The 56,517-nt window shown below is 65.9% G+C and carries 55 protein-coding genes (2 of these 55 cut by a window edge); 24 read left to right on the top strand and 31 right to left on the bottom strand.

From position 1 onward, the window contains the following. The 3 genes from C5689_RS05570 to C5689_RS05560 all read right to left on the bottom strand — a co-directional run. Positions 1-548, bottom strand: the 5' portion of a protein-coding gene (locus C5689_RS05570; protein ID WP_108916279.1) for a FecR family protein. The gene continues 370 nt to the left of window position 1, outside the view; only the first 548 of its 918 coding nucleotides appear in the window; the start codon lies at positions 546-548; its stop codon lies beyond the left edge, outside the window. 107 nt (positions 549-655) lie between these two features. After that, positions 656-1,156, bottom strand: coding sequence for an RNA polymerase sigma factor (locus C5689_RS05565; RefSeq protein WP_108916278.1), 501 nt, complete (start codon positions 1,154-1,156; stop codon positions 656-658). Positions 1,157-1,274: 118 nt separating this feature from the next. Then, on the bottom strand, positions 1,275-1,664 hold the full coding sequence (locus C5689_RS05560; protein ID WP_108916277.1) for a hypothetical protein: 390 nt from the start codon (positions 1,662-1,664) through the stop codon (positions 1,275-1,277). Between the two features lie 275 nt (positions 1,665-1,939). Between C5689_RS05560 and C5689_RS05555 the strand changes: the two genes are divergently transcribed. After that, the gene (locus tag C5689_RS05555; RefSeq protein WP_108916276.1) at positions 1,940-2,422 is read left to right on the top strand and encodes a GNAT family N-acetyltransferase; all 483 of its coding nucleotides are present in this window, start codon (positions 1,940-1,942) and stop codon (positions 2,420-2,422) included. Here C5689_RS05555 and C5689_RS05550 read toward each other — a convergent pair. From C5689_RS05550 to C5689_RS05520, 7 genes are read right to left on the bottom strand one after another with little or no spacing between them, the layout of a single operon-like run. Beyond that, on the bottom strand, positions 2,376-3,677 hold the full coding sequence (locus C5689_RS05550; RefSeq protein WP_108916275.1) for a BatD family protein: 1,302 nt from the start codon (positions 3,675-3,677) through the stop codon (positions 2,376-2,378). The genes C5689_RS05555 and C5689_RS05550 overlap by 47 nt on opposite strands. Beyond that, a complete protein-coding gene (locus tag C5689_RS05545; protein WP_158271762.1) occupies positions 3,677-4,531 on the bottom strand; it encodes a tetratricopeptide repeat protein in 855 nt (284 codons plus the stop codon). Before C5689_RS05545 ends, C5689_RS05550 begins: the two co-directional genes overlap by 1 nt. Continuing rightward, positions 4,528-5,439, bottom strand: a complete 912-nt coding sequence (locus C5689_RS05540) for a VWA domain-containing protein (protein WP_146188325.1) — start codon at positions 5,437-5,439, stop codon at positions 4,528-4,530. Before C5689_RS05540 ends, C5689_RS05545 begins: the two co-directional genes overlap by 4 nt. After that, on the bottom strand, positions 5,436-6,401 hold the full coding sequence (locus tag C5689_RS05535; protein ID WP_108916272.1) for a VWA domain-containing protein: 966 nt from the start codon (positions 6,399-6,401) through the stop codon (positions 5,436-5,438). Before C5689_RS05535 ends, C5689_RS05540 begins: the two co-directional genes overlap by 4 nt. After that, a complete protein-coding gene (locus C5689_RS05530; protein ID WP_108916271.1) occupies positions 6,398-6,847 on the bottom strand; it encodes a DUF4381 domain-containing protein in 450 nt (149 codons plus the stop codon). The genes C5689_RS05535 and C5689_RS05530 overlap by 4 nt, the downstream gene beginning before the upstream one ends. Further along, the gene (locus C5689_RS05525; RefSeq protein WP_108916270.1) at positions 6,831-7,748 is read right to left on the bottom strand and encodes a DUF58 domain-containing protein; all 918 of its coding nucleotides are present in this window, start codon (positions 7,746-7,748) and stop codon (positions 6,831-6,833) included. Before C5689_RS05525 ends, C5689_RS05530 begins: the two co-directional genes overlap by 17 nt. After that, the gene (locus C5689_RS05520) at positions 7,745-8,737 is read right to left on the bottom strand and encodes an AAA family ATPase (protein ID WP_108916356.1); all 993 of its coding nucleotides are present in this window, start codon (positions 8,735-8,737) and stop codon (positions 7,745-7,747) included. The genes C5689_RS05525 and C5689_RS05520 overlap by 4 nt, the downstream gene beginning before the upstream one ends. Before the next feature lie 376 nt (positions 8,738-9,113). Here C5689_RS05520 and C5689_RS05515 point away from each other — a divergent pair, with 376 nt between their 5' ends. Genes C5689_RS05515 through C5689_RS05505 form a run of 3 tightly spaced genes read left to right on the top strand, consistent with a single transcriptional unit; the run spans position 9,114 to position 14,934 of the window. Beyond that, on the top strand, positions 9,114-12,524 hold the full coding sequence (locus C5689_RS05515) for a response regulator (RefSeq protein WP_108916269.1): 3,411 nt from the start codon (positions 9,114-9,116) through the stop codon (positions 12,522-12,524). Beyond that, positions 12,521-13,351, top strand: a complete 831-nt coding sequence (locus C5689_RS05510) for a CheR family methyltransferase (RefSeq protein ID WP_108916268.1) — start codon at positions 12,521-12,523, stop codon at positions 13,349-13,351. Before C5689_RS05515 ends, C5689_RS05510 begins: the two co-directional genes overlap by 4 nt. After that, entirely contained in the window at positions 13,351-14,934 is a 1,584-nt protein-coding gene (locus tag C5689_RS05505; protein ID WP_244594597.1) for a hybrid sensor histidine kinase/response regulator, read from the top strand. Before C5689_RS05510 ends, C5689_RS05505 begins: the two co-directional genes overlap by 1 nt. 6 nt (positions 14,935-14,940) lie before the next feature. Here the strand turns inward: C5689_RS05505 and C5689_RS05500 are convergent, their stop codons facing one another. Then, the gene (locus C5689_RS05500) at positions 14,941-15,921 is read right to left on the bottom strand and encodes an LLM class flavin-dependent oxidoreductase (protein ID WP_108916266.1); all 981 of its coding nucleotides are present in this window, start codon (positions 15,919-15,921) and stop codon (positions 14,941-14,943) included. Positions 15,922-16,106: 185 nt separating this feature from the next. Here C5689_RS05500 and C5689_RS05495 point away from each other — a divergent pair, with 185 nt between their 5' ends. Genes C5689_RS05495 through C5689_RS05485 form a run of 3 tightly spaced genes read left to right on the top strand, consistent with a single transcriptional unit; the run spans position 16,107 to position 19,821 of the window. Continuing rightward, the gene (locus C5689_RS05495) at positions 16,107-18,464 is read left to right on the top strand and encodes an Orn/Lys/Arg family decarboxylase (protein WP_108916265.1); all 2,358 of its coding nucleotides are present in this window, start codon (positions 16,107-16,109) and stop codon (positions 18,462-18,464) included. Further along, entirely contained in the window at positions 18,461-19,030 is a 570-nt protein-coding gene (locus C5689_RS05490) for a GNAT family N-acetyltransferase (protein WP_108916264.1), read from the top strand. The genes C5689_RS05495 and C5689_RS05490 overlap by 4 nt, the downstream gene beginning before the upstream one ends. A gap of 38 nt (positions 19,031-19,068) precedes the next feature. Further along, positions 19,069-19,821 (top strand): phosphodiester glycosidase family protein, encoded by a 753-nt coding sequence (locus tag C5689_RS05485; protein ID WP_108916263.1) that lies wholly within the window; start codon positions 19,069-19,071, stop codon positions 19,819-19,821. Between the two features lie 10 nt (positions 19,822-19,831). On the opposite strand, the gene C5689_RS05480 is transcribed toward C5689_RS05485, so the two are convergent. From C5689_RS05480 to aroC, 5 genes are all read right to left on the bottom strand, one after another. Next, positions 19,832-20,143 (bottom strand): hypothetical protein, encoded by a 312-nt coding sequence (locus tag C5689_RS05480; protein WP_108916355.1) that lies wholly within the window; start codon positions 20,141-20,143, stop codon positions 19,832-19,834. Between the two features lie 108 nt (positions 20,144-20,251). Beyond that, positions 20,252-21,214 (bottom strand): histone deacetylase family protein, encoded by a 963-nt coding sequence (locus C5689_RS05475; RefSeq protein WP_108916354.1) that lies wholly within the window; start codon positions 21,212-21,214, stop codon positions 20,252-20,254. A 41-nt stretch (positions 21,215-21,255) separates the two neighbouring features. Further along, positions 21,256-21,678 carry a type II toxin-antitoxin system MqsA family antitoxin gene (locus C5689_RS05470; protein WP_108916262.1) on the bottom strand — a complete coding sequence of 141 codons (423 nt, stop codon included), beginning with the start codon at positions 21,676-21,678 and terminating at the stop codon, positions 21,256-21,258. Then, entirely contained in the window at positions 21,671-21,988 is a 318-nt protein-coding gene (locus tag C5689_RS05465) for a type II toxin-antitoxin system MqsR family toxin (RefSeq protein WP_108916261.1), read from the bottom strand. Before C5689_RS05465 ends, C5689_RS05470 begins: the two co-directional genes overlap by 8 nt. 39 nt (positions 21,989-22,027) lie before the next feature. After that, a complete protein-coding gene (gene aroC, locus C5689_RS05460) occupies positions 22,028-23,116 on the bottom strand; it encodes a chorismate synthase (RefSeq protein ID WP_108916260.1) in 1,089 nt (362 codons plus the stop codon). 164 nt (positions 23,117-23,280) lie between these two features. On the opposite strand from aroC, the gene C5689_RS05455 reads away from it, so the two are divergent. The 3 genes from C5689_RS05455 to C5689_RS05445 are packed head-to-tail and all read left to right on the top strand — an operon-like array spanning position 23,281 to position 24,850. After that, positions 23,281-23,973, top strand: coding sequence for an RraA family protein (locus tag C5689_RS05455; protein ID WP_108916259.1), 693 nt, complete (start codon positions 23,281-23,283; stop codon positions 23,971-23,973). 11 nt (positions 23,974-23,984) lie between these two features. After that, positions 23,985-24,482, top strand: coding sequence for a DinB family protein (locus C5689_RS05450; protein ID WP_108916258.1), 498 nt, complete (start codon positions 23,985-23,987; stop codon positions 24,480-24,482). 14 nt (positions 24,483-24,496) lie between these two features. Beyond that, positions 24,497-24,850: a cupin domain-containing protein gene (locus C5689_RS05445; protein ID WP_206605354.1), complete on the top strand. Its 354-nt coding sequence runs from the start codon at positions 24,497-24,499 to the stop codon at positions 24,848-24,850. 23 nt (positions 24,851-24,873) lie between these two features. Here the strand turns inward: C5689_RS05445 and C5689_RS05440 are convergent, their stop codons facing one another. The 3 genes from C5689_RS05440 to C5689_RS05430 all read right to left on the bottom strand — a co-directional run bounded on the left by C5689_RS05440 (position 24,874) and on the right by C5689_RS05430 (position 30,073). Beyond that, positions 24,874-28,974, bottom strand: a complete 4,101-nt coding sequence (locus tag C5689_RS05440) for a Pls/PosA family non-ribosomal peptide synthetase (protein ID WP_174800241.1) — start codon at positions 28,972-28,974, stop codon at positions 24,874-24,876. A gap of 173 nt (positions 28,975-29,147) precedes the next feature. Beyond that, positions 29,148-29,522 (bottom strand): restriction endonuclease, encoded by a 375-nt coding sequence (locus C5689_RS05435; protein WP_108916257.1) that lies wholly within the window; start codon positions 29,520-29,522, stop codon positions 29,148-29,150. Between the two features lie 119 nt (positions 29,523-29,641). Continuing rightward, complete coding sequence (locus tag C5689_RS05430; protein WP_158271761.1) at positions 29,642-30,073, bottom strand: copper chaperone PCu(A)C; 432 nt, start codon at positions 30,071-30,073, stop codon at positions 29,642-29,644. A gap of 388 nt (positions 30,074-30,461) precedes the next feature. On the opposite strand from C5689_RS05430, the gene C5689_RS05420 reads away from it, so the two are divergent. The 12 genes from C5689_RS05420 (at position 30,462) to mmoC (ending at position 42,909) form a co-directional block, all read left to right on the top strand. Beyond that, entirely contained in the window at positions 30,462-31,838 is a 1,377-nt protein-coding gene (locus C5689_RS05420) for an SCO family protein (protein WP_158271760.1), read from the top strand. Positions 31,839-31,891: 53 nt separating this feature from the next. After that, positions 31,892-32,260: a hypothetical protein gene (locus tag C5689_RS05415; RefSeq protein ID WP_146188324.1), complete on the top strand. Its 369-nt coding sequence runs from the start codon at positions 31,892-31,894 to the stop codon at positions 32,258-32,260. Between the two features lie 105 nt (positions 32,261-32,365). Beyond that, on the top strand, positions 32,366-32,908 hold the full coding sequence (locus tag C5689_RS05410; RefSeq protein WP_108916252.1) for a DUF1097 domain-containing protein: 543 nt from the start codon (positions 32,366-32,368) through the stop codon (positions 32,906-32,908). Positions 32,909-33,045: 137 nt separating this feature from the next. Beyond that, positions 33,046-35,118: a sigma-54-dependent Fis family transcriptional regulator gene (locus C5689_RS05405; RefSeq protein WP_244594596.1), complete on the top strand. Its 2,073-nt coding sequence runs from the start codon at positions 33,046-33,048 to the stop codon at positions 35,116-35,118. Positions 35,119-35,122: 4 nt separating this feature from the next. Beyond that, on the top strand, positions 35,123-35,458 hold the full coding sequence (locus C5689_RS05400; protein WP_108916250.1) for a hypothetical protein: 336 nt from the start codon (positions 35,123-35,125) through the stop codon (positions 35,456-35,458). 71 nt (positions 35,459-35,529) lie between these two features. Continuing rightward, positions 35,530-37,212: an Hsp60 family chaperonin gene (locus C5689_RS05395; protein WP_108916249.1), complete on the top strand. Its 1,683-nt coding sequence runs from the start codon at positions 35,530-35,532 to the stop codon at positions 37,210-37,212. Between the two features lie 360 nt (positions 37,213-37,572). Further along, on the top strand, positions 37,573-39,153 hold the full coding sequence (gene mmoX / locus C5689_RS05390; protein WP_108916248.1) for an aromatic/alkene monooxygenase hydroxylase subunit alpha: 1,581 nt from the start codon (positions 37,573-37,575) through the stop codon (positions 39,151-39,153). A gap of 132 nt (positions 39,154-39,285) precedes the next feature. Further along, a complete protein-coding gene (gene mmoY / locus C5689_RS05385) occupies positions 39,286-40,473 on the top strand; it encodes an aromatic/alkene monooxygenase hydroxylase subunit beta (protein WP_108916247.1) in 1,188 nt (395 codons plus the stop codon). Positions 40,474-40,488: 15 nt separating this feature from the next. Further along, entirely contained in the window at positions 40,489-40,905 is a 417-nt protein-coding gene (gene mmoB, locus C5689_RS05380) for a methane monooxygenase regulator MmoB (protein WP_108916246.1), read from the top strand. A 25-nt stretch (positions 40,906-40,930) separates the two neighbouring features. After that, on the top strand, positions 40,931-41,440 hold the full coding sequence (mmoZ, locus tag C5689_RS05375; RefSeq protein WP_108916245.1) for an aromatic/alkene monooxygenase hydroxylase subunit gamma: 510 nt from the start codon (positions 40,931-40,933) through the stop codon (positions 41,438-41,440). A gap of 83 nt (positions 41,441-41,523) precedes the next feature. Further along, positions 41,524-41,859, top strand: coding sequence for a soluble methane monooxygenase-binding protein MmoD (gene mmoD / locus C5689_RS05370; protein ID WP_108916351.1), 336 nt, complete (start codon positions 41,524-41,526; stop codon positions 41,857-41,859). A gap of 18 nt (positions 41,860-41,877) precedes the next feature. Continuing rightward, positions 41,878-42,909 (top strand): aromatic/alkene monooxygenase hydroxylase FAD-binding subunit MmoC, encoded by a 1,032-nt coding sequence (gene mmoC / locus C5689_RS05365; protein ID WP_108916244.1) that lies wholly within the window; start codon positions 41,878-41,880, stop codon positions 42,907-42,909. An 87-nt stretch (positions 42,910-42,996) separates the two neighbouring features. Here the strand turns inward: mmoC and C5689_RS05360 are convergent, their stop codons facing one another. From C5689_RS05360 to C5689_RS05330, 7 genes are all read right to left on the bottom strand, one after another. Next, on the bottom strand, positions 42,997-43,374 hold the full coding sequence (locus tag C5689_RS05360; protein WP_108916243.1) for a 6-pyruvoyl trahydropterin synthase family protein: 378 nt from the start codon (positions 43,372-43,374) through the stop codon (positions 42,997-42,999). Then, positions 43,371-44,003 carry a 7-carboxy-7-deazaguanine synthase gene (queE, locus tag C5689_RS05355; protein ID WP_108916242.1) on the bottom strand — a complete coding sequence of 211 codons (633 nt, stop codon included), beginning with the start codon at positions 44,001-44,003 and terminating at the stop codon, positions 43,371-43,373. Before queE ends, C5689_RS05360 begins: the two co-directional genes overlap by 4 nt. A gap of 73 nt (positions 44,004-44,076) precedes the next feature. Beyond that, on the bottom strand, positions 44,077-44,415 hold the full coding sequence (locus C5689_RS05350; RefSeq protein ID WP_108916241.1) for a type II toxin-antitoxin system RelE/ParE family toxin: 339 nt from the start codon (positions 44,413-44,415) through the stop codon (positions 44,077-44,079). Position 44,416: 1 nt separating this feature from the next. Continuing rightward, positions 44,417-44,650 carry a hypothetical protein gene (locus C5689_RS05345; protein ID WP_142864476.1) on the bottom strand — a complete coding sequence of 78 codons (234 nt, stop codon included), beginning with the start codon at positions 44,648-44,650 and terminating at the stop codon, positions 44,417-44,419. 61 nt (positions 44,651-44,711) lie between these two features. Beyond that, a complete protein-coding gene (locus C5689_RS05340) occupies positions 44,712-45,077 on the bottom strand; it encodes a c-type cytochrome (protein ID WP_108916350.1) in 366 nt (121 codons plus the stop codon). 139 nt (positions 45,078-45,216) lie between these two features. After that, the gene (locus C5689_RS05335) at positions 45,217-46,644 is read right to left on the bottom strand and encodes an ATP-binding protein (RefSeq protein ID WP_108916239.1); all 1,428 of its coding nucleotides are present in this window, start codon (positions 46,642-46,644) and stop codon (positions 45,217-45,219) included. After that, on the bottom strand, positions 46,641-47,360 hold the full coding sequence (locus tag C5689_RS05330; RefSeq protein ID WP_108916238.1) for a response regulator: 720 nt from the start codon (positions 47,358-47,360) through the stop codon (positions 46,641-46,643). Before C5689_RS05330 ends, C5689_RS05335 begins: the two co-directional genes overlap by 4 nt. A gap of 314 nt (positions 47,361-47,674) precedes the next feature. Between C5689_RS05330 and C5689_RS05320 the strand changes: the two genes are divergently transcribed. Further along, the gene (locus tag C5689_RS05320; protein ID WP_108916236.1) at positions 47,675-48,997 is read left to right on the top strand and encodes an MFS transporter; all 1,323 of its coding nucleotides are present in this window, start codon (positions 47,675-47,677) and stop codon (positions 48,995-48,997) included. 18 nt (positions 48,998-49,015) lie between these two features. Here C5689_RS05320 and C5689_RS05315 read toward each other — a convergent pair whose 3' ends face one another. The 4 genes from C5689_RS05315 to C5689_RS05300 all read right to left on the bottom strand — a co-directional run bounded on the left by C5689_RS05315 (position 49,016) and on the right by C5689_RS05300 (position 55,736). Continuing rightward, positions 49,016-50,305 (bottom strand): O-antigen ligase family protein, encoded by a 1,290-nt coding sequence (locus tag C5689_RS05315; RefSeq protein WP_108916235.1) that lies wholly within the window; start codon positions 50,303-50,305, stop codon positions 49,016-49,018. Next, positions 50,302-51,270: a glycosyltransferase family 2 protein gene (locus C5689_RS05310; RefSeq protein ID WP_108916234.1), complete on the bottom strand. Its 969-nt coding sequence runs from the start codon at positions 51,268-51,270 to the stop codon at positions 50,302-50,304. The genes C5689_RS05315 and C5689_RS05310 overlap by 4 nt, the downstream gene beginning before the upstream one ends. Next, positions 51,267-53,066 carry an alpha/beta hydrolase family protein gene (locus C5689_RS05305; RefSeq protein ID WP_108916233.1) on the bottom strand — a complete coding sequence of 600 codons (1,800 nt, stop codon included), beginning with the start codon at positions 53,064-53,066 and terminating at the stop codon, positions 51,267-51,269. Before C5689_RS05305 ends, C5689_RS05310 begins: the two co-directional genes overlap by 4 nt. 468 nt (positions 53,067-53,534) lie before the next feature. Then, positions 53,535-55,736: a TonB-dependent receptor gene (locus tag C5689_RS05300; protein WP_108916232.1), complete on the bottom strand. Its 2,202-nt coding sequence runs from the start codon at positions 55,734-55,736 to the stop codon at positions 53,535-53,537. 214 nt (positions 55,737-55,950) lie between these two features. Here C5689_RS05300 and ykgO point away from each other — a divergent pair, with 214 nt between their 5' ends. Beyond that, the gene (ykgO, locus tag C5689_RS05295) at positions 55,951-56,076 is read left to right on the top strand and encodes a type B 50S ribosomal protein L36 (RefSeq protein WP_018264215.1); all 126 of its coding nucleotides are present in this window, start codon (positions 55,951-55,953) and stop codon (positions 56,074-56,076) included. Positions 56,077-56,148: 72 nt separating this feature from the next. On the opposite strand, the gene C5689_RS05290 is transcribed toward ykgO, so the two are convergent. Continuing rightward, a protein-coding gene (locus C5689_RS05290) for a histone deacetylase family protein (protein ID WP_108916231.1) crosses the window boundary here: on the bottom strand, positions 56,149-56,517 show its end. The gene runs 564 nt beyond the window's last position; the window shows 369 of its 933 coding nt (coding positions 565-933); its start codon lies off the right edge, out of view — the gene reads right to left on this strand; its stop codon occupies positions 56,149-56,151.

The raw sequence follows: 56,517 nt of genomic DNA, 5'->3' as shown, positions 1-56,517 counted from the left end.
CGCGCGCGGCCGTTCTCTATGGCGACGTCGAAAGCCGTGCCCAACGCGGTCGCGGTTCCGCCCGCCGCCTCGACGACGAAAGGCCGCGCCGGATCGGGCGCGACATCGAACCAGGCCTCGCCCACGATCAGCGTCACCCGCCGCTCGCTCTGGGTAAAGTGAAGAGCCACGGCGCTGAGCGAATCGAGCTCCATGCGGGAGCCGTCGGCGAGCGTCGCCTGCCGCGTCTCGCCCGCGCCGGTGAGGACGTCCGCCGTGAGCCGCAGCGCGATCTCATCGGCGAAGAACAGCGCCAGAAGAGCGAGGCCCGCCGCCGCGCCCGCCTTGCGCCGCCGGCGCTTCGTCTTGCGCTGGGGCCCTGCGCCCGGCCAGCGCGGAGCCATGAAATCGCCGAGCGCGGCGAGCGTCTCATAGGCGGCGCGATGGGCGTCGTCCGCGGCGAGCCAGGCCTCGAAGGCGGCCTGCTCCTTGCGCGAGAGCGTCGTCTCGTTTCGCCGCAGCCACCAATCGATCGCCGCCTCGCGAATGGCGGATTTCGTCTTCGACATCACCTCACCCGTCGCAGAGACGCGCCGACGCCCGAGGCGAGCGAGCGGCGGCCTGCCCCGAACACCACGCGCGAAACGGCGAAAAAGGAGGTCGCTCGCGCAAAAATCTACTCCAGCGCCGCCCAGCAGCGCGCCATGGCAAGCCGCATGTGCTTTTGCGCCATATTGCGCGAAACGCCCAGCCGCTCGGCGATCTCGCCGAGGCCGAGCCCCTCGCGCATATAGAGGAGAAAAACGTCGCGGCAGCGCGGCGGCAGGGCGTCGACGGCCTCGCGCAGCAGGCGCCATTTCTCCTCGGCCTCGAGGCGGGCGTCGGGCCTGGCGCCGGTCGCGACGGCCATTTCGGCGTCGGCGTCGAAATCGACATATCTGGCCTCGGTGCGGCGGCGGCGGGCGTGATCGCGCGCCAGATTGACGGCGATGCGCTGCAGCAGCGAGGGCGGATCGGCCGCCAGCTCGAAACGCTCGCTCCGCAACGCGCGAGCAAAGGTCTCCTGCAGCAGATCGGAGGCGTCCTCGCGCCCGACGCGGCGCGCGAAATAGCCGATGAGTTCGCGCCGGCTGCGCAGAAACAAACGAGCGAAGAATCGCGATTTCTCATCCGACATCGACTATGTCCGGCGAGAGCCGACGCGCCCGGGAACGGTCGCGCATCGGCGAGAAATTGGCGAGGCCGCGCGGGCGAAGGCGCGGATGATGGCGAGACGGGCGGCGCCTTGCGCCGGATCAGCCGAGAAAGGGCGGCGCTCGCGACGACCAGGGACGAGCCGGCGCGGGACCATGCGCGCCGCGCTCGGCCGCGACGCCGAGCGTCATCGTCTCGCCGGGAGCGACGGGAAGCAGCATGGAGAGGACGGCGCCGATCAGCGGCGCGAGGCTCGCCATTCCGAGCGAGCAGCATTGCGGATGCAGCGGGCAATGCGGCCCCGGCGCCTCGCCCGGATGCGCAGCGCCGCCGCAATCGGCGGAGGCGAGCGCGAGGCCCGGCGGGGCGTGATGCGCATGGGCGGGGCCGATCGCGGCGAAGAGCAGAAGCGCTTGCAGCAAGGCCGCGAGAACGGCGATCGGAACGATCGTCGCTCGCCACGAAAAACCTCTGCCGCGCAAACCCGCCATAGGGAACGATCCGGCGCCGCGCGATCGATCGGCGAGGGCCGACGAAAATCCGCGTGGGAGGGATTCCTAGAACGCAGCGTTACGGCAAGTCAACGGGCGGGGACAATCGGGTCGGGTGAGCGAGAAGCGGCGCCAGAAAGGGCCTCATGAGGCTGCCGGGCGGTCCTGCCGGTCTCGTTCCGGCCAGGAGGTCGCGTGAATTGGACGATATGTAAATCCGCGCCCCCTCGCCGTAGGCGCTTCAGAAGATCCACGAGAACGCCTATAGATGCTCGATGCTCATCCGCCTTGCCTCCGCAGAAGATCGCGCAGAAATCTGGTCGATCGTCGAGCCGGTGATCCGGGCCGGCGAAACCTATACGCTCGACCGAGAAATGAGCGAGGATGACGCGCTCGCCTACTGGCTCGGCGCGGACAAAGAAACCTTTGTGGCCGAGGAGAACGGCGCGATCCTCGGAACCTATTACATGCGCCCCAACCAAGCGGGCGCTGGGCGCCACGTCTGCAATTGCGGATTTATGACGCGCGGCTCGGCAGCCGGCCGAGGCGTCGCGCGCAGAATGTGCGAGCACTCTCTGGAGCACGCGCGAAGCCGAGGCTATAGGGCCATGCAATTCAACTTCGTCGTCAGCGCGAACGAACGCGCCGTGCGCCTGTGGCGATCGTCGGGCTTTCAGATCGTCGGTCGGCTGCCGCTCGCTTTTCACCATCCTACCCGCGGTTACGTCGACGCGTTCGTGATGTATCGGCGCCTATAGCCGAGGCGCAGCCTTCGAGAACATCGAAGCCGCCGCCCTTTCCCGCCCAGGCGCCCGCGATCGCCCGCGCGAGCGGGGCGAGCGGCGGCGGTTCGGGAGGCTCGCGCCCGTAGAGCGCGCATTCGAGCGCCGCGAGCGCCGGGCCTATGTCCGCGCGCGCGGCGATCTCGCGCCAGCGTTCGGGATCGGCCTGCGCCAAGCGGGCGGCCGCGTGGCGGAAGGCGGCGGCGTCTTTCGCGCGGGCGGCGCGGCGCAAGGCTCCGAACTCCCTCGGACGGCGTGCGAGAAGTCGCGCCGGGAGAGAGCCGAGCAGCAGGACGAGAGCCACCGCGCCGACGAAGCTCGCCAGAGCGGCGATGAGCGGCTGCGGCGCGGTGAGGCCGGGGCTCTCGCGCAGCCGCGCGGCGACCCGCTCGCGCCCCGCCTCGGCGAAGGCGACGCGCCGCTCCGGCGCCAGCGCCTCGCGCATCCGCCGCGTCGCAACGTCGAACCAGGCGATGCGGATCGCCGGCGCGAAAGCCGGGACCGCCGACACCGGGCGCACGCTCCAGCGATAGACGGCATGGGCGATCGGCCCTTTGTCGGTCACGATGGTCCGCCGCTCCACCGGCGCGGCGAAAGTGATAATTCCCGGCGCGCGGAAATTGGGCAGCGCCGGCAGCCGGTCGGCGGTGACGCCCTCGGCCTCCACAGTCAGCGTGCGCCGCGCCGTCTCACCGAAGGGGATTTTATCGGGAGCCGGCTCCCAGGCGTCGGTCATGCGCAGGCTCTTCGCCGGCAAAAAATTCTCGCTCGGCGGAACGAGAGCGTCACGCGCGCGCACCTCGATTTGGAGAGGCGCGGAGACATATTCGGCCTCGACCTTGCCGCTCTCCTCTATGCGATAGGCGATGCGGCGCTTGAAGGGCGGGATGGTCAGCCGTCCGGCGCGCAGCGGATAGATCATCAGCACGCGCTCGACCACCGGCGTCCAGAAACCGTCGATCATCTCCTCGCTGGAGGCGTCGACGCCGAATTGCTGCCAATCGAAATCGACGAGCGAGGGCTGGATGATATGATCCAGCAGCACATGGCCGCGTATGGCGGAGCGGATCACCAGCCGCAGCGGCTCGCCGACATAGGGCGTCTCAGTGGAGATTTCCGCTTGCGTCTCGACGCGCAGCTCGACGCGGCCGAAGGGCGGCTCCTCCTGCGCGGCGGCGCGCGAGAAGGGGAGAAGCAGCAGGCAAAAAAGCAGGACGAGACGCGTCGCCATCAATCGTCCTCCTCCAGCGGGCCGCCGCCGGCGCGCAGCCGCCGCGCCTTTTCGGCGGCGATGCGCAGCTTCAGAAAGCGGCCGGGATCGTCGTCGAGATTTTGCAGCCAGTCGGCGCTCGGCCGCACCGAGCGCGCCTCCAGCCGGCGGCGCACGCGGCGGTCGCGCTCGTGCAGCAGAGCAGCGACGTCGATCCTCTGCCCGCCGGTGCGGCCGGCGCCCTCCGAGGCTCCGACAGCGCCCGTCGCGCCGGCGCCGCTCTCCGCCGACTCCTCCTGGCCCTTGCCAAGCTTCGAGGCTTTGGCGCCGCCGCGATCGCCCGGCCGCGAACTCGTCTCGCGCTCGCCCGCGGCGCCCTCCCCGCCTCCACCCTTGTCGTCGTCGAGACTGCCGAGCGCGCGCTGCCGGCCCATGGCCGGCGAATTGGCCCTGGCGTCGCCGCCGCCGCTCTCGCGCTCGATCAGGCCGAGCAGCAGCGATTTGTTGTAGGAGGCGTCGTCATCGTCGGGATCGGCGCGCAGCGCGCGATCATAGGCGGCGACGGCCTCCTTGTAATGTCCAGAGAGCGCCAGCGCATTGCCGAGATCATAGGCGCTGTCGGCATCGCGCGCGAAAGCGGCGGCCGCCTCCTCGAAGCGCCCGGCGGAATAGAAGGCCGCGCCTTTCCAGGCCGGATCGGCGAAGACATTCGCCGCGGCGGAGGCGAGCCCCGAGGCGAGAAGCGCGCGGCCGCCGAGCTGTCGACCGAAGCTGCAGCCAGCGACGAGAAGCGATAAAATAAGGAAAAACAGGGCGAGCCCGAAGGCTCGCGGTCCGAGGCGCGGCGCCTCACTCCTACGACGATGCGCGCTCAATCGCCCCTCCCGCGCAGAGCGAGCAGCAGCGGCGCCGCCGCGAGCAGAAGGACGAAGCGCCCATAGTCCCGCCACGCGAGCGCTCGCAATTCGCCGCTGCCGATATGGGCGACGCCGCGCGCCTCTATCGCGCGCGCGATCTCCTGCGGATGCGCCGCGTCATCGGCGCGCCCGCCTCCGGCCGCGGCGAGCGATGTCATCGCGGCGCGGCCCGAGGAATCGCGCGCATCGGCGCCGGAGCGGGCGGAAACAAAGAGGCTGTGCACTCTGTGTCCTTCGCGCGCGAGCGCGGCCGCGAGACGTTCGGCGCGCGCATCTAACCCCTCGCCGTCGCAGATCAGCGCGACATCGGCCGTCAAAATCTGCGTCTCGCGCAGCAGATGGCGGGCGAAGGCGAGCGCGCGGTCGGGCTCTGCTCCGCCGTCTGGAACGGTCCGATCGTCTATTGCGAAGAGCAGGGATTGGAGCGATTTCGCATCGTCGGTGAGCGGGCTCGCGAGATAGGCGTCGCCGGCATAGAGCACGAGGCCGAGCCGGCGCGCGCCGGAACGCTCGATGAGATATTGCGCCGCCGCCACGCCCTGCGGCAAGCGCTCGGCGCGCGACACGTCGAGCAGGATCAACGTGGCGTCGAGATTGCGAAATTGTTCGGCGCCCGGAGTTTTCATCGCGGGCCCGCAGAGCGCGAGCGCGATGAGCGCGACGCCGACAAAAAGCGGGCCGTCGCGCCGCGTCGCGCCGGCGATTTTGTGACGACGCGAAATGACAGCGAGGAGCGCCGGATCGATGACGCGGCGCCAATCGCCGAGCGCATCGCGACGTCGCGTCGCGACGAGAAGCAGAGCCAGCGCCGGCAAAGCGAGCAGCCAGAGCGGGCGCAGCAGAGCGTAATCGCCGAAGTCGATCATCGCCGCTCCCTCGTCGCGAGCGCGAGCGCCGTCGCCGCGAGGAAAGCGAGCGCGCCCGGATAGATCCACAGCTCGCGATAGATGATCGTCGGCGGCGCCGGCGCGGGGCTGGCGAGCAGCGCCTCTATAGCGCGCGTCGCAGCGTCGAGCTCCGCGCCTGTGCGCGCACGAAAGGCGGCGCCGCCGCCGATCTCGGCGATATGTTGCAAAGCGACGAAATCGACGGCGTCCGTGTCGGCCGGATCGGCGACAGTGTCATTCACGCCGAGGCCGATGGTGAAGATGTCTACGCCCATGGCGCGCGCCAGTTCGGCGACGGCGACGGGCTCGCTGGAGCCGGCGTTATTGGCGCCGTCCGATAGGAGAATCACGACGCGCGACGGCGCCGTCGAATCGGAAAGACGCTTCAGCGCGAGACCGAGCGCTTCGCCGATCGCTGTGGAGCGGCCGACGAGGCCGATCTCCATTTCCTCGAGCGCGGCGCTCACCGCGCGAAGATCGAAGCTCAGCGGCGCCGCAGCGAAAGCGGTCTCGGCGAAAACGACGAGGCCGATGCGATCGCCGGCGCGACGGCGTATCAGCTCCGCGCCGAAATGTTTCAGCACGGCGAGTCGGCTCGCGGCGGCGCCGTTCAATTCGAAATCGGTTTTCGTCATGCTGCCGGAGAGATCGAGCGCGAGCATGATGTCGCGACCAGCGGCCGGCAGAGCGGCGACGGCGCCCGCGATCCGTGGTCCCGACAGTGCGAGCACGAGTCCGATCCAGGCGAGCGCTCGGATGATCGCGGACCGAGAGAGACGCGATCGGCTCGTCGAAGCGCCGGCGCCGAGCCGCTCGCGCATCGTCGCCGGCAATGGCAATCCGCCGCCCGGCGCCGCGTCGCCGCCGAGCAGAAGGCGCAGCAGCCAGGGCGCCGGCAAGAGAATGAGAGCGAGAGGCGTCGCCAGTTCGAGCCCGCTCATCGATCGAGCCTCGACAAGAGTTTTTGCAAGGCGCGATCCAGCGTCTCGCTCGGATCGTCGGCGCGCGGACGATAGAGCGCGTCGCCGAAAGCGCGGCCCTCCCCTTCGCTGAACAGGGTCGTCGCGAAGAACCTATCGAGCCGCGCGAGCCAAGCGTCGCCATGGAGACGCGCGGCGCCGCCATCGAGCGCGCCGACGAGATCACGCAGCATTTTCGCTTGCGCCGCGAGTCGCTCCGGGGCCGGCAGCGCGCGCGTATCGGCGAGAGAAGCGAGCGCCGCGCGACGCAGAGGCCGGCGATGCTCGCGCCAGAACCGCAAGGCGAGCGCCAGCATGGCGCCGGCGAGGGAACCGACGAGCGCCATGAGCAGAATCTCCGCCGCTCCATCCGGCGGCGGCGCGCGCAGGGGCCGCAATTGCTGGAGCAGATCAGACGGATCGGCCATCGAAACGCTCCATATCGAAACGCTCGAGAAGGCGGGCGACCGCCTCGGCCTCGAGGCCGGCGTCGACCTCGAGCGCACGTGCGCCGAGCCGGCGCAGACGCGCCGGCCGCTGGTCGGGCGCCGGCGCCGCGCCCTGCGCAATGCGCAGCGTTCCCTCTTCCTCGCGCGTGCGAAACGGATAGAGGCCGGGCGCCGGCGCCAGCTCGAAACGATCGGCGATCAGCAGCACGGAGAGATCGCGCCGCCGCGCGAGGCGCGCGGCTATGGCGTCGAAAGCCTCGCCCGGAAAATCCAGCGCGCTGGCGAGACTGACGGCCGATGATCCGCCGACGCTCTCCATTTGCTCGAGCGCCGCGGCGAGCGACGGCCCGGCCGCTTCGCCATTGTCCGAGAGCGCCGCGCGATGCGCCTCGACGAGCGCGACGATGAGCGGCGGAAGGCCGCGCGCGCCCGCCGCCCAACCGAAACAGCGCGCCCCATCGGCGCCGATCGCGCAGAGGCCGACACGGCCGCGCTGCTCGATCACGCGCCAGGCCGCGGCGACGGCGGCCTCCGCCGCCGCGACGGAGCGAAAGGCGCGGCGCGTGCCGAACAACATGGGCGCCCGAAAATCGACGAGAAAAAGCACGGAGCGCTCGCGCTCGTCGTGAAAGCTACGCACGTGCGGCGCGCCGGTGCGGGCGGTGACGTTGCGATCGAGGTTTCGAATATCGTCGCCGTCCGACCAGGGCCGAACATCATAGGTCTCCGCGCCGCGACCGCGCCGACGCTGCGCCAGACCGCCGAAAGGCGCCGCCGCGGCTGCTCTTTGCGCGCCGCTGCGCGCAAAGAGCAGCCGCAGACGCATCAAGGCTTCGACGTCGAGATCGACGCCGACGACGCGCTCCTCCGCCGCGCTCATGCAGGCGAAACCATTTCGAGATAGGCGCGAATGACGTCGCGCGGCGTCTCGCCCTCGGCCAGCGCGCGCCAGCCGAGAATGGTGCGGTGCGAGAGAACGTCGACGGCGAGCGCGCTCACATCCTGCGGCGCGACATAATCGCGCGCATCCAGAAAGGCGCGCGCCTTGGCGGCGGCGGCGAGCGCCAGAGTGCCGCGCGGCGAGGACGGATGCGCGATCTTCGCCGCGAGCTCCGGCGCGACGCCCGCATCGCGCGGCGCGGCGACGAGGCGCACGATATAATCCTTCACCGCCGGGGAGAGATGAACCGATCGCGCCGCATGACGCGCGGCGGCGATCTCCTCCGCCTCCAACGCCGCAGGCGGCGCGACGGCCTCGCCCTGATCCTCGCGCTCGACGAGATCGAGAATGCGGCGCTCCGTCGCGACATCGGGCAGAGCGAGCTCGACATGAAGCATGAAGCGATCGAGCTGCGCCTCCGGCAGCGGAAACGTGCCCTCGTGCTCTATCGGATTTTGCGTCGCGACGGTCATGAAAGGATCGGGCAGCATATGGGTCGCGCCGGCGATGGTCGCCTGACGCTCGGCCATGGCCTCGAGCAGCGCCGATTGCACTTTGGGCGGCGCGCGATTGATCTCATCGACGAGCAGCAGCGAATGAAAGATCGGCCCCGCCGAAAATTCGAAGACGCTTCTGTCCTGTCGCCAGATCGACGTGCCGGTGATGTCGGCGGGCATGAGGTCAGGCGTGCATTGAATGCGCGCGAAAGTAAGATCGCAAGCGCGCGCGAGCAGCTTGACGGCGCGCGTCTTGGCCAATCCCGGCGCGCCCTCGAGCAACACATGGCCGTCGGCGACGAGGCCGATCAGCAGGCGCTCGACCAGCGCATCCGCGCCGATGAGGCGAGATTGCAGATATGTCCTGATCTCCGCGAACCGGGCGCCCGGCTCGCCGACCCGGCCTCGAGAGGAAAAGCGAAGCGGTTCCATAGGATTCATGCGTTTGTCCATCGGACTCTGTGGCGCGGCGGCAAAAGACTTTCGCCTCTGCGGCGCGCGCTGTCGAGGGACAATTATCTAAATTAGATGGGCAATTTTCCCGTTTATTCATAGAATTCCGTCCAGGTCGGGGCCTCTGGCGGTCCCGCCGTCCCGGCGCGCCGTCGGCGCGGCGGCGAGAGCGCGGCCTATTGACGCGACAATTCCAATATTTATACCATGCGAGACGAACGGTCGTTTCGACGTCCGTTCGGACTGTTTTCGCGGCCGTAATGCTTTATCACCGCGTCCCGCCCCCAATGGCGCGCGAAGATTCCGGACCTTTCGGACGCGCCCGAAACGGCGCTTTCTCGCACGGAGAAACATAATGTCCCCTGGCGAGACGAGCGCCTTTCTGGTGGACCAGGCCTCGCTTCGCACGTCGCACGGGCTCGACGAAGCGACCTTCGCCGATGTGCGCTTCGTCGGCGCGGCGCTGTCTCCGCGCGTGCCGGAAATGATCGAGGACTTCTACGCCTGGCTGCACGGCTTCTCCGATTTCGCGCGTTTTTTCGTGGACCCGCACGTCCTGCGGCGCGTGAAGGCGCAGCAGCAGAGCTATTGGACGGATTTTCTCGCTGCGGAGGTCGACGACGCCTATGTCGAGCGTCGCCGCGTCATCGGACGGACCCACGCCCGCATCGAGCTCGGCCTGCTCATCTATCTGCTCGCCATGGAATATGTCTCGGCCTGGCTGCGCCGCGCGATCGAGACGGACGAGCGATTGCGCGAGAACCAGACCGCCGCTCTGTCGGTGCGCAAGCTGATCGCTTTCGACTCGGCGGTCGTCGTCGACACTTACGGCGCGCTGACGGCGCAGAACCTCGAGGATCACCGCGAGCGCCTGCACCATGTCGCCAGCGTGATGCGGGCGGTGACGGAAGGCGATCTCGAACGCCATATAGAGCTCGCCGGCCCCGGCGATATTCTGGGGCTTTCGCTCAATGAGCTCGTCGACAGCCTGCGCAGCGTCGCTCGCGAGATGGAGGCCATCGCCGGCGGCGATTATTCCGCGCAGCCGGCGCCGCGCAGCGAGAAGGATCAGCTCGGGAAATCGCTGCAGACGATGACTCGGGCGCTGCGCGAGGCCGCGGAGCGCAACGAGCGCCAGATGTGGCTCGCCGAGAACGAAACCGCGCTCGGCCAGGCGATGAGCGGCAATCCGACGATGCGCGAGCTGGCGCATCGCGTGCTCTCGCTGCTGTGCCGGGCGCTGAATGCGCAGGTCGGCGCGCAATATGTGGTCGAGGACGGCGGCGCGACGCTGCGGCTCGCCGGAACCTACGCCGCCGCCTCTGGAATGCGCGAGCGATGGCGGCTCGGCGAGGGGCTGGTGGGCCAGGTCGCTCTGGAGAAACGGCGTCTGATGGTGAGCGACATTCCCGAGGACGGCTTCGCCATCCATTGGGGCCTCGGCGAAACGCCGCCTCGCCATCTCGTGATCTTTCCGCTGCTGCACGAGGGCGAGACGCGCGGCGTCATCGAGCTCGGCGCGATCACGCCCTTTTGCGAGAAGCGCCTCGGGTTTCTCGATTGCGTCACGACCAGCGTCGGACAGGCGATCAGCTCCGCCGAGGCGCGGGCGCGCATAGGGCAATTGCTGGAGGAATCGCGCGCGCAAGGCGAAGAGCTCACGGCGCAGCAGGAGGAGTTGCGCCAAGTCAACGACACGCTGGAGGAGCATACGCGGGCGCTCGAACTGCAGAAGGAAAATCTGCTGGCGACCGAAGCGGCGCTACGGCAAAAGGCCGAGGAGCTCGAGCGCACGAGCCGCTACAAATCGGAATTTCTCGCCAATATGTCGCATGAGCTGCGCACGCCGCTCAACAGCTCGCTCATTCTGGCCAAGCTGCTCGTCGACAATCGCGACGGCAATCTCGCGCCCGAGCAGATCAAATATGCGCAGAGCATCTATTCGGCCGGCAATGATCTTCTCGTGCTCATCAACGACATTCTCGATCTCTCCAAGATCGAGGCCGGCAAGATCGAGCTCGATATAGAGCCGACGGCGATCGCGCCGCTGCTCGCCGATCTCGAACGCCGTTTCGAGCCGCTGGCGGCGGAGCGACGGCTGCAATTTTCCGTCGTGATAGAGCCCGGCGCGCCCGAGACATTCGACACCGATCGCCAACGCCTGCAGCAGATTCTCTCCAATCTGCTCGCCAACGCCGTGAAGTTCACCGAGCGCGGCGGCGTGCGCCTCACCGTGCGGCGAGAGGATTCGCAGCGCCTCGCCTTCATCGTGGAAGACACCGGCATCGGCATAGCCGAGGATCAGCAAGAGGCGATCTTCCAGGTCTTTCGCCAGGCCAATGGCGCGATCAACCGCCAATTCGGCGGCGCCGGCCTCGGCCTCTCCATCTCGCGCGAATTCACCGAGCTGCTGGGTGGCTGGCTCGCGGTACGCAGCGCGCCGGGACGCGGCAGCATATTCACTCTGCTGCTGCCGCTGCGCGCCGATGGCGGGCCGATCCGGCCCGTCGCGCGGCGCGAAGAGGCGCCGCCGCCCGCCGCGGAACGCGCGCCGGCGCCGATCGCCGACGACCGCGACGCCATCGCCGATTCGCGCCGCATCGCGCTGATCGTCGAGGACGATCCCGCCTTTGCGGAAATCCTCCGCGATCTCGCGCGCGAGCTCGGCTTCAAATGCATCGTCGCGAGCGCGGCCTGCGATGCGCTGCTGCTGGCTCGGCAATTCCGGCCGGAGGCGGTGGTGCTCGACATCGGGCTTCCAGATCAATCGGGCCTCGCCGTGCTCGAGCTTTTGAAGCGCGACTCGGCGATCCGCCATACGCCCATCCATGTGGTTTCGGTGCATGATTATCAGAAGGTTGCGCTGGAGATGGGCGCTGTCGGCTACATATTGAAGCCGGCCAAGCGCGAACAGCTCGTCTCGGCTTTTCGCCTGTTGGAAGACCGGATGCAGCGCGAGAAGAGATCGATCTTGATCGTCGAGGACGAAGGCGTTCAGCGCGCCGCGCTGATCGATCTTCTGTCCTCTGCCGATGTGGAGCTCGTCGCCGTCGCGACGGCGGAGGAGGCTCTGCGCGAGGTCGCGGCGCGCGCCTTCGACTGCGTCGTTCTGGATCTGATGCTGCCGGGCGTCAGCGGCTTCGAATTTCTGGAGCGCATGAGCCGCGACGAGACGCTCTCGGCGCCGCCGGTGATCGTCTATACGGCGCGCTCGCTCAGCATCGACGAGGAGCAGAAGCTGCGGCGACTGTCGAAATCCGTCATCGTCAAAGGCGCGCGCTCGCCGGAACGCCTCATCGAAGAGACGACGCTGTTCCTGCATCAGGCGGAATCTGAGCTGTCTCCCGCACAGCAGCATATGCTCGAGATCGCGCGCCGCCGCGACAGCGTGCTCGACGGCCGCCGCCTTCTGCTGGTCGAGGACGACGTCCGCAATATATTCTCGCTGACGGCCGTGCTCGAGCGCGAAGGCGTGGCGGTGCAGATCGCCCGCAACGGCAGAGAAGCGCTGGAGCGCATCGATCGCGATCCGGCCATCGACCTCGTGCTGATGGATCTGATGATGCCGGAGATGGACGGGCTGGCGGCGATGCGCGCGATCCGCGAACGCGAGGACAAGGCCGCGCTGCCGATCATCGCTCTGACCGCCAAGGCCATGCCCGACGACAGAGCGCAATGTCTCTCGGCCGGCGCCAATGATTATATCTCGAAGCCGATCGATATAGAAAAGCTCTTGTCGCTGATCCGCGTCTGGATACCGAAATGATCGCTCTCGATTCCGACGAGAAAGCCGAGATTGAGCTCGACCTCCTGTTGGAGGCCATCTACCGGCTCTATCAGCACGATTTTCGCGGCTATGCGCGCTCCTCGCTGCGCCGGAGCGTGGCGCGGGCGCAGATCGCGCTGCGCTGCGCGACCATCACCGATCTTCTGGACCGCATCGTCCACGATCCCGGCGCTTTCGCGGAGGCGCTCCGCTATCTGACGATTCAGGTGAGCGATCTCTTTCGCGATCCCAGCCACTATCGGCATATGCGCGAGACCGTCGCGCCGCATCTCGCGACCTATCCGTCGCTGCGCATTTGGGTGGCGGGTTGCGGAACCGGCGAGGAGGCCTATTCCATCGCCATTCTCCTGCATGAGGAGGGGCTGCTCGAGCGCGCGCTGATCTATGCGACCGACATAGACAAAGAGAGCATGGCGATCGCGCAGGCCGGCGCCTATGAGCTCTTCCGCATGAGCGGCTTCGCCGAAAATTATCGCCGGTCCGGCGGACGCGCGTCGCTCTCCGATTATTTCATCGCCCGCGGCGCCTGCGCGAGCGTCGCCCCCTTCCTAGAGCAGCGCATTTTGTTTTGCGACCACAGCCTCGCGACCGACGCCGCCTTTGCGGAAATGCACCTCATCTCCTGCAGAAACGTGCTCATCTATTTCGATAGGACCTTGCAGGATCGCGCGATCGGATTGTTTCGCGAATCGCTCTGCCCGCGCGGCTTCATCGGCCTCGGGTCGAACGAGTCGCTCGCCTTTTCACGTCATGCGGCTTTTTTCGAACACCTTTCGACCGACGAGCAAATCTATCGGGTGAAATGATGAGAGCGATCGAAAACTCCTCGAACCCGTCCGGCCGCAGGCGCCCAGCGGCCGCCGATTTCGACGCCGGCGGCGCAGGCAAGCTTCCAGTCGTGCTCATCGTCGATGATTTCCCCGAGAATCTGATCGCTATGGCGGCGATGCTGCGCTGCGACGAATTCGAGATCGTCACCGCGCAATCGGGCCGCGCCGCGCTCGACATTCTGCTCGAAAAGAGCGTCGCGCTCGCCATCATCGACGTGCATATGCCGGAGATGGACGGATTCGAGCTGGCGACTCTGATGCGCGGCGTCGAGAAGACGCGCTATGTGCCGATCGTCTTCGTGACGGCGCATTCGCCCGACGTCTCGCGCATGTTCAAAGGCTATGAGGTCGGCGCCGTCGATTATCTGTTCAAGCCGATCGACGAGCAGGTGTTGCGCAGCAAGGTCGACGTCTTCGTCACGCTGGAGCGCCAGCGCCAGCAGCTGTTGCAAATCGAGCGGATGCGCGAAATGTTCGTCGGCATTCTGGGGCATGATCTGCGCAATCCGCTGCAGAGCATTCTGACCTCCGCCGAGCGTTCGCTCACCAAGGCCGAAGACGACGACCACCGCAAGGCGCTGCACATCATTCGCCAGAGCGGCGGCCGCATGGCGCGGATGATCGAGCAGATTCTCGACCTCACGCGCATCAGAATGGGCGGCGGCCTCGCCATACGCCCCGCTCCGGCCGATTTTCGGCGCATCGTCGAGCAGATCGCCGATGAATTCGCCGGACGCGAGAGCCGGCTTCGCCTGGATTTCGACGGCGACATGCAGGGAGCCTGGGACATAGACCGCATTCTTCAGCTCCTGTCCAATCTCGTCGGCAACGCCGTCGAGCACAGCCCTGCGGGCGCGGCGGTGTCGCTGCGAATCGACGGCGTCTCGGCCGGCTGGCTGGCGATCGACGTCTGCAATGAAGGACGCGGCGTGCCGAGCGCGCTTCGCGACGCGCTGTTCGAGCCATTCGCCAGCGGCGACCGCCTGCGCGGGCTCGGGCTCGGACTGTATATCTGCCGGCAGATCGTGCTGGCGCATGGCGGAGCGATCGAATTCGAATCGGACGATGCGCAAGGCACGCGCTTTCACATTCTGTTGCCGCGCCACTGCACGAGCGAGCACCGCCCCCCCATCGACATCCACGACGACGCCCGCGCAGTGGCGCGCCCGCCGCAGCGCCGCAATGGAATCATCCTCATCGTCGATGATGATCCCGATGTGCGCGATTCGCTCGAGCTGCTGCTGACGACAGAGGGCCATGACGTTCTGGCCGCGGCCGACGGCGATGCGGCGACGCGGATCGTCGTCGATGGACGCGCGCGGCCGGACATGGTGATCATCGATTATCATTTGCCCGACGGCGTTCACGGCCCCCATGTGGTGCGCCGTCTGCGCGAATTGCTCAATCACGATCTGCCCGCGCTGGTGCTGAGCGGCGGGCCGGCGGACGCCGACCGCATCCCGCTGCAGAACAGCGCGCATCTCGGCAAGCCCGCGGACGTCGAGCGGCTGATCGAGACCATACAGAAATTTCTCGCGCAGGCCGCCGAGCGATCATGAGCGCCGTCAAACGGCGGCGGCGACGAGCCGCGGGCGAATCTTCGCGGTGAAATCGTCGAGACTCGCCAGCGCGCGCGGCTCATTCGCGGTCGCCGGCTTCAGCAGCAGCGAGCGAACGCCGAGGCGCCGATGAATGTCGACGATCTTCTCGGCGATCTCCTCATATCCGCCGATCAGCGAACGCTCGACGATCTCCGCCGGATCGAATGAGGCCGGAGCGTTCTGCGCGAGAAAGATGCCGCGCATACGATCCGCGAAGCGGGCGATGAAAGGCAAAGCCTCGTCGAGCGCGCGCTCGCGCGTCTCCGCAACGTAATAGAAGCGCGCCAGAGCGAGACGCGGATCGGCGCCCGGCCCCGTCGCGCGATAGGCGGCGACCGCCTGCTCGATCTTGGCGATCGGCGCGGGCGAGGCCGCCATCAGGCCGAAGCCCTTGCGCGCCGCATATTCGATCGCTGACGGCGTCGATGTGGCGATCCAGGTCGGAAGCGGCTTTTGCAGCGGCTTGGGACAGAACGCGAGATCGTCGACCTGAAAATGCGCGCCGGAGAAAGTGACGCGATCCTCATAGAGCAGGCGCTCGATCAGCTCGAGCGCTTCCAGCGTTATGTCGCGCGTCTCGTCCTCGGCGGCGTGAAAATGCTTGTTCTGCGCCGGAAAGGGCCCGCCCCTGGCGACGCCGAAATCGAAACGGCCATTGGAGAGAACGTCGATGGTCGCGACATCCTCCGCCACCTGAATCGGATTGCGGAAAGCGAGCAGCACCGCCGCCGAGCCGAGCCGCACGCGCGAGGTGACGCCTGCGAGATATGAGAGCAGCGTCAAGATCGATGGGCTGACGGCGTCATCGTCGAAATGATGCTCGGCGACCCAGGCGTCCTCGAAGCCAACCTCCTCCGCGCGGCGCACGAGACGCGTCTGCGCGTCGAAGCAGGCCTTATAGTCGCGGACAGGGTTCTCATAGGTGCAGAACACGCCGATGCGCATGGCGATCGGGACCTCCTCGCCACGCTATATAGGGTAGCTACATAGCTTAGGCCGCGGTCTCGCCTTCGGCAAGCGGCCGATTGCGCAAATTTCGAGCGAGGAAGCGCTGTCACGATTGTGTCATCTAACAAGGCTGTGTGTGCGCGACGCCTCCTCTCCTCCGCCAGCGCCACAGGCCGATTCGAATGGACTTCTCCCGCCGCTTCACTTTCCTCTTCTCCGCGCCCAATTTCGAGGCCGATGACCTCGAGGGGCTGCGCGTCAATCAGATCATCGCGGCGATCGAGAGCATGGGCTTTCAGGTCGTGCGCGCGCGCCGCGTGGAGGACGCCGAGATCGTCGTGCAGACCGACGCCGCCATCGGCTGCCTCGTCGTCGATTGGGGCAAGAAAGGCCTCGAGGGCAAGACGGCCTCGCTCATCGATCTCATGCGCAAGCGCGGCCTCGAAATGCCGATCGTGCTGCTCATTCGCCGCAAGCGCTTCGAGGATATTCCGGTCGAGGTGTTGGACTTCATCGACGGCTATGTCTTCCTCGCCGAGGAGACGCCTGAGTTCATCGCCAAAAATCTCGTCTCGCGCCTGAAGCAATATGCGGAGACGCTGAAGACGCCTTTCTTCGGCGCGCTGGTCGATTATGCGGAGGAGGGCAATCAGCTATGGACCTGCCCCGGCCATAATGGCGGCATTTTCTACAGCCGCAGTCCGATCGGCCGCATCTTCATGGAGCATTTGGGCGAGGCCGTGTTCCGCGACGATCTCGACAATTCCGTCGTCGAGCTCGGCGATCTATTGACCCATGAAGGGCCAGCGCTCGCCGCGCAAAAGGCGGCGGCCGAAATCTTCGGCGCGGAGAAGACCTATTTCGTTCTCAATGGCACATCCTCCTCCAATAAGGTCGTGCTCACCAATCTGGTCGCCGAGGGCGATCTCGTGCTGTTCGACCGCAATAATCACAAGGCCGCGCATCATGGCGCCCTGCTGCTCGGCGGCGGCGTCCCGATCTTTCTGCCGACGACGCGCAATGCGCATGGCCTCATCGGCCCGATCGAGCACGAGGCCTTCGACGAGGAGAAATTGCGCGAGCGCATTCGCGCCAATCCTCTGGTGAAGGACAAGGACGCCTGGCGCAAGGAGAGGCCGTTCCGCGCCGCGGTCATCGAGCAATGCACCTATGACGGCACCATCCATAACGCCGAATGGATCGTCGGCAAAATCGGCCATTTGTGCGATTACATTCTCTTCGACGAAGCCTGGGCCGGCTTCATGAAGTTTCATCCGCTCTATGAGCGGCGCTATGCGATGGGGCTCAAGAACCTCACCGAGGCGTCGCCCGGAATCGTCGCGACGCAATCGACGCATAAGCAGCTCGCCAGCTTCTCGCAGGCTTCGCAAATCCATGTGCGCGATCGCCATATAAAGGGCCAGCGGCGGCGCGTGGAACATCGCCGCTTCAACGAAGGCTTTATGCAGCACGCCTCCACCTCGCCCTTCTATCCGCTGTTCGCCTCGCTGGATGTCGGCGCGCAGATGATGAAGGGCCGCTCCGGCGAGCTTTTGTGGGACGACACGATTCGGCTCGGCATAGAGCTGCGCAAGAAGCTGCGCGCCGTGCGGCGCGAATTCGAGGCCAAGGAGCAGGACCCGGCGCGGCGCTGGTTCTTCGATCCTTTCGCGCCCGATTGGGTCTCCATTCCAGACGCCGCGCGCGAATCGGGCGCGCATCGCGTTCCCTGGGAGAGCGTGTCCACCGATCAGCTCGCGCGCAATCCCGAATTCTGGGCGCTCGCGCCGGATGCGCGCTGGCATGGATTCTCCAATATGGCGGCGGGATTCGCCATCACCGATCCGGCCAAGCTCACTCTGCTGACGCCGGGCTTCGATCGAGAGACCGGCGCCTATGCCGATCATGGAATCCCGGCGCCGATCGTCGCGCAATATTTGCGCGAGAACCGCATCGTGCCGGAGAAGAACGACCTCAACTCTCTGCTCTTCCTGCTGACGCCGGGCGTCGAATCCAGCAAGGCGGGCACGCTCGTCTCCTCGCTCGTCGCCTTCAAGCGCCTGCATGACGATAATGCGCTGCTGCAGGACGTCATTCCCGAATTCGTCGCACGCCGCGCCGCGCGCTACAGGGGCGTGCGGCTGCGCGATCTCTGCGCCGATATGCATCGCTTCTTCAAGGAGGCGAACGCCAGCGCTCTGCAGCAGGCGCAATTCCGGCAGGAGCATCTCCCCGAAATGGCGATGACGCCGCGTGAGGCATATCTGCGCCTCGTGCGCAATGATGTGGATTTCCTGCCGATCGACGAGATCGAAGGCCGCATAGCGACGACGCTCTTCGTCATCTATCCGCCGGGCATTGCGACGATCGTTCCGGGCGAGCGGCTGGGCGCGCAGGCGCGGCCCATGCTCGAATATTTGCGCATGTTCGAACGCAGCGCCAATCTCTTCCCCGGCTTCGATTATGAGATCCAGGGCCTCTACAAGCAGTGGAACGGCGAGGCGAAGATGCGGCTCTACACTTATGTGGTGCAGGAATGAGCATGACAGAAGCGAGCGCCGAACGCGCGACGATCCTCGTGCGCCCCTCGCGCGACGAGGATGTCGACGCCATGCTGGCGATCTATCTGCAGCATGTGCGCAAAGGGCTCGATCCATCCGAGGCGCCGCTCTACGAGCCGCCGCAGAAGGAGGATTTGAAGCGCCGACGCAAGAATATGGGCAATCATCGCCTGCCGCATCTCGTCGCCGAGCATGAGCGCGCCGTGCTCGGCTACGCCTATGTCGTGCCGTTTCGTAAGCGGCCGGCCTATCGCTACGTCGTCAAACATTCGATCTATGTCGATCCGCGCCATCTGCATCGCGGCGTCGGCCAGCTGCTGCTGCAAGCGCTCGTCGATTCCTGCGCGGCGGCGGGATTTCGGCAAATGATCGGCTATGTCGACGCCTCCAATGAGGCGTCGCTGAAGCTGCATGAGGCGATCGGCTTTCGGCAGGCCGGATATCTTTCCGGCGTCGGCTTCAAATTCGGCCGCTGGACGGATTCGGTGATCTTGCAGCGCTCGCTCGGCCCGGGCGCGGCGACGCCGCCCGATGCGCGCAGCTGACGCTGCGGGCGGCGCGGCGGTCATGCTATGATCCGCGCATGATTCCGCTTCGCCGCCTCCTGCCCTTCGCCCTCTCGCTCTTCTTCGCCTCGCCCGCGGCTGCGGCGACGCGCAATCCTTGTCAGGATGTGGAGGATGCGGGCGCGAGCTACACCATCTGCGTCTTCGACACGCGCGGCGATTCCATTCGCCTCTTCCTCGCCGATGCGAAAGGCGAGGTCTATGGCTCCTTCTCGGCGCTCGACGCCGCGCTCGCACAGAAGGGCGAAAAGCTCCTCTTCGCGATGAACGCCGGAATGTATGACGAGCGGCGCCTGCCGATCGGACTCTATGTCGAAGGCGGCCATATGGAGAAAAGCGCCAACACCCATTCGGGCGTCGGCAATTTCCATATGAAGCCCAATGGGATTTTCTGGGTGGAGGGCGCGCGCGCCGGCGTCACCGAGACGCAGCGTTTTCTCAAAGAGCGGCTGCATCCCGCCTATGCGACGCAATCGGGGCCGATGCTGGCCCTCGGAGGACGCATTAATCCGCGTATCCATGAGAGCGGAACGTCGATGAAGATCCGCAATGGCGTCGGCGTGCGCGACGGCCATATCGTCGCTTTCGCCATCTCCAACCAACCGGTGACATTCCACGCTTTCGCGACTCTCTTTCGCGAGCGCTTGAAATGTCCAGACGCGCTCTTCCTCGACGGCTCGATCTCAGCGCTCTATGCGCCTTCGCTGTCTAGGCACGATCGCTTCCGCCCCATGGGGCCGATCGTCGGCGTCGTCGAACGGGCGCGCTGACGCGCGCCGCTCACGCCGCTTCGTTGACGGTGAAGGCGCCGACGAAATCCGGGTCCGCGAGAATCTCGCCCGTCTCCCACAGCAGATAATCGCCGGGGCCGGCGATGCGGAAGCGGCCGAGGTCCGGCGGCAAGCGGACCTTGCGGCCGGCGTCCTTGCCTTCGAGCTCTATATCGACGCCGGTTCCGTCGATCGCGGCGATCGTGCCGAACATCTGGCGCAGCACCTTGCCATGCGGCGTCACGCGGGTGAGACCGATGAGCGCGCGCTTGCCGATCATATGCGCGCGAGCCTCGCTCCATTCGCTCCTGCCGAGTTCCATTGTCCTCTCCCATCGCCAATTGTTGCACGGCGTCTCTATGCGCAGAGATCCCATGATCGAGATCGTCATTGATGTGCGCCCGCGCACGCGCCGGGCGGGGACGGAAGATCACGCTCCCATCAGCGCGCCGATGTGAGCGGCGACGCAGGCGGCGAGGTCGTCCGGCCGATAGCCGCCCTCGAGCAATGAGACGACGCGCCCGTCACAGCGGCGCGCGGCGATCTCTGCGAGGCGCAGCGTAAGCTCGGCGAAGTCCTGTCTTTGCAGGCGCAAGCCGCCGAGAGGATCGTGCAAATGCCCGTCGAAACCGGCGCAAATGAGGAGGATGTCCGGCGCAAAATCGTCGAGGCGCGGGAGAATCGCCTGCGTCCAAGCCTGCGCGAATTCCACACCGCCGGAGCCTTTGGCGAGCGGGACGTTGACGATGTTGTCATGCGCGCCGCGCTCGCTCGCGGCGCCGGTGAAGGGATAATGCGGCGATTGATGCGAGGAGCAATAGAGGACCTTTCGGTCCGACCAGAAGATATCCTGCAATCCATTGCCGTGATGCACGTCGAAATCGACGATGGCGACGCGCTCGGCGCCATGGGCCGCGATGGCGTGATGCGCCGCGATGGCGGCATTGTTGAAGAAGCAGAAGCCCATTGCGGCGTCGCGCGTTGCATGATGGCCGGGGGGGCGCATGGCGACGAAAGCGTTGCGGGCGGCCTTGCGCATCACCGCGTCGACGGCGAAGGTCGCGGCTCCGGCGGCGCGCAGCGCGGCCTCGAGCGAGCCCGCGCTCATGACGATATCGGGACCGAGCGTCGCGAGCCCGCTTTGCGGCGCGGCTTTCTCGAGACGCTCGAGCAGAGAAGGCGCGTGAACGGCGAGTATCGCCTCGCGTGCAGCTGCCGGGGCTTCCGCACGGCGCAGCGCGGGGAAATGATCCGCATCCAAGGCGGCGGCTATGGCGCGCAGCCGCTCGGGCTGGTCGGGACGGCCTGCGCCGACCTCATGCGCGAGGCCGGAAGCGTGGGTGACGACGAGGGTCGACGATTCCGAGGCGACAGCGCGCCCGATCATGGCCATGGGCGCCCCGAAGCAGAGCGCGCGACGCGTGAGCGAAACGGTCACGCCGCGCTCGCTTCCCCGCCTGTCTCCTCGATCACTTTCAGCAAATCTGGCTGGCGATCCAGCAAAAGAAGCAGATTGCTCATCGCCCGGCTGACGAGAATGTCCCCGGCCTCATATTTTTGAAAAGCGTTGGCGCCGCCGCCGATGATCTCGCTGGCGCGCTTCTGCGTGAGCCCGAGCTTCTTGCGGATGCGGCGGATGTCCTCGGCCTGCAGCAAACCTTCGGCGCGCGCCTTCAAGCGGCACAGCGCACGATCGGAGACCTTCATATCCTCGCCGGAATGCAGCGCGTCCTCATCATCCTCGCCATACCAGCCGGGCATATCGATGCTGACGGAGAGCCCTTTGTAGCGCAGCTCCAAAGGGCGGACATCTCGTTTCAGAGTCCGGCCCGTCAATGGCGATATGCGCTCATCCATCGTCTTTCTCCTTGAACGACAACAGAATGAATTCGGTCACGACGTCGTCGCTAAACTTTACATAGATCACGCCCGCGGATGACGGCGTGCGATAGACATCCTGCCATTGACGATGATTGGCGAAGGACGTCATCGACTTGTAAAAATGCCGCCGCTCCATGCTCCTAATAGTCGCAGCGATCTCGATGCGTCCGAAGCCGAGGCGCGCCGCAGACGTCAGCGCCGCGCGGGTGATCGTCAGCCGATCCGGGTCGCCACAAATTTGCTTGAAGCGCGCGAGGTCATGCGACGGCTTCCGCTTCTCAGACATAGAAAACTACCATAGTGGTGTTTCTGACGCAATCGGCCCCTACCCGCCCACCTGCCCCCTGTGCCGTAGGAAATGGTCGGCCAGCACAATCGCCATCATCGCCTCGCCCACCGGCACGGCGCGTATGCCGACGCAGGGGTCGTGGCGGCCCTTGGTGACGATCTCCGTCTCCTGGCCGTTGCGATCGATGGTGCGGCGCGGCGTCAGAATGGATGAGGTCGGCTTGACCGCGAAGCGCGCGACGACGGGCTGGCCGGTCGATATGCCGCCCAGCACGCCGCCGGCCTGATTGGAGAGAAACTGGGGCTCGCCGTCCGGCCCCGCGCGCATCTCATCGGCGTTGGCTTCGCCGGAGAGCTCGGCCGCGGCGAAGCCGGCGCCGATCTCGACGCCCTTCACCGCATTGATCGACATGAAGGCGCTGGCGAGATCGGAGTCGAGCTTGCCATAGATGGGCGCGCCCCAACCGGCGGGAACGCCTTCGGCCACCACTTCGATCACCGCGCCGATCGATGACCCAGATTTGCGCACGCCATCGAGATAATTGGCCCAGAGCTTCGCGGTCTCCGCATCGGGGCAGAACAGCTGGTTGTTGTCCACCTCCGCCCAGTCGAAACGGGCGCGGTCGATTCTGTGCGGGCCGATCTGCACCAGAGCGCCGCGTATGGTGACGCCCGCGAGCACTTTGCGCGCCACAGCGCCGGCGGCGACGCGGGCGGCCGTCTCGCGCGCTGAGGAGCGCCCGCCGCCGCGATAATCGCGAATGCCATATTTCGCGTCATAGGCGTAATCGGCGTGGCCGGGGCGGTATTTCTCGGCGATCTCGCTATAATCCTTGGAGCGCTGGTCGGTGTTCTCGATCAGCAGCGCGATCGGCGTCCCGGTCGTCACTTGGCGGCCGGCGGAATCGGCGAAGACGCCGGAGAGAATCTTCACCGCATCGGCCTCCTGCCGCTGCGTGGTGAAGCGCGACTGGCCGGGCTTGCGCTTGTCGAGAAAGGACTGAATCTCGGCCTCGGTCAGTTCCAGCCCCGGCGGGCAGCCGTCGACGACGACGCCGAGCGCCGGCCCATGGCTCTCGCCGAAAGTGGTGATGCGGAAGAGATGGCCGAAACTGTTGTGGGACATTGGGACAGCCGAGGATCGGGGTATGGCGGCGCAAGCGGCGCTGACGCGCAGCTCCATCCGGTCGGAAGCGAGTTTGTAGGCGCCTCTCCAGGCCGGGTCAAATGACGCCGCTCTCGTGATCGCCTATCATCTCTCCGTCTGCATTCGAAAAGAGAGCGACCCGAATGTTCGAGCGACTTTCGACCCTGACCACTGCGCATCTCGCCGACGCCTGCATCCGCCTCGGCGTCGAGGTTCGTTGCGCGCCGAGCGGATTGCGGCCGCTCGTTTCGGGAATGCGCGTCGCCGGTCGCGCGCGACCTGTGCGCCATGTCGGCAGCGTCGATGTATTTCTCGAAGCGATCTCGGAAAATTGCGCGGGCGATGTGCTCGTCGTGGACAATGGCGGCCGGCTCGATGAATCCTGCGTCGGCGATATTGTCGCATTGGAGCTGCAGCAGGCCGGTTTCGCGGGCGTGCTGATCTGGGGCCTGCATCGAGACACGGCCGATCTCGAGCAAATCGGCTTGCCGCTCTTCTCCCTCGGCGCGATCCCCGCAGGGCCGCGGCGCCTCGACCCGCGCCCGGCCGATGCAATGACCGCGGCGCGCATCGGTTCCGTCGTGGCGACGACGATGGATCTCGTCGTCGCGGACGAAGACGGAGCCATCTTTCTCCCGCTCGATCGCATGACGGATATTGTCCTCCTCGCTGAAAAAGTGAGAGATCGTGAGCGCGGGCAGGCCGCTCGAATGCGGGAGGGCGAGAGTTTTCGCGCGCAGGTCGGCTTCCGGGGTTATCTCGCCCGTCGCGCGGCCGAGCCGGATTTCAGCTTCAGGGCGCATTTGCGCGCCGTCGGCGGCGCTGTCGAGGAATAGGAGCCCGAAAAATGATCACCCCCGCCTTCGCGCCGAAAATGGCGCGCTACAACGCCTGGCAGAACGAGAGCCTCTTTGCGGTGGCCGATACGCTCTCGGATGAGGCGCGGCGCGCCGATCGCGGGGCCTTTTTCAAATCGATCCATGGCACGCTGAATCATCTGCTCTGGGCGGACGCCATGTGGATGAGCCGCCTCGCCGGCGACCCGAATCCGAATGTATCGATCGCCGACTCCGCCTCCTTTCGCGCCGATTGGGCGGTCATGAAGTCGGAGCGCGCGGCGATGGACGCGCGGCTGATCGCCTTTGCGGACGCCTTCGACGAAGCGGCGCTCGATGGCGATTTCTCCTGGTATTCGGGCGCCAAGCAGATGGATATCGTCAAGCCGCGCAAGCTCGTCATCGTTCATCTCTTCAACCATCAGACCCATCATCGCGGACAGGTCCATGCGATGCTGACCGCGGCCGGCGCGCGCCCGCAGGACACCGATCTGATCTTCATGTCGTGAGGCGCGGAGGGCGAATGCAAATGAGCGTCGTCGGCAAGGAGGACGTCGAGCATTATCTGTGGGGCGGCGATTGCGAAGGCTGGCGCTTCGTCGATCGGCGCGATCTCGGCGTCATTCTCGAGCTTATGCCGGCGGGCCGCGCCGAGACGCGCCATATTCATGAAAAAGCGCGGCAATTCTTCTTTGTTCTGCGCGGCGCCCTCAGTTTCGAGATCGCCGGCGTCTGCTGCGTCGTAACGTCAGGACAAGGCGTCGAGATCGCGCCGGGAACGGCGCATCGGGTCCGCAACGACGGCGACGAGGATGCGGAATTTCTGGTGATCTCGCTTCCCTCGACGCGCGGCGACAGGATCGAAGCCGAGGATTGAAGCGCGAGAGCCGCGCCCCACCTTCACGCCGCTTTGCTGGCCGCGCGCTCGGGCGCGACCGCGACTTGCGCCGTCGCGGCCGGCTCGGCCGGCGCGCCGATCCATTCGGAATGCGCCGGAATCTTCTCGCCCTTCATCACCACGGTGAGCGGGCCGAGCCGCGCGAAATCGCCGACATGGGTGTCGTAGAGCACGGTGGAGCCGGCGCCGACGGTGACGCCGCGGCCGATCTCGACGCGGCCGACCTTCATGACGCGATCCTCGTAGAGATGCGTCTGTAGCGCCGCCACCTGATTGAGGGCGGCATAGTCGCCGACGCTCACGCAGTCGAATTCGGTGATGTCGGTCATGTCCATGAACACGCCCTTGCCGAATTTCGAGCCGAACAGGCGCAGCATCCAGGGCAGGAAGGGCGTGCCGCGCAAATGCTCGAGCAATATTTTGCCGGCGAGGCCCCAATAGAGCACGGCGCAGGCCTCGGTGCGCATGGCCCAGAAGGACCACATGGGCTTCACCTGCGGCTCATAGCGCCCCATGGTCAGCCATTTCACCGCCACCACGACCAGCGTCATGCCGAGCGAGATCAGCGTCGATGACAGCACGAACAGCCAGAACACCGACAAATAATCGCCGTCGATGAGCTTCTGGCCGAAGCTCTCCACCGCCCATGTGCCGAAAGTGATGAACAGCATGGTCGGCAACGAGACGTTGATCGCCTCATAGACGGCGCGCGCCGCTTTTTTCCAGAAGGGCGGCTGATAGGTCCAGGCGGCGCCGCCGCCGTCAAAGGTCTGGCGCACCGGCAGCTTCATCGGCGGCGAGCCGAACCAGGTGTCGCCCTCGGAGAGTTCGCTATTGGCCGGCGGCTTGGATTTGATGCCGATCAGCGCGCCATTGGGAATCTCGGAGCCCGGCGGCACCACGGCGTCATTGCCGACGAAGACGCGCGCGCCGGTCTTCACCTTCTTCAGATACATCCAGCCGCGGCGCATATCCTCGTCGCCGAGCACCACCTCATCGGCGATGAAGCATTTCTCGCCGATCTCAACGAGATCGTAGCGGCCGGAGAGATTGGTCGAAATCTCCGAATCCTTGCCGATCTTGGCGCCCATCAGCCGGTACCAGGTCCGCATGTAGAGCGTGGCGAACAGCGAGGAGAGCGTCTCCAGCGTCACTTCTGTCGCCAGCGCCACCGCCCATTTGCGCAGATAGAAGCCCGACCACACCGAATAGGTCCCCTCCGAGACGCGCGGCAGCACGATCCAGCGGAAGGCCACAATGAAGGCCACGGTGACGAGCACCAGAACGAAAGCCGTCGGCCAGGCGAACGCGGGGATGGCGGCGAGATAGAGGGCGTGATCGACATCCGTTATGCCGAGCCAATTGTCGAAACGGTCGAACACCCAAAAGGCCGGGAAGATCGGCAGCAGGCCGAGCGGCGGCAGCGCCAGCACCAGCACGGTGAACATAAAGCCCATGGTGAGCCGTTGCGGCGTGGAGGCCGTCGATTGCGGATCGAGCGAGCGGGCGTCGACATCGCCCTTGTAGCGCGCCGGCGAGCCGTCCCAAATCTCATAGGCGCCGATATGCGAGCCGGCGGGAACCGAGGTCAGATCCTCGAGCGCCGCGCCTTCGCCGATGACGACATTCTCCTCGATCACACAGGAGGTGCCGACATAGGCGTCCGCGCCAATGTCGATCGTCCCGATGATCAGCTCATTGCCGACGACGCGGGCGTTGGCGAGCTTCAGCTTGGAGCCGAGGCTCGCGCCATCGCCGATGCTGACGAGATCGATCGCGCCGACGTCCAATTCGCCGATGATGGCGTCTGCGCCGATCTTCGCGCCGAGCGCGGAAAGATAGAGGCGCATCAAGGGCGAGCACTGGAACCATTTGGCGTGGGTGAGGCCAATGAGGCGCTGCGCCAACCACCAGCGGTAGTAATAGACGCCCCAGAGCGGGTAACGCCCCGGCTTGGTGCGGCCGATCACCAGCCATTTGCCGAGGATCGACACCGCCACAGTGGCGATGTTGACGCACATATAGACGCCGAGCAGCGCCGCCACTTCCTCGAGGATGTTCGCGTCCGGCGAAGTGAGCAGCTGATAGGAGACGAAGACGCCGAGCCACTGCGAGGTGACGAAAGCGAGGATGAAAGGCAGCGCCGCCGCCTGGGCGAGACCGCAGAGGAAACGCCGCAGCAGCGGCGGCGGCGTGAAGGAGAGATCGCGCGGCGGCCCGGCGAGCGACGCCTTGCCGTCGAGATGAGCGGCGAGGGCGCGCAGATTGCGTTCGGAATAGAGGTCCTGCAGCGTGATCGAGGCGAGATGCGCCGTCTCGCGCACCACCGACACAAAGCGCGCGGCGAGCAGCGAATGGCCGCCGAGATCAGTGAAGAAATCGGCGTCGAAGGGGATGGCGCCTGGCGGCAACACGCGCTTGGCGGCGTCGAGCAGCGCGGCCTCCGTCTGGGTACGCGGCTCCTCCTGCGCCTCTGTGTCGATCAGCGGGGCGGTCAGCGGCGCCCGCTTCAGCGCCTTGCGGTCCACCTTGCCGGAGGAGAGCCGCGGCAGCGAGGTCACGACCTCGAACCGGCCCGGAACCATATAGGAGGGCAGAAACTCGCGCAGCTTGGCGCGCAGGTCGCGCGGATCCGGCGACACGGCCGTCGCGCCGACGAGAAAGGCGACGAGCTCGTCCAACCCATTCTCATTGCGCAGAACCACCGCCGCCTGACGAATATGGTCGAGGCGCGAGAGCACGGATTCGATCTCGCCCAGCTCGACGCGGAAGCCCCTGATCTTCACCTGATCGTCAATGCGGCCGCGAAAATGCAGATCGCCGTTCTCGTCCAGAATCACCGCGTCGCCGGAGCGATAGAGGATCGGATCGGAGCCGTCCGAGGGGAAAGGATTGGCAATGAACTTCTCGGCGGTCAGCTCGTCGCGGCGCAGATACCCTTGGGCGACGCCCGGGCCGCCGATCAGCAGCTCGCCCTCCGCGCCCGGCGGCAGCAGCGCCAGATTTTCATCGACGACATAGCAGCTGTAATTGGGGATCGGCTTGCCGATCGTCACCGTCTCATTGGGCCAGACCTCGGAGACGGTGGCGACGACCGTCGCCTCGGTGGGACCGTAGCTGTTGAAAATGGTGCGGCCGGCGCGCGCCCAGCGTTCCGCCACCGAAGGCGGGCAGGCCTCGCCGCCGAGCACGATCTTCCTCAGCGTCGCGACGTCGCGCGGCATGGCGGCGAGCAGCGTCGGCACAGTGTCGAGCACGGTGACGCCGGCTTCCTCCAGAATATCGGGCAGCGCCTCGGTCTCGCCGATGATCTGCGGCGTGGCGACAAAGAGCGACGCGCCGGCGAGATAGGGAATCCAGATCTCCTCCATGGAGAGGTCGAAGGCGACCGACGCGCCCTGGAACACCACATCGGAGGCGGAAATCCGATAGATCTCATTGGCCGAGCGCAGATAATGACAGATGTTGCGCGCGGTGACGACAATGCCCTTGGGCGTCCCCGTCGAGCCGGAGGTGTAGATGAGATAGGCCGCATGGTCGCCCGTCGCGCCGAGCCCACGCGGATCGGGGCAGAGGCCGCCGGCGACCGCGATCTCTTCATCGACCAGCGTCTCGACCGAGACCGACGGGGCGGCCTTGGCGGCGAAAGCGGCCGAAGTCAGCAGCGCCTTGGCGCCCGCGTCGGCGAGGCAGACCGCGATGCGGTCGACCGGCGCGTCGGCGTCGAAGGGCAGCCAGGCGGCGCCGGTCTTGGCGATGGCGATCTGGGCGATCAGCAGCTCCGGCCCGCGCGCGCCCCAAAGGCCGACGACGTCGCCGGGCCCGATGTCTCGCGCCGAAAGGCCGCAGGCGATGGCCGAGGCCTGCGCGTCCACCTCGCGATAGGTGAACCGCCGCTCCAAAGTCGCCATGGCGAGCCCATTGGGCGTCGCCGCGACGCGGGCCGCGAAAATCTCGCAGAGCAATTCGTCGCGCAGCAGATGCGGCATGACCGCGCCGCGCATCACGGCCCTCGCCGTCGCGTTGCGCGCCTCGTCCTCGGCGATCTCCGCATTCTCGTCGAGACGCGAGCTCTGCGCGAAACTGGGGTTCAACTCATTCATTGCGTGACATATCCGCGGGAAATCCGCGCTCATCTAGCATGAGAGCGAAGGCCGATCCTATCCCGCACTCCGGCTGAATGCGGGATGAACCCCACTATGGGAGGGATTTTGTCGCCGCAAAGACGGGCGCAAAAGGCTCCGCCCGTTTTTGCGTCATATTCATGACGAAGTGGTTACAATAAGAGATCGCCTTGTTTGCTCGAGGTCTCGCGTTTGGCCTTGCAGAAGACGCTCGGGTCGATCCGGGGCCGATGCAGCTTTTGGCCCCCGAACAGATCCTCGATCGTGAGAATTTGAATTCGTTGAAATTTGCCATGCATCGAACTCTCGTGAGGCCCGGCTGCCGTCGCTTCCCGGCGCATGGTCGTCGTGGGGTCCTCGAGGGCGAGGAACACGCCGATTTTGGCGCCTTCGCGCTCGATCGTGGCGATGAGGTCGCGTATCATCGCCACGCCGACATTGCCGCCGCCTTTGACCGAGACCACGGCCTTTTCCGCGATCTTCCCGTCCGGCTTGAAATAGAGGTATCCGTCGACTCCGCCATCCACCCCTTTACGGCATCCCTAATTGGCCGGTCGCCCGCCGACGGCAAAGCTCCGCCCTTATATCATTTTCGCGCCGCGCCGCGCCGTGGCGTCGCAATCCTACGCCGACGCCGCGGCCGGGTTCAGTGCGCGCCCGGCCGCTCGATGTGGAACAGCACCGGCCGCGGCCCTGCGCGCTCGAAGCGCAGCGTCCCGCGCATGGTCTCGCCCTCGGCGAGGGGCCCGCGCAGATCGACGAGCATGAGATGATAGCCCTTTTCGCGGAAATCGACGACCGACTCGGGCGGGAGGTCCACCCCATCGGCGAGCGGCCGCATCCGTCCGACGCCGTCGGCCACCTTGGTCACATGCAATTCGACCCGACCGGCCGCCTCCGCCTCCACGCCGAGCAGCCGATCCTCGATCTTGCCGTCGTTGCGCAGGGCGAGATAGCAGGCGCCGATCCTCACCCCTTTGGGGGGCGTCGCGCACCAGGCGCGCTCCACCTCTATCGCGGCGGGCGCGGAGAGCGCCACTGTCGCAAAAAGGAGCAGCGGGAGCGTGAGCGCCCGCAATAGGCAAAATTTTCCATATCCTATCGAGGATAGAAGGTCGCGCCGTCGCGGCGAGCCTGTGATCATGTCTCGAGCCGATTGTTGAACATGCCCCTAGGCGCGAGGTCCGCAACTTCGGCGCCAGCGCACAGAGAGACACATGAAGCGACAAACATAGCGCGAAAAGGCGCCGAGCGGCGAATTTCGGATCGAAATCTGCACAGACGTATCGCTTTCGCGCGCATTGCGACGATCACGATCGAACGCATGGTCGTTCACTTTCTGCACGCGACGTCCGGTCGCATCCACATCATTCGCCTTCGCGTTGACCTATATGCGCAATTGCTGTTTTCGATAAGACCTCGCGACATTGAGAGCCGCGACACGACGCCGCGAAATGGAGACCTGCGTGACGGAGCCCTGCGCGCAGCCCGCGCCGACGAAACCGCGATCCGCCCATCCCGCCGCCGACGCCGCGCCAGCCGCGCCGCGCACATTCGCTTCGCTCTTGATGCGCGCGGCGACGAGCGCCGCCAACGGCCTCGCATCCTTCTGCGGCCGCCTCGCCGGCGACGCGCCCGCGCAGCGCGGCGAAATCGTCGAGCGCGTGACGGTGGAGAATGGCGTCGTCTGCGTCGCGCATTATGTGCGCGGCCGGCTCATCGACCAAAGGCGCGTCAAGGCCGCCGATCTCGTCATCGAGCGGCGTCTCGATCGCGCGCGTCGCTATCTGCAGGTCGAGATCAGGACCGCCGGACGCCGGCTCGAGATCGGACGTCATTCGACGCCGGCGGAAAAGGAGAGCGCCGTCGAGCGCCTCGCCGACGGCCTGCGCGGCATAGAGGTGGAGCCGCGCATACGCACCACATTCGTCGAAGCGCTGCGCCGCGCGCCGAGAACCGGCGCGCGGCTCGCAGCGCGCTTTCGCCGCCTCATTCGCCGCCGCGGCCTTCGTCGTTCGAGCGGAGCATCGGTCTCCATCCCGCCCGAGAGCTCCGCTCGCTCCAGCCGCCCGGCGGGCGCCCGCGCCGCGCCGGGCGGCGAACGCCGCCTTCCCGCCGCGCTCGGCGCGCGCCGATGGTGGATCGCCATCGCCGCCGCCATCGTTCTGGCGAGCGCCGCCGCGCCGCGCCTCGCGCCGCACACGCAAGCGGCCGCGCGCGGCTTTTCGCCCGCCTTCAGGCTGACCGCGACCAATGGCGCCGTCGTCGACGAAACGACCATGCTCGGCCGGCCCTACGCCATCTTCTTCGGCTTCGCGCATTGTCCGGAAGTCTGCCCCAGCACGATGCTCGAGGTCGCGCGCGCGGCCAATGAGGCGGATCCCTCCGGCGCCGGCTTCGACATTCTCTTCGTCACTCTCGATCCCGAGCGCGACACCGCCGAAAGCCTCGCCGATTTCGTCTCCTCCTTCGGACGACGCATCATCGCCCTGCGCGGCGCGCCGGAGGAGATCGACCGCGCCGCGCGCGCCTTTCGCGTCTATCATCGCAAGGTTCCTCTCGACGGCGGCGACTATACGATCGACCACACCACGCTCGTCTATTTCGTCGATCGCGAAGGCGTCATGTCCGGCGTCGCCTCCTTCATGGATCGCGGCGGCGACGCCGCCGAAGCGCTGAAGGATTTCATCCGCCGCGCGCGTGCGCCACAAAAGCGGAACGGGGCGCGGCGCATAACGGAGCGCAGACGAAGGCGTGGGCGCACGCTCGCGACAACATGCCGCATGTGTGCGAGGGAGCCTCGCTTGACGCTCGCAGGCGCCGCTCGTACCGTCGAAATCTGAACGCTTCAGAGCATATGACCTTGCGAATCCTCGGCCGGACACATTCGAGCGTCATGCGAGCGGCCCTGAGCTCGGTCGCGGCGCTACTGTTCCTGCTGCAAATGGTCGGCGTCGGCTTCGCCGCCGGAGCCACCGCCGACAGCGGGCAATTCTCCGGCGTCGTCTGCGCGACTTTCAAGGCCGACTCCGCCCGCGCTTCGCAAAACGACTCTTCCCCGATCGAGAGCCATCATGTCGGCCCCTGCTGCATTCTCCATTGCAGCTCGGCGATAGACGGCGAGGAAGAACGCGTCCTCATCGCGATCCTTCCGCTCGAAATGTTCTCCGGCGCGCCGACGCCGCTCTATGTCGTCGACGCCGTCGTCGCCGCGCCCGAGCTGCGGCCGCTGTTCCCACGCGCGCCCCCAGCGCGCCTCGCCTGAACTCCCCCACTCTCCTTTTCGAAGATCGACGGACCACTGCGCCGTCGAGGGATTCATGCGATCTGCGCCGATCCTCGATCGCGCGCGCAGCTGGAGGCTATTGTCATGAGCATCACATCCTTTAGAGCCGTGAGCGTCGGCGCTCTCGGCGGTCTCGCCGCATTTCTGGCGCTCGGTCCCGCCGCATCCTATGGCGCGCAGCTCTTCGCCGCGCTCATCGGCTGGGCCGGCTATATGCAATTCGGCGGCAAGCTCGAGGGGCTCAAGAAGTCGATCCCCCATCATCTGTGCGGCGTCCTGCTCGCCGCTGTGGCGCTCGTCGCCGCCACGCGCCTGCCCTATGGCGAGACGATCGGCGTCGCCGCCTGGACGGCCATCGCCGTGGCGGTGACGCTCGTCCTGCTCGTGCTCGCCTCCAAGCTGCCGGCGCTCGCCGAATGGCCCGTCTCCCTCGCCGCCTATGCGACGCTGCTCGCGACGACGCACGCCGACGACCTGCTCGCGCTCGCGCCGAATAATCCGGCGCTGCTGGCGGCCTTGTCGCTGATCGTGGGCGCCGTCTTCGGCTATGCGGCCGAACAGCTCGCCGAAGCGCTGCAGAAGCTGCCCCTGCCCGGCCAGAAAGCCCCCTCGGCCGCGCGCAGCTGAGCGCCGACCGCTACGACGTCGAAAGCGCGCCCGCCGTCGAAGCGACGGCGGGCGCCGGCCATCGCATGAGCGCCCCGGCGCGGACGCCCGGCGCAACACGTCACAATTCGGGAGGATCGCTTTTGAGCGATATGGCAATGAGATCCCCCTTGCTCGATCGCGCGGCCGCCTCCGTCGCCGCTCTGCGCGGCGCCGAGGAGACCGGCTTCTACGGCGTCGATCGGCCGGGCGTCGCCTGGGACTGGATGAAGCAGACCGGCCAGGCGCCCGCCGGCGCCGATTGGGTGCGCCCGCAGGTCGCGGAAGCCTGGGCGCGCTGCGTCGACGACCATGCTCTGCCCCCCGGCGCGGAATTCGCGCCGCGCCAGCGCCGCCTCGAGAGCGGCGCCTCGGAGCTCGACGGCTGGCGCCGCAATTCGCTCGGCGGCGTCGCCGGGCATCTTTCGGCGCTGGTCTATGATCTGCGCACGCTGCTCGACGAGACCAATGTCGCGCTGCTGCTCGCCGATCCGGCGGGCGCCGTCGTGCATCTGCTCGACTCCGGCTCGCGCATAACGGCCGGCGGCGCGCAGATCGGCCGCATCGGCGCCGATTGGAGCGAGGCCAGCCTCGGCAATAATGGCGTCGGCACGGCGAGCCTGTTGCGCGAGCCCGTCGCCTTCGACGGCAAGGAGCATTTCAACGGCGCGCTGCATCGCTTCGCGACCGCCGGCTGTCCCATCGTCGCGCCCGACGGCGGGCTCTGCGCGATCCTCGGCATGATCTCCGATCGGCGCGACGCCGCCAAGCTCGCCCTCGGATTTCTGAAGATCGCGCGCCATATGCTGGAGGCGAGCCTGTTCGACCGCCTCGCCGCCGACGGCTATCTGCTGCGCCTGCGCGCGATCGGCGAAGCGGATGCGCGTTTCGCCGACGAAGGCCGCGTGTTCGTCGGCGCCGACGGATATGTTCGCGGCGTCGACCGCGCCGCCGTCGAGGCGCTCGGCGGCGGCTATTCCGCGCTCGTCGGCGCGCGCGCGGCGACCGCGCTCGGCGTCGATCTGCCGGCGCTGATCGCCGCGCATGAAGGCGGCCGCATCCTATCGCTCCCCGATCGCAACGGCCGTCCGCTCTATGCGGAAGCGCATCGCTGTCCGAGGCGCGACGGCGCCGCCTCATCGGCTCGCCGCGCGCCCGACCGCGCCGACGCCGCGCCCTGCGGGCCCGACGCCGAGCGCGATTGGAGCGACAGCGTGCTGGAGACGGCGCTGCGCAAGGCGGCCGGCTTGCAGGAGCGCAATATTCCGATCCTCATCACCGGCGAGTCCGGAGTCGGCAAGGATTATCTGGTGCGCCGCCTGCACGCCGGCGGGCCGCGCAAGGAGCGTCCGCTCGTCGCCATCAATTGCGCCGCCATTCCGCGCGAGCTGATCGAGAGCGAATTGTTCGGCTATGAGGGCGGCAGCTTCACCGGCGCGCGCGCAAAGGGCAAATCCGGCAAATTCGTCGAGGCCGACAAAGGCATATTGTTCCTCGACGAAATCGGCGACATGGCCGCCGATCTGCAAGCGACGCTGCTGCGCGTGCTCGACTCCAGCGAGGTCGTGCCGATCGGCTCCAGCAAGCCGATCCGCGTCGATGTGCGCGTCGTCGCCGCCACCAATCGCAGCCTGCAGGAGATGGTGCAAAAAGGCGCGTTTCGCCGCGATCTCTACTATCGCCTCAACGGCGTGCAGCTATGGCTGCCGCCGCTGCGCGAGCGGCCCGATCGCCTCGGGCTGCTGTCGCAATTGTTCCGCCTCGAGCGAGACGCGCTGGGATCGGCGGAAGATCTGCGCTTTTCCGATGAAGTCTGGCGCATATTCTTCAAGCATCCCTGGCCCGGCAATATTCGCGAGGCGCGCAATGTGCTGCGCTCCAGCATCGCCGTCGCCAAGGGCCCGGTCATCGAGATCGACGATCTTCCGATCGATTTTCTACAGGAGCTCGACTTCGATCAGCGCGTGACCGACGCCGAGTCACAAGACGCCAATGTCGACGAAACAGTCGAGCTCGAAGCCGGATTCGACCTCTCCGATTGGGAGGCGCGCGCCGTTCGACATGCGCTCGCCTCGAGCAAAGGCAATATCGCCAAAGCGGCGCGCAGCCTCGGCATCACCAGAGCGACGCTCTACCATAAAATGGCGCGCTACGGCTTGCGAAGCGATCGGCGCATCGTCTCCAAGAGGTGACGCGATGGGACCGGAAGACCGCGATTTTATCGAAGAAGCCGCCCGCGCGCTCGACGCCTCTCTGCGCGAGCTCGCGGAAGAGGAAGAGCGTCTGAAAGAAGTCATCGGCGAGGAGCGCGTGCGAGAACTCGCGGCCTATCTGCGCCGGGAATTCGAGCCTGTCGACATAGAGGAAATACGTCGCACGCTCGATTTCGACGATCGCCGATTGATCTCCGTCTGGATACGCGTCGAGCGCAACCGCGCGCGCCGTGTGGCGGCGGGCCGCAGCGCGATGACGCTCAACGCCGGACGTGAGGACATCGACATTACGGCTTTCGACAAGCCCAAGAAAAAATAAGCGAAACGAAAAAACGAAGGAAACGCGCGCGACGCCGCGGCGGCGCCGCGCATCAGTGGAGGATTAGTGTCGTGGCCAGGAATATTCGCTTCGGCGACCCCGTTCGCAAAAAGCTGCTCGATGGAGTCGACGTTCTCGCAAACGCCGTCGGCGTGACGCTCGGGCCATGCGGCCGCAATGTCGTCATCGAGCATCGCGCCTCCGGCTTGCCGCCGGTCGCGACGAAGGACGGCGCCACAGTAGCGCAGGCGGTCGAAGCCGCCGGACGCATGGAGAGCGTCGGCATAACGCTGGTGCGCCAAATGGCGACGACGGTCGCCAAAGAAGCGGGCGACGGCTCGACGACCTCTGTCGTGCTGACGCACCGCGTCGCCGCGGAAACGCGAAAAGCGCTCGCCGCCGGCATGAATCCGCGCGACGTCTCGCTCGGCATGGAGCGCGCCGCGCGCGCGGTCGAGGCCGACCTTTTGCGCCGTTCGCGTCGTTGCGACGATCGGCGCTCGCTCGCTCATGTCGCGACTCTCGCGGCCGGCGGCGATGAAGGCATAGGCGAGATCGTCGCGGAAGCGCTGGAGATCGCCGGCGACGGCGGCGTCGTCGATGTCGAGCTCGGCAATGGCGTGACCGACGAGATCGAATCCGTCGAAGGAATGCATTGGGAACAGGGCTATCGCTCGCCCTATTTCATGACCGACAGCGCGCGCAAAATCGCCGAGCTCGAGAATCCCTATATTCTCATCTACGATCGCGTCATCAATGAATTTTCCGAGCTGGTGCCAGCGCTCGAGCTCGTGCGGCGTCGCGGCGGCAGCCTGCTCGTCGTCGCGGAAAACATAGCGGAGGAAGCGCTTCCCGGACTCTTGCTCAATCACATTCGCAAGAATCTCTGCTCCATCGCCGTGAAGGGGCCGGGCTATGGCGACAGTCGCTACGAATATCTTCTCGATCTCGCCGCGCTCACCGGCGGCCGCGCGATCATGGAGGCGTTCGGCGAAGATATTTCCAATGTCACGATCGAGCATCTCGGCCGCGCGCGACGCGTCGTCGTGCGCGAGGACGATACGCTGGTCATCGGCGGCGAAGGCGACGCCGCCGTCATCGCCGATCGCCTCGCTTCGGCGAAACGTCAGGCCGATTGGATCGTCGAAGGCGACGGCTCCAAAGGCTCGCCGAGCGGCAAGCGCCACGAGCTCCAAAATCTGCAGACGCGCATAAAAGCCCTGTCCGGCAGAATGGCGACGATCCGCGCCGGCGGCTTGTCGGACATCGTCATCAAGGAGCGTATGCAGAGAATCGAGAATGCGCTCAATTCCGCCCGCTCAGCGCAGAATGACGGCGTAGTCGCCGGCGGCGGCGTCGGACTCTATCGCGCGCGCGCCGCTCTCGCAGAGCTGCGCGGCGACAATCTCGATCAGGACCATGGCGTCGCCATCGTGCGCGCCGCGCTCGACGAGCCGATACGGCGCATCGCCGCCAACGCCGGCGTCGACGCCGATGAATTTTTGTTCGAGCTGCGGCGATCGAATGACGATTTCTGGGGAATGGATATGCGCAGCGGCGCTTGCGGCGATCTCTTCGCCGCCGGCGTCATCGATCCCGTGCGCGTCACGCGTCTCGCATTGCGCAACGCGGTCGCGACGGCCTCCTCGCTGATGACGGTGGAATGCGCGGTGACGCATATTCCACCGAGCGATCCGACATTCGGATTCGATGCGCGCCGCGCCGCCGAAACGCGCGAAGATCCACGCGCCTGATCAGGCCCTCGATCGCCGCGACCATGCATGGATCGCGGCGATCGAAACAGTCGATGAAATTCGTGCGTATGCTTATTTGACAACTGTATCGAGCGCCGCCTTCGAATATTCCCGCGCTCACGTCGTATCTCTTTCACGATCGTTGCGAATCCCTTGCAAACTCTATGATTCCGCAAAATCACCATCAGTGGCACGAGGCTTGCCATAACAATAAGCGTCGTCGCTTCCGCAATAGATGAATTGCAGACGACATCGAAGTTTCCATTTCGAAAGTTTGGAAAGCGGCGCTCACGTTCGGATCTGCGACTGCAGACGAAGTCGTCGATCCGAGAAACAAAAAGTCTGTGAGGAGGAAGAAGCATGGCAATCAGTCTCGCGACAAAAGCGGCGACCGATGCTCTGAAGGTCAACCGCGCTCCGGTCGGCGTCGAGCCGCAGGAGGTCCACAAGTGGCTGCAGAGCTTCAACTGGGACTTCAAGGAAAACCGCACCAAATACGCCACCAAATATCACATGGCGAACCAGACCAAGGAGCAGTTCAAGGTCATCGCCAAGGAATACGCCCGCATGGAGGCGGCCAAGGACGAGCGCCAGTTCGGCACTCTGCTCGATGGTCTGACCCGTCTCGGCGCCGGCAACAAGGTGCATCCCCGCTGGGGCGAGACCATGAAAGTGATCTCGAACTTCCTCGAGGTCGGCGAGTATAACGCCATCGCCGCTTCGGCCATGCTGTGGGACAGCGCCACCGCGGCCGAGCAGAAGAACGGCTATCTCGCTCAGGTGCTCGACGAAATTCGTCACACGCATCAGTGCGCCTTCATCAACCACTATTACTCCAAGCATTATCACGATCCGGCCGGCCACAATGACGCCCGTCGCACCCGCGCGATCGGCCCGCTGTGGAAGGGCATGAAGCGCGTCTTCGCCGACGGCTTCATCTCCGGCGACGCCGTGGAATGCTCGGTCAATCTGCAGCTGGTCGGCGAAGCCTGCTTCACCAATCCGCTGATCGTCGCCGTCACCGAATGGGCTTCGGCCAATGGCGACGAGATCACGCCGACGGTGTTCCTGTCGGTGGAGACCGACGAGCTGCGGCATATGGCGAACGGCTATCAGACGGTGGTGTCCATCGCCAATGATCCGGCGGCGGCCAAATATCTCAACACCGATCTCAACAACGCCTTCTGGACGCAGCAGAAGTATTTCACGCCGGCCCTCGGCTATCTGTTCGAGTATGGCTCGAAGTTCAAGGTCGAGCCGTGGGTGAAGACCTGGAACCGCTGGGTCTACGAGGATTGGGGTGGAATCTGGATCGGTCGCCTCGGCAAATATGGCGTGGAGAGCCCCCGCTCGCTGCGCGACGCCAAGACGGACGCCTATTGGGCCCATCACGATCTCGCCCTCGCCGCCTATGCGCTGTGGCCGCTCGGCTTCGCGCGTCTGGCTCTGCCGGACGAGGAGGATCAGGAGTGGTTCGAGGCGAACTACCCGGGCTGGGCCGATCACTACGGCAAGATCTACAATGAGTGGAAGAAGCTCGGCTATGAGGATCCCAAGAGCGGGTTCATCCCCTACGCCTGGCTGCTTGCCAACGGTCACGACGTCTATATCGACCGCGTCTCGCAAGTGCCGTTCATCCCGTCTCTCGCCAAGGGCTCCGGCTCGCTGCGCGTGCACGAGTTCAACGGCAAGAAGCATTCGCTCACGGATGATTGGGGTGAGCGTATGTGGCTGTCGGAGCCGGAGCGCTACGAGTGCCACAATCTCTTCGAGCAGTATGAGGGACGCGAACTGTCCGAAGTGATCGCCGAGGGCCATGGCGTTCGCTCCGACGGCAAGACGCTGATCGCCCAGCCTCACGTGCGCGGCGACAATCTCTGGACGCTCGAGGACATCAAGCGCGCGGGCTGCGTCTTCCCCAATCCGCTCGCCAAATTCTGATCTTCATTCGGCGCTTCGCGTCGAATTGCAACGGGTTCCCGGCGCGTTTCGCGCGCGCCGGGTTCTCGGCGGACGACATGCGCCCGTCGACAAGCACGAAGCACGAAAAATCCCTAGTGGAGGACGTCTGAAATGTCACAGCCTCAGAGCTCTCAGGTTACGAAGCGAGGTCTCACCGATCCGGAACGGGCGGCGATCATCGCCGCCGCGGTTCCGGATCACGCGCTCGACACGCAGCGCAAATATCATTATTTCATCCAGCCACGCTGGAAGCGCCTGTCGGAATATGAGCAGCTGTCCTGCTATGCGCAGCCCAATCCCGACTGGATCGCCGGCGGCCTCGATTGGGGCGATTGGACTCAGAAGTTCCACGGCGGCCGTCCGTCCTGGGGCAATGAGAGCACCGAGCTGCGCACGACCGACTGGTATCGCCATCGCGATCCGGCCCGTCGCTGGCACGCTCCCTATGTGAAGGACAAGTCGGAAGAGGCGCGCTACACGCAGCGCTTCCTCGCCGCCTATTCTTCCGAGGGCTCGATCCGCACCATCGACGCCTATTGGCGCGACGAGATCCTCAACAAATATTACGGCGCGCTGCTGTACAACGAATATGGCCTGTTCAACGCCCATTCGTCGGTCGGCCGCGACTGCCTGTCGGACACGATCCGTCAGTCGGCGACCTTCGCCGGTCTCGACAAGGTCGACAATGCGCAGATGATCCAGATGGAGCGTCTGTTCATCGCCAAGCTCGTGCCGGGCTTCGACGCTTCGACGGACGTGCCGAAGAAGATCTGGACCACCGATCCGATCTACGCTGGCGCGCGCGGCGCGGTGGAAGAAATCTGGCAGGGCATTCAGGATTGGAACGAGATCCTCTGGGCGGGTCACGCCGTCTATGACGCGACCTTCGGCCAATTCGCCCGTCGCGAGTTCTTCCAGCGCCTCGCCACCGTCTATGGCGACACGCTGACGCCCTTCTTCACGGCGCAGTCGCAGACCTATTTCCAGACCACGCGCGGCGCGATCGAAGATCTCTTCGTCTATTGCCTCGCCAATGATCCGGAATTCGGCGCGCACAACCGCACCTTCCTCAACGCCTGGACTGAGCATTATCTCGCGCGTTCGGTCACGGCGCTGAAGGATTTCGTCGGCATCTACGCCAAGGTCGAGAAGGTCGCGGGCGCGACTGATCGCGCCGGCGTCTCGGAAGCGCTGCAGCGCGTCTTCGGCGATTGGAAAGTCGATTACGCCGACAAGATCGGCTTCAACATCGACGTGGACCAGAAGGTCGACGCCGTTCTCGCCGGCTTCAAGAACTGAAAAGGAAACGCTCCTATGTCTAGCGCGCATAACGCTTACAACGCCGGCATCATGCAGAAGACCGGCAAGGCCTTCGCGGACGAGTTCTTCGCCGAGGAGAACCAGGTCGTCCACGAGTCCAACGCCGTGGTTCTGGTCCTGATGAAGAGCGACGAGATCGACGCGATCATCGAGGACATGGTGCTCAAGGGCGGCAAGGCGAAGAATCCGTCGATCGTCGTCGAGGACAAGGCGGGATTCTGGTGGATCAAGGCCGATGGCGCGATCGAGATCGACGCCGCCGAAGCCTCCGATCTGCTCGGCAAGCCGTTCTCGGTCTACGACCTTCTCGTGAATGTGTCGTCGACCGTCGGCCGCGCCTACACGCTCGGCACGAAATTCACCATCACCTCGGAACTCATGGGCCTCGATCGCGCCCTGACCGATATTTGATCGGTCGACGATAAGGATTGCCACAATGGCGAAGAGAGAACCGATCCACGAGAACTCCACTCGCACCGAGTGGGAAGGAAAGATCGCCAAGCTGAACAGTGTGGACCAGGCGACCAAGTTCATTCAGGACTTCCGCGTCGCCTATTCCTCGCCCTTCCGCAAGAGCTACGATCTCGACGTCGATTATCAATATATCGAGCGCAAGATCGAAGAGCGTCTCTCGGTGCTCAAGACCGAGAAGCTCTCCGTCGCGGATCTCGTCACCAAGGCGACGACCGGCGAGGACGCCGCCGCGGTGGAAGCCGCCTGGATCGCCAAGATGAAGGCCGCCGAGAGCAAATATGCGGCGGAGCGCATCCATATCGAGTTCCGTCAGCTCTACAAGCCGCCGGTCCTGCCGGTGAATGTGTTCCTGCGCACCGATGCGGCGCTGGGCACCATTCTGATGGAGCTGCGCAACACCGATTATTACGCCACGCCTCTCGAGGGTCTGCGCAAGGAGCGCGGCGTCAAGGTCCTGCATCTGCAGGCCTGATCGCTTCGCTTTCGACAATGATCCATGCGTTCGGGCGGCGTGTGCGCCGCCCGAAGGTCATTTCCTCGAAAGGAGAGGATGCGATGGCGCATTCTGCGGAACCGACGACCGAAGCGTCGCGCATTCTGATTCATTCGGATGCGCGCTACGAGGCCTTTACGGTCGACCTCGACTATATGTGGCGTTGGGAAATCCTGCGTGACGGCGAATTCGTCCAGGAAGGTTGCTCGCTGTCCTTCGATTCGTCGCGCAAGGCGGTCGCTCATGTGCTGAGCCACTTCAAGCGGCAGGACGAGGCCGCGCAGCGGCCCGGCGACAATAGCGCGGAGATCAAGCGGCTCCTGCAATCGCTCGGCACGCCGATCCCCGTCAATGAGCAGAACGATTCGACGAAGAACGAGCTGGCTCAGCCAGAGTAGAGACAGGGCGAAAGACGTATGTACCAGATCGTCATCGAAACTGAGGACGGAGAAACCTGTTCGTTCGAATGCGGACCGAGCGAGGACGTCATTTCCGCGGGGCTTCGTCAGAGCGTCATTCTGCTCGCCTCCTGCCGCGCCGGCGGCTGCGCGACCTGCAAGGCCGATTGCACGGATGGCGAATACGAGCTCATCGACGTCAAGGTTCAGGCTCTGCCGCCGGACGAGGAGGAGGACGGAAAGGTTCTGCTGTGCCGCACCTTTCCGCGCAGCGACCTTCATCTCATCGTGCCCTACACCTATGATCGCATCTCCTTCGAGGCGATCCAGACCAATTGGCTCGCCGAGATCGTCGAATGCGATCGCGTGTCGTCCAATGTCGTGCGGCTCCTGCTGCAGCCCCTCACCGCAGATGGCGCAGCGCCCATCTCGTTGAACTTCGCTCCCGGGCAATTCGTCGACATCGAAATTCCCGGCACGCATACGCGCCGCTCCTATTCCATGGCCTCGGTCGCGGAGGATGGTCGGCTCGAATTCTTCATCCGCCTGCTGCCGGACGGCGCTTTCTCCAATTATCTGCGCACGCAGGCGAGCGTCGGCCAGCGCGTCGCGCTGCGCGGGCCGGCCGGCTCCTTCTTTCTGCACAAGAGCGAGCGGCCGCGCTTCTTCGTCGCCGGCGGCACGGGCCTCTCACCCGTTCTGTCGATGATTCGGCAATTGAAAAAGGAAGCCGATCCGCAACCGGCGACCTTGTTCTTCGGCGTCACCAATTATGAGGAGCTCTTCTATGTCGAGGAGCTGAGGGCGCTGCAGAAGGCCATGCCGAGCCTCGATGTGCAGGTGGCGGTCGTCAATGCGACGGAGGCGAATGGCGTCGCCAAGGGAACGGTCATCGATCTCATGCGCGCCGAGCTCGAGAAGCTGCGCGGCGCGCCGGACATCTACCTTTGCGGTCCGCCCGGCATGATCGAGGCCGCCTTCGACGCCGCAGCGACGGCCGGCGTTCCCAAGGAGCAGGTCTATCTCGAGAAATTCCTGGCGAGCGGCTGAGCCCGAGCCCTTTTCCTTCTTCGCTCGGTCGCGCTCCCGAGCGGGGGCTCCCGACTTCCTGCCCGAGGCGACTCGGGCAGGCTTTTTTCATGGCTTTTTCAGCACGCAGCCTTCGTTGCAAGTGTCGCGGAAAATGCCGACCTCGTGGATCGCCGGCAGCGAGGGCTCGAGGTCCTTCCAAATATAGACGCAGAGATTTTCGAGCGTCGGCTTGCCGAGGTCTTCCAGCTCGTTGAGGAAGGAATGGTCCAGCCGCTCGCGCAGCTGCTGCAGCCGCGCGCCGAGCTTGCCGAGGTCCATGACCCATTCGTCGCCGTCCTGGCGCGGGCCGCGCAAAGTCACCCGCACGCGGAAAGAATGCCCGTGCAGATTGCGGTATTTCCCGCCGGTCGGGTGATCCGGGTCGTAGAGGGCGTGCGCCGCCTCGAAGCAGAACTCCCGATAGACTTCGAACAGAACCGTCATTTCACCCCGATAGCCTTGTGCGTCTGATGCGAGAACCGCCAGCGCGGATGCGCGAGGCAATAGTCGATCGCCGCTTTCGTATTGCGCAATATGTCCGGCCCGTCCATGGCCTGGAGCAGGAAATGGTCGAAGGCGAGCCCCTCGAACAGCTCCGGCTCCGCGCCTTTTTGCGGATAGACGAGCTTGAGCTCGTCGCCCCTGGTCTGGACCAGCGGCGCGCCCGCCTTGGGGCTGACGCAGATCCAGTCTACCGCAGGCGGGACGGGAATCGTCCCATTGGTCTCGACCGCGATCTCGAAACCCTCGGCATGGAGCGCATCGAGCAGCGCGGCGTCGATTTGCAACAGGGGCTCCCCGCCGGTCAAGACGACGAAACGCCGCTCGCGGTTTTCGCCCCAGAGACGCGCCAAATGCGCGGCGAGAGCGGGAGCCTCGGCGAATTTGCCGCCGCTTTCGCCGTCGACGCCGACGAAATCCGTGTCGCAGAAACGGCAGTCGGCGGCGTCCCGGTCGGCCTCGCGGCCGCTCCACAGATTGCAGCCGGCGAAACGGCAGAAGACGGCGGCCCGCCCGGAATGGCGGCCCTCCCCCTGCAGCGTCTTGAAGGCTTCCTTGACCGCATAGGCCATGGTTTCAGGTCCCGTGGAGCGATCGGGACTGATTAGTGCCTCGCGCGGCGGGGGTCCAGCGGGGCGAAATTTTTCAAGCCTCGGGATCTCGGTCGAATGGCTCAGGGAGAGCTTCGATGTCGCGAGCGCCGTGAATGATATGGACGACATATAGGTGGCTGCGCGGGCCGTCCTGATCCGCATAACGCAGCAGTATCACATAATTTCCGAAGGGAATGCTGCGATAGTCTCGGCCGAGCTCCGGCCTCGGCCGGCCGAGTAGGCCCGGCAGGGATGCGAGCTTCTCACAATAAGCGACGAGCCTATCGACGAAGTTTTCCGCCACGGAGCGACTGCCGCTCTCGCGGGCGATATGGGCGGCGATTTCCGCCAGGGCGCGGCGAGCCGCAGCACGATAGACGAGCCGGGTCACGTCAGTGGTCTGACGTCCGCTCCTCGGCGGCGAGACGATCGCGCGCGAAGCGCTTCACCTCGTCGCCGCCGAACGCTCCGCCTTCCGCCTCGGCCGCGGCCAATTCGGCGCGCAGCTCGGATAGCTTGATGCGATCGACGGCGTAGCGGATCGCCTCTTCCGCGCTCGCGAAGCGGCCGGCCGCCAGCGCGGCTTCCACCCATTGGGCGGCGTCGGGGGTCAGTTCGACCTTCATGAGCGGCTCCGGCCGAGGATCATGGGGCATGAGCCTATCATGGAAGGCGCCCTCTGTCGCTTCACCCGTTTTTCGGCCGTTCATAGCGGTCAATGCCCTGCTCCGGCTCGCGCGGGCGCGGATCGAGGCTGCGGATATAGGAGACGATATCGTCGATCTCCCGCCGCGACAGATGCATGTCCGGCATTTTGGGATGCGGATCGACGAGGAAATTGGCCAGAGCCTTCGCGTCTGTCCGGCGCTGGGCGACGTCGGCGAAGGAGGGGGCGTCGGCGTTGGCCGTCTTCTGGGCGCTCGTCACCACATGGCAGGCGGAGCACCAGCGCTCGGCGATGCGCTTGCCATGGGCGGCGTCGCCGGCGGCGGCCGGCGCGCAAAAGCCCGCGGCCAGGGCCAGCGGCGCAAAGAGGCGGCGCGAGAGTTTCATGCGGGGCTCCTCCTCGGTTTCGGCGTGCCGGGCGGCGCGCCCGACTCGCAGAAGAACCATGAGACCACGAATCCGCGCCGCCGAGAATCGCGGGTCGCGCCGAGGGGCCGCGACCAGACAGCGCAGGCGCGGGCGCCGATCAGGCCGCCCCGGCCTCGGCTTTTTCGGCCGGCCGCAGCGTCACCCTGGCTACCAGCCCATGCGGCTCGCGGTCCAGCAGGCGGAGGGAGCCGCCGGCCTCCTCGACCAGCGCGCGCACGATGGAGAGGCCGAGGCCGAAGCCGGCGTGCTCATTGAGATTGCGCCCCGGCCGGCCGCGCACGAAGGGCTCGACGACCTCGTCCTTCTCCGCGTCGGGAATGCCCGGACCATCGTCGGAGACGTCGATCTGGACGCCCTCATCGGCGCCGCGCGCCACCGATATGACGATGTGGCGCCCATGGGCGACGGCGTTCTCGATGAGATTGGCGAAGACGCGCTGCAGATCGGTGAGCGAGCCGATCACCATGCGCCGCCCGTCGCCCTCATAGGCGACGTCATGGCCGAGATCGGCGAATTGATCGGCGACCGTCTGCAGCACGCTGTCGAGATCGACGATCTCATGCGTGTGGCGGTAGCGCTCCTCGCGCAGGAAGAGGAGGTTCTTGTAGAGCATCGAATCCATGAGATCGACGTCATGCAGCATTTTGGCGCGCAAGGCCTCGTCGTCGATGAATTCGGCGCGCAGCCGCATTCGCGTGATGATCGTGCGCAGATCATGGCTGATCGCCGCCAGGACGCGCGAGCGCGCCGCGATCATCGAATAGATGCGCGCCTGCATTCGGTTGAGCGAGCGCGTGAGATCGCGCACCTCCTGCGGGCCTTTTTCCACCAGCGGCTCGCTCTCGCCCGAGTCGCTCGGAAATTTCTCCGCCCTGTGGGCGAGCTCGACCAGCGGCGCGACGACCGCGCTCGACGTCCAGAACGTCAATATGGCGGCGCAGATGAGGAAGAAGAACGCGGAGGCGAGCCAGACGCCCATCATCGGCGGCGCGTGCGGCCCCGGACCACCCAGCGGCGGCGGCAGTTCCTCCGGCGGCGGCACGCGCGGGCCGCCGTCGCCGAAACCCTCGCGTCGCCCTTCGCGCGAAACCGGCGTGAGCGTCAGATAGCCGCCTTTGTGCAGCGCTATGGCGAGACGACGGCCATCGGGCGCGATACCGAAGACCTCCGCGCCGGGCCACAGGCGCCCGCGCAACGCGGTCGGCGAAGGCTCGGCGCGGGCGGCCCGAGCCGCGGGCGGATGCTCGGCGGCGAGGCTCGGCCGCAGTCCATGGGCGAGATCGTCGAACGCGGCGATGAGCCGCTCGCGGTCGGCGACGGATGCGAGATCGAGGGCCCAGGCGAGAGCGGAAGCGGTCTCGACAGAAGCGACATCCGATCGCTCCTCGCGCGCATGTCGCTCGGCGTGGACGAATTGCACCGCGATCATCACGCAGAGGTGGAACAGCACGATGGAGGCGAGCACCAGAATGGCGATCTGTCCGGCGAGATGATCGGGCCGCAGCGTGCGCCAGAATCGTCTCACGCGCGCACCACCTGCGGCGTGAACAAATAGCCCTCCGAGCGAATGGTCTGAATATAGCGCGGATTTTTGGGATCGCTCTCCATCTTCTGGCGCAGCCGGCTGATGAGCACGTCTATGCTGCGCTGGAAGGGGCCGGCGGTCGGTCCATGCGTCAGATCGATCAGCTGATCGCGCGTCAGCACGCGATTGGGCCGCTCGCACAGCGCATAGAGAAGATCGAATTCGGCGCTTGTCAGCGCCACTTTGGTGCCGGCGGGAGTCGTCACCTGATGCGCCATTATGTCCACGCGCCAGCCTTCGAAGAGATAATAGCGCGAGCTCGTCTCGTCGCGGCCGGCGAAGGCGGCGCGCGCGCGGCGCAGCACGGAGCGGATGCGGGCGAGCAATTCGCGCGGATTGAAGGGCTTCACCAGATAATCGTCGGCGCCCATCTCCAGCCCGAGAATGCGATCGACATCCTCGCCCTGCGCGGTGACGATGACGATCGGCAGATTGCGGTCGGCGCGCAGCCTGCGGCAGATGGAGAGGCCGTTCTCGCCCGGCAGATTGAGATCGAGGATCACGAGATCGAACTCGCGCCGCGCGAGCGCGGCGTCCATCGCCGCCCCATCGGCGACGAGGGCGACGTCGATCTGATGGGTCTGCAAATAGCGAGAAATCAAATCGCCGATTTCGGAATCGTCCTCGACCAGGAGAATTGCGTCTGTCTTGGTCACGTCGAGCGCACCTGCGGGGTCGCGCGGCGGCGTGTCCGTCGCGTCGGATCGAGACCTATCCCGCGAATATGTCTCGATCGTTTCCAGGTCGAATCCAGGGAGGGCGCGAGCAAGGCGTTTTTCCGCCATTTTTGGGACGAGCCGTCCTCGCTCGTGAAACGGCGCGCGGCGGAGCGGAAAAACGGCGGAAACGCGGGATCGCCTTTGCGGCGCTTCGCGCGGGTTCGACGCGCTGATTTGCGTCGAAGACGGGGCCGGCCCATAAGTCTCTCGCGCCTCGCCTCTCGCGACATGGCGCGAGAGGCGAGGACGGATTGGCTGACGCGCGCGAGGAAACGCTCGAGGAGGAGAGCCTCGCCGAGGCCGCGCGCCGGCTGAAGGCGATCGTCATCGGCTCGCTCGGCAATCTCGTCGAATGGTATGATTTCTACGTCTATTCGGCCTTCTCGCTCTATTTCGCCAATTCTTTCTTTCCGGGCGACGATCCGGTCGCGCAAATGCTGTCCGGCGCCGGCGTCTTCGCGCTCGGCTTCTTCATGCGGCCGATCGGCGGCGCGCTGTTCGGCGAGATCGGCGATCGGTTCGGGCGCCGGCGCGCGCTGACGCTGTCCGTTCTTTTGATGTGCCTCGGCTCGCTCATCGTCGCCGCCACGCCCGACTATGCGAGCATAGGCGAGGCGGCGCCGGCGCTGCTCCTCTTCGCGCGGCTGCTGCAAGGGCTCAGCCTCGGCGGCGAATATGGCTCCTCCGCCGCCTATCTCTGCGAGATGGCGGCCTCGCGCCGGCGCGGATTCTATTCCAGCTTTCAATATGTCACGCTCATCGGCGGACAGCTGACGGCGCTCATCGTGCTGCTCGTGCTGCAAAATCTCGTCTTCACGCCGGAGGAGTTGCGCGCCTATGGCTGGCGCGTTCCTTTCGCCATCGGCGCGGGACTGGCGCTGTTCGCGCTGATCATGCGGCGCGATCTCGAGGAGACGGAGGCTTTCGCTTCCGAGGCCGCGCCGCGGCAGCGCAGTTCCTTGCGCGCGCTCTTATCCTATCCGCGCGAGGCGGCGACCGTGGTCGGGCTGACCATGGGCGGCACGCTCGCCTTCTATGTCTACACCACCTACATTCAGAAGTTCCTGAAGCTCTCCGCCGGGCTGAGCGATGCGCAGACGACATGGATCAGCGCCGGCGCGCTCGTCTTCGCCATGGCGCTGCAGCCGGCCTATGGCGCTCTATCCGATCGCATCGGACGGCGCCCGCTGCTCATCGCTTTCGGCGTGCTCGGGACGCTCTTCACCGCGCCGCTGATGACGGCGATCCAGACCGCGCGCGATCCTTGGACGGCCTTCGCGCTGGTGCTGGCGGGCTGGCTAATCGTCGGCGCCTATACGTCGATCAATGCGCTGGTGAAGGCGGAGCTGTTCCCCGCCTCGGTGCGCGTGACCGGCGTGGCCGTGCCCTACGCGATCGCCGTCTCCCTCTTCGGCGGCACGGCCGAATATGTCGCGCTCTGGTTCAAGAGCGAGGGGCGCGAGAGCTGGTTCTATTATTATGTCAGCGCTGCGATCTTCTGCTCGCTGATCGTCTATTCGCGTATGCCGGAGACGCGCTCGGCCTCGCGCATAGACGCGGAGCGCATCCGCTGAGCGTCGAGCCGCGGCGGCTCAGGCGCGAATCCGGAACTCGGCGAGAAAGCGAATGCCGAAAAAGGCGAAGAGCATGGCGATCCAGCTCGGATTGGCGCGCTCGAACAAAAAGCTCTCGAGCGAGTTGAGATAAAGGCCGAACATCCAGATCTGCAGGAACAGCATAGACACCGCCGGCTCGTCGCCGCGCGCGCAGACGCGCCGAACGTCGCGCGCGGGCTGCACGATCAGCGCCGCGAAGGTGAAGGCCAGCCCCGGCACGCCCATAGCCAGCACAGTGTCGAGATATCCGTTATGCGCATGGGCGGCGTTGCCGGCCCAGATCGTCGTGTCCTCGCCGCCGAAGCGCAGCGCCGCAGTGGCCCAGAATCCGCCGAGCCCATGTCCGAAGACCGGCGTCTCGGCGGCTTTGGGAATGGCGAAGGTCCAAATATCGGTGCGGCCGGTGAAGGTGGCGTCGAGCGGCAGCGCCGCGGCGATGGCGCCGAGCTGCGGGAAGAGAATGGCGCCTATGCCGAGAAAATTCAGCAGCGCCAGCGGCGAGAAGACGATGATCGACCACAGGACGACATTGCGCGTGCGCTCGGCGAGCAGGGAGAGGGCGATCGTCGTGAGACAAATGGCGGTGGAGCTCTTGCCGCCCGAGCAGAGCACGAAGACGAGCGAGAGGATGAAAATCGTCCATCCCTCGACCGTGCGGCCAGCGCGCAGCACGAAAATGCCGACGAAGGTCAGCATGGAGAAGACGGCGCTGGCGACATTCTTATGGGCGAAGACGCCGCGCCAATCGCCGGCGAGCTGCGGCTCGCCTATGTCGGTCGCCTGATGGATCGTGTAATGCGGCAGGAAGACGAGGCCGAAATAGGAGAGGCCGACGATGATGAGCGCGACGATGCTGAGCAGCTTGGCGAGATCGTCGCGGCCGCGCGGCAGCAGAAAGAGCGAGATGCAGCAGGTCCCGACGCAGCCGAGCATCGCCACGCGCTTCAGCGAGTTGGAGATTTCGTGCGAGGTGACGAGCGTCACGCCGATCCAGCCGGCCAGCGCGATATTGGCGGGCGTGGCGAGCGCGGCGAGCGCCTGCCGATCGGTCCGCCAGATGTAGAAGAAGGACCCCGCCGCCATCAGGCCGAAAGCGGCGTAGATCTGAAAATCGCGGCCTTCCGCCAGTTCCAGCGTCTCCGGCGAAGCGAGATCGGCGAAAGGCGAGAAAGTGATCCAGCCGACGAGCAGAATCACACAGAACAGAATTCCGCGGCCGTCGATCTCGTCCAGTCCCCCCATGGAGGAGGCGCTCATATCCGTCATGAGGAATAGCGATAGGGTTGCGGCGTCGCCCCCACCGAGGCCAGCAGCCGGCCGATCGCTATGCCGATCGGATGGGTGGCGGCGAGCGGATGCTTGGAGTCCCGCAACATGCGCAGCGCGCGTTGCAGCGAGACCGGGCCGAGAGCGAGATTCTTGGCGATGAGCAATAGGCGCTGACGCAGGCTGCGCGCGGCGAGGCGATCGATGCTGTAATTGATCGCGCCAGTGGCGAGGCTGCGGCGCAGCACCCAGCCGAGCGCGAGCCGGCCCGGCGTCACCTGCTCATAGATCTGCGCCTCCTGGCGCCAGAAGAAAGTGAAGCCGGCGCGGCGGCAGCGGGTGAAGAATTCCGTGTCGCCGCCGCCGAGAAAATTGAATCTCGGATCGAGCGCGGGCTCTGCGAGGCCGTCGAACACCTCGCGCCGCATCAGGCAATTGCCGGTGCCATAGATGATCGGCACCGGGCCGGTCGCGCCGAAGGCGGGCCAGAACACCGGATGATCGCGGAAGGCGGCCTTGGCCTCCTCCGGGAAGATGGGCGTCACCGGGCCGCCGACGATGTCGGCGCCCTGGCGGGCGCTGGCGACCATCTCCTCCAGCCATCGCGGCTCGGCGCGCTCGTCGTCGTCGATCATCAGGAAATATTCGGCTGCGGGATAGCGCTCCCGCGCGAGGCGAAAGGCCGCGTTGATCGCATGGACATTGCCTTGGCGCGGCTCCACCGCGGCGACGCCGGAGAGGCGCCCCTCGCGAAAGAAGGATTGCGCCACATCGAGGCCGACCGGCGCGGCTGCGTCATTGTCCACGACGACGACGGCGAAGGCGACATTCGTCGCCTGCGCTTCGATCGACTCCAGCGTCGTCCGGAGCATTTCGGGACGGCGGAAGGTCGGAATGCAGACGACCGCCTCGAAACGAGCGGCGTCGGCGATGGATTCGAGGGGAAGTCGAGAGGCTCGTGTCATTCCAGATTCGTCATCAGAGTGAAGGCGCCGAATGTCGCCATGGTCAGAGCGCCCGCCATCGCTCTGCGATCGTCGCGGCCGGGATCCGCATCGCGGTCGGCCGCCAGGAGAAAAAAACTCATCTTCTCCAACAGCGCCTCTCGCGAAAGCGCCGAAGAGAGGGCGTGATCGGCGCCGTCGAGGACGTCGACCGCGACATTGGGAAGATTTCGCAAGAAGCGCGCGTCCGGCCCGAAGCAGACGTTCATCTCTTCTCTGCCGACGTCATGGTCGCCATGCAGCATGAGGATACGCACGCCGCGCGCCGATAATCGCGCGAAGTTCGCCCGCGCCTCGTGCGTCTTGCCATGCGCGAAGCCGAGGCGTTGCGCGAGCGCGACGGCGAAGGCCGAACCCTTGCGACGCAGCAGCGCCGATGCGATGTCGAGGAGCTTGGCGAAAGCGACCTCGCCATTGACGACGCGCGCCCAGGCTTTGGCGCTCATCGCCTTGGCGACATAAGTATGCGTTGCCGCAAAACCCATTTCGAGCAGCTTCTCGCGATCTTCGCCCTCGATCTTGCCGAAGACCTGGAGATTGGCGAGCGCCAGAGCCGTCACGCGCGTATCTGCGAGGGCGGCGTAGAGCGCCAGCGCCGCGCCGCTGCACACGCCATAGAGCGTCACATTCTCGAGGCCCCGCATCTCGAGGAAGTCCAGCGCGGCCGAGACGTCTTCCGCGCGCGCCGCGTCATAGAGAGCGGAGCGCGGCCCATTTTCGACGACGGCGGAATCACCTATGCCGAGCGTGTCCATGCGCAGCGAGGCGAAGCCGAGACGCGTCAGCGCGCGAGCGAAATCGACGGTGGAGCGGCCGCAGCCGATATGATGATTGGCGCCGGTGTCGAGCAACAGCACGGTCAGCTTCGGTTTGCCGCGCGGCAGGCACAGCACGCCGGCGAGCTGTCGACGCTCGCCGAACACGACGCCCCGCTCGACGAAATGCTCCGTGGCGAGCGCGCCTTGCGGCGGCTGCGAGATCAGCGCCCGGCCGGCGCCCTCGCCGGCGAAGGCGACGACGGCGTCGAGATCGGCCAGCGGCGGCGGCGGCGGCATGGGCGCCGGAGTCAGCGCGCGATAGTCGGCGAGCTCCCGCGTCTCGACATGCGCGCCGAGCGATCGGAGACGCTCGAGGAATTCCGGCGCCGGCCTGGCCGCCGGATCGTGCAGCACGAGCACACGCTCGGCCGGCGCGGCCTCGAGCCGCGAAAGATCGATGCGCTTGATCGCCGCGGCCATGGGCTGCGTGATCGTGAATCCTTCGAGGTGAATATCGTCGCTGGCGGTGGCGGCGGCGATGCTCGCCTCCGGCGTCGGCCCGCTGGCCGCCAGCACGCGCGCCATCATTTTGAGCTCGCGCAGATAGGACGAGCCCTTCGTCACGGGCGCGATCTGCACCAGACGTTCGACGCCGCCGACCTCGGCCGCGAGCGCCGCGCCGAGACGCAGGCCGACGAGCGCGACCTCGCGCACGCCGATCGCCTCGCGCATCCAGCGCACGGCGGCGCGGATTTGCTCGCGCCAGGCGTCGACGATCGCCGGATCGGCGGGACCGCCGAGCGAATCGCCCTCACCGGGATAATCGAAGCGCAGAGTGGGAAGGCCGGCGGCGGCCAGACGATCCGCCAGCACGCGCCAGGACTGATGCGCGCAGAGCCCCTCATAGCCGATGGAGGCGCACATCACGACGCCGCGGTCGCCGTCGGCATGATGAAGCCAGCCGAAGCTCTCGCCAATGGCGACCGGAGTAGAATTCATTTCGTCGACTCGCTCACCTTCACGCATAATCACACCCGCACGCATAATCACACCTGCTCGGCTTAAGGCTTTCGTCCGCACGCGGCGATCTATTCCTCGGCTCAGGCTTTCCATTCGGTTCAAATCGGCGCAAAAAAGCGCCCTCTGCGCGAATGAAGAAGAAACCATGCCAGAATGCGTTCCGCGGCGGCTGGCGCGATTCTTCGAGCTTTTTCTGCGGCAGCCGCTCGCGCGTCCCAGAATGGCGCAGCGGCTCCCTTCGATCGACGAGGACAGCAGCGCTCGTGTTCGCCAGACGGACCGTCGTCTATTTCGCGGCCGATCTGTTCTCCGCGATCTTCGGCCTGCTCGACGCGATCGTCTTCACGCGCGTCTTCGCCTTCACGCCCACGGACGTCGCCCCTATGCTCCCGTCGCTCTCGCGGAAGCGCGGCGCCTCGGCGCGCGCGCCTGCCAGAGCCCTATGGTCTAAAACACGAAATTGGCGAACAGCCGCACATTGGCGCCCGGCATCGGAACCTCGTCCTTCTTGTAAGACACGCTGTTGCGTATGTCGGCGTTCAGCAGATTGTCGCCGACGATTCCGACGGTCATCTCGCGCGCCGGGAATTCGCCCTTGGGCAGAGCGACCTTATAGCTGACCTCGGCTTTCAGCAGATTATAGCCCTTGGTCGGCGTCTCGGCGATCGTCGCAATGTTGTTCTGCGGAAAGGCGTGCAGATAGCTGACGCGCGCCAGCCAATTGGAGTCGCGCCAGAACACTCCGCCGCCGAGGCGCACGGGCGGAATCCGCGGCACATTGGTTCCGTCCGCGAATGTCGCGCGCACCACGTCGAATTTGTTCTCGACGCCGAGGATTCCGCCCGCGAGCGGCAGCGCGTCCCATTGGCTCTGGAACTCGCCGCCGCGGAAAGTGGCGTCGCGCTGCGAATAGAGCGCCTGATTGAGCGCGCCGCCGCCGCCGGCCGGCGAGCAGCTGTCGAAATCCTCGTCGCAGGTCTCGCCGGAGAGGCGGCGATAGATGAAGCCGTCGAAATGCGTGTAGAAGAATGTCGCCTCGAAGCGGAATGGCCCTTTGGCGCGGCGCAGGCCGACCTCGACCGAATCGGCGGCCTCTATGCCGAGCAGCGGATTGCCGATGTCGAAAGTTCCCGTCGCCTCATGGACGCCGTGCGAGAACAGTTCCGGCCCGCGCGGCGCGCGCTCGACATGCTGCGCCGTCACGCTCCCGACCGTGTCGAAAGGCAAATCCTGCAGCAGGCCGATCGCTAGGCTCTTCGGCGTGAAATGGCGATCGTATTTGAAAGAGGTCGTCGGATCGACGAAGAGATCGGGCGTCTGCCCGGTCGTCTCGACATTCTCGATGCGGCCGGCGAGTTGCAGACGCAGCGAATTGGTGAGCTGGAACTCGTTGAAGAGATAAAAGGCGATGCTGCGCGAGTCCGTGGGGTCGAACAGAGCGGATTCGACGCCCGGTGAAGTCAGCCGCCGATGCGCGCCCTGCACGCCGAGCGCAGTGGTGAGCTTGGCGAAACTCAGATCGAAAGGCGCGAGCTGCGCCTCGAGCCGCGCCTCCTGCTCCTGATTGGTGAAGGTCTGCTGTATGCCCTCGAAGCCGCCCTCGAAGGCGACTTCGTTATGCTTGTAATCTGTCGCGCCGGCCCAGAGGCGAATGGCCTCGATGAAGGAGGCGGGCGGGCGATATTCGCCTTTCACCGCCACTTTCGTCTGCCGTAACTGGATGCGCGTGCGGCTCTCCGTCGCATCCATGCCGGGAATGCGATAGGTGCTCTCGAATTGCGTGACCGAGGCGCCGAAAAAGCCGCGGTCGAAAACATAGGAGCCGCCGGCGGACCACCCGCCGGAGCGCATATAGGAATTGGGCTGACGTCCGAAAACGAGCGGCGCCGGATCGGTCGGCGAGAGATAAGGGTAGGCAGGGATTGCGTAATCGCTGGCGCGGCGGCCATGGGCGTCGGCGTGCAGAGCGAAATTGCCCTGCCCGACATCGACGAGAGCCGCCTGCTCCAATCCCGCATCCACAGTGGAGACGGCGCTGCGCGTCTCCAGCCGCGTGCAGGGGCCGGGGAGCCGCTCGTCGCCGCGGCAGGGCAGAGCCTCGGGAATGCGATTATTGGCGGCGTCGACGACGCCGCCGATCGCCTGCGAGCCCCAGCGCAGCGTGGCCGGGCCGCGCACCACTTCGATGCGATCGGCGGCGAGCGGATCGAGCGGGACGCCATGATCCTCGCCGAGCTCGGAGACGCCGCTGGAGGCGAGGCCGTTCTCCTGAATGCGGACGCGATGCGCGTCGAGGCCGCGCACGATCGGCCGGCTGGCGGCGCCGGGTGCGAAGCTCGAGCCGGTGACGCCGGGCTTGTCGAACAGAAGATCGCCGAGCGTCGCGCCGCCGGAGCGGCGAATCTCGTCGGAGTCGACGAGAGTCACTGTGGCGAACTGATCCGCGACGATGGGGAGCGCGCCGCGCGTCTCGGCCGAGGCCGGCCGCTCCGTCGAGGGGGCGCGCCGCTGGATCGGGCTCGACGCGGCGATTTCTATGTCGGGCAGAGCCTCCTGGGCCCGCGCCGCCTCGGGGCCGAGCGCCGCCGAAAGAACGGCGGCCGAGAGAACGCCGGCCGAAAGCGCGAAGCGGACAGATGATTTTTCCATGGATCTCGCCCCCGAGACTCGATGTTATAACATTACGTAGATATGCGCCCGAGGCTCCGCTGCTGTCAATCTGCCGAGGCGCAGCGCGGGATCGAATTGGCGAAGGGAGTCGCGCGCAGGGCTTGATCGCGGAGGCGAAATCGGGCATAGGCTGCGCCCACGAGGCGCTGGGCGGTGATCCCGGCTATGTGTAATTTTGCCCGGGGATCGACCGATGAAAGTCCGCAATTCGCTGAAATCGCTGCGTGCGCGCCATCGCGCCAACCAGCTCGTGCGCCGCAAGGGCCGCGTCTATGTGATCAATAAGGTGCAGAAGCGCTTCAAAGCCCGCCAGGGCTGAGCCTTCGCCTCCTGTCCTGACGGCGCGCCGCCTTGCAGCGGCGCGTTTTTTTGTCTGTGAGGTTCTGGTCTGTCAGGCGCCCATCAGCGCCAGCACATGCGCCGCCGCCGAGCGGCCGAGCGCGGCGAGATCATAACCGCCCTCGAGCAATGAGACGACGCGCCCGTCGGCGCTGCGCAGCGAGGCGTCGATGATGCGCTTGGTCGCCTCGCTATAATCGCGCTCGGTGAAGCGCAGCCCGCCCAGCGGATCGTCCCTATGGCCGTCGAAACCGGCCGAGATCAGCACCAGATCGGGCGCGAAATTTTTCAGCCGCGGCAGGATGCGCGTCGTCAGCGCCTCGACGAAATCATCGCCCGTCGCGCCTGCGAAGAGCGGGGCGTTGACGATCTGATCGAACTCGCCGGTCTCGCTCGTCGCCCCCGTGCCGGGATAATAGGG

The sequence above is a fragment of the Methylosinus sporium genome, from assembly GCF_003113265.1.
Lineage (GTDB): Bacteria > Pseudomonadota > Alphaproteobacteria > Rhizobiales > Beijerinckiaceae > Methylosinus > Methylosinus sporium.
The sequence above is the reverse complement of the archived record's forward strand: the minus strand, read 5'-3'. Positions and strand labels throughout refer to the sequence as shown.

Coding starts and splice junctions, on each gene's coding strand:
- C5689_RS05565 (WP_108916278.1), bottom strand. CDS start 1,156: ATGTCGGATGAGAAATCGCGATTCTTCGCTCGTTTGTTTCTGCGCAGC.
- C5689_RS05560 (WP_108916277.1), bottom strand. CDS start 1,664: ATGGCGGGTTTGCGCGGCAGAGGTTTTTCGTGGCGAGCGACGATCGTT.
- C5689_RS05555 (WP_108916276.1), top strand. CDS start 1,940: ATGCTCATCCGCCTTGCCTCCGCAGAAGATCGCGCAGAAATCTGGTCG.
- C5689_RS05550 (WP_108916275.1), bottom strand. CDS start 3,677: ATGGCGACGCGTCTCGTCCTGCTTTTTTGCCTGCTGCTTCTCCCCTTC.
- C5689_RS05540 (WP_146188325.1), bottom strand. CDS start 5,439: ATGATCGACTTCGGCGATTACGCTCTGCTGCGCCCGCTCTGGCTGCTC.
- C5689_RS05535 (WP_108916272.1), bottom strand. CDS start 6,401: ATGAGCGGGCTCGAACTGGCGACGCCTCTCGCTCTCATTCTCTTGCCG.
- C5689_RS05530 (WP_108916271.1), bottom strand. CDS start 6,847: ATGGCCGATCCGTCTGATCTGCTCCAGCAATTGCGGCCCCTGCGCGCG.
- C5689_RS05525 (WP_108916270.1), bottom strand. CDS start 7,748: ATGAGCGCGGCGGAGGAGCGCGTCGTCGGCGTCGATCTCGACGTCGAA.
- C5689_RS05520 (WP_108916356.1), bottom strand. CDS start 8,737: ATGGAACCGCTTCGCTTTTCCTCTCGAGGCCGGGTCGGCGAGCCGGGC.
- C5689_RS05515 (WP_108916269.1), top strand. CDS start 9,114: ATGTCCCCTGGCGAGACGAGCGCCTTTCTGGTGGACCAGGCCTCGCTT.
- C5689_RS05510 (WP_108916268.1), top strand. CDS start 12,521: ATGATCGCTCTCGATTCCGACGAGAAAGCCGAGATTGAGCTCGACCTC.
- C5689_RS05505 (WP_244594597.1), top strand. CDS start 13,351: ATGAGAGCGATCGAAAACTCCTCGAACCCGTCCGGCCGCAGGCGCCCA.
- C5689_RS05500 (WP_108916266.1), bottom strand. CDS start 15,921: ATGCGCATCGGCGTGTTCTGCACCTATGAGAACCCTGTCCGCGACTAT.
- C5689_RS05495 (WP_108916265.1), top strand. CDS start 16,107: ATGGACTTCTCCCGCCGCTTCACTTTCCTCTTCTCCGCGCCCAATTTC.
- C5689_RS05490 (WP_108916264.1), top strand. CDS start 18,461: ATGAGCATGACAGAAGCGAGCGCCGAACGCGCGACGATCCTCGTGCGC.
- C5689_RS05485 (WP_108916263.1), top strand. CDS start 19,069: ATGATTCCGCTTCGCCGCCTCCTGCCCTTCGCCCTCTCGCTCTTCTTC.
- C5689_RS05480 (WP_108916355.1), bottom strand. CDS start 20,143: ATGGAACTCGGCAGGAGCGAATGGAGCGAGGCTCGCGCGCATATGATC.
- C5689_RS05475 (WP_108916354.1), bottom strand. CDS start 21,214: ATGGCCATGATCGGGCGCGCTGTCGCCTCGGAATCGTCGACCCTCGTC.
- C5689_RS05470 (WP_108916262.1), bottom strand. CDS start 21,678: ATGGATGAGCGCATATCGCCATTGACGGGCCGGACTCTGAAACGAGAT.
- C5689_RS05465 (WP_108916261.1), bottom strand. CDS start 21,988: ATGTCTGAGAAGCGGAAGCCGTCGCATGACCTCGCGCGCTTCAAGCAA.
- aroC (WP_108916260.1), bottom strand. CDS start 23,116: ATGTCCCACAACAGTTTCGGCCATCTCTTCCGCATCACCACTTTCGGC.
- C5689_RS05455 (WP_108916259.1), top strand. CDS start 23,281: ATGTTCGAGCGACTTTCGACCCTGACCACTGCGCATCTCGCCGACGCC.
- C5689_RS05450 (WP_108916258.1), top strand. CDS start 23,985: ATGATCACCCCCGCCTTCGCGCCGAAAATGGCGCGCTACAACGCCTGG.
- C5689_RS05445 (WP_206605354.1), top strand. CDS start 24,497: ATGCAAATGAGCGTCGTCGGCAAGGAGGACGTCGAGCATTATCTGTGG.
- C5689_RS05440 (WP_174800241.1), bottom strand. CDS start 28,974: ATGAATGAGTTGAACCCCAGTTTCGCGCAGAGCTCGCGTCTCGACGAG.
- C5689_RS05415 (WP_146188324.1), top strand. CDS start 31,892: ATGCGAGCGGCCCTGAGCTCGGTCGCGGCGCTACTGTTCCTGCTGCAA.
- C5689_RS05410 (WP_108916252.1), top strand. CDS start 32,366: ATGAGCATCACATCCTTTAGAGCCGTGAGCGTCGGCGCTCTCGGCGGT.
- C5689_RS05405 (WP_244594596.1), top strand. CDS start 33,046: ATGAGATCCCCCTTGCTCGATCGCGCGGCCGCCTCCGTCGCCGCTCTG.
- C5689_RS05400 (WP_108916250.1), top strand. CDS start 35,123: ATGGGACCGGAAGACCGCGATTTTATCGAAGAAGCCGCCCGCGCGCTC.
- mmoX (WP_108916248.1), top strand. CDS start 37,573: ATGGCAATCAGTCTCGCGACAAAAGCGGCGACCGATGCTCTGAAGGTC.
- mmoY (WP_108916247.1), top strand. CDS start 39,286: ATGTCACAGCCTCAGAGCTCTCAGGTTACGAAGCGAGGTCTCACCGAT.
- mmoB (WP_108916246.1), top strand. CDS start 40,489: ATGTCTAGCGCGCATAACGCTTACAACGCCGGCATCATGCAGAAGACC.
- mmoZ (WP_108916245.1), top strand. CDS start 40,931: ATGGCGAAGAGAGAACCGATCCACGAGAACTCCACTCGCACCGAGTGG.
- mmoD (WP_108916351.1), top strand. CDS start 41,524: ATGGCGCATTCTGCGGAACCGACGACCGAAGCGTCGCGCATTCTGATT.
- mmoC (WP_108916244.1), top strand. CDS start 41,878: ATGTACCAGATCGTCATCGAAACTGAGGACGGAGAAACCTGTTCGTTC.
- C5689_RS05360 (WP_108916243.1), bottom strand. CDS start 43,374: ATGACGGTTCTGTTCGAAGTCTATCGGGAGTTCTGCTTCGAGGCGGCG.
- queE (WP_108916242.1), bottom strand. CDS start 44,003: ATGGCCTATGCGGTCAAGGAAGCCTTCAAGACGCTGCAGGGGGAGGGC.
- C5689_RS05345 (WP_142864476.1), bottom strand. CDS start 44,650: ATGAAGGTCGAACTGACCCCCGACGCCGCCCAATGGGTGGAAGCCGCG.
- C5689_RS05340 (WP_108916350.1), bottom strand. CDS start 45,077: ATGAAACTCTCGCGCCGCCTCTTTGCGCCGCTGGCCCTGGCCGCGGGC.
- C5689_RS05315 (WP_108916235.1), bottom strand. CDS start 50,305: ATGACGGATATGAGCGCCTCCTCCATGGGGGGACTGGACGAGATCGAC.
- C5689_RS05310 (WP_108916234.1), bottom strand. CDS start 51,270: ATGACACGAGCCTCTCGACTTCCCCTCGAATCCATCGCCGACGCCGCT.
- C5689_RS05305 (WP_108916233.1), bottom strand. CDS start 53,066: ATGAATTCTACTCCGGTCGCCATTGGCGAGAGCTTCGGCTGGCTTCAT.
- C5689_RS05300 (WP_108916232.1), bottom strand. CDS start 55,736: ATGGAAAAATCATCTGTCCGCTTCGCGCTTTCGGCCGGCGTTCTCTCG.
- ykgO (WP_018264215.1), top strand. CDS start 55,951: ATGAAAGTCCGCAATTCGCTGAAATCGCTGCGTGCGCGCCATCGCGCC.